Below are 57,671 nucleotides of genomic sequence, written 5' to 3'. Positions count from 1 at the left end.
AGAAAATAATTTTAAATGTGTTGGCGTATAGGTAGAAATCAATGTAATTGCCCAAATTCAACGCTCAACAAAAAAGTCCCGCCGGAAACCGACAGGACTTTTAATTTCTTTCCTTAAGATGGAGATTATTTACCCAATGCGATATCTAAAGCTGCATTGTTTTTCGCGATCTGGCTGTGTTTTGACTCAGCAGAACGGCTTCCGTATTCAAGGTTAGTAGCCAGTTTGAGGAACTGAACTTCTAAACGTGAGAAAGTTTTGTTTCTCCTATCTTTTCTTTTTAAACGAGTAACGCCCATTGTCTTTTATTTTAAATTTTTTTAACCCTGAGGTCGGAAGCGGATTCGAACCGCTGTAAAAGGTTTTGCAGACCTCTGCCTAGCCACTCGGCCATCCGACCCTCTTTTTAAGGACTGCAAAGATAGTAATTATTTTTAGCGAACAAATTTATTTCAACGAATTTCGCTTAATTTCTGAACAAAATATGGCCGTGGCTATCGCTACGTTGAGCGATTCGGCCTGCCCAACGCGCGGAATAGTTATTTTTTTATTGATAAGTGCCTGTATATCGGGGCGTAAGCCGTTGCCTTCATTTCCCATGGCCAATAAACCCTCGTTGCCAAAATTTGTGCTGTACATATTTTCGCCATCAAGCATCGCCCCAAATATCGGCAGCTTTATTTGCGGTAGGGTAGTGGCCAGATCTGTATAATGTACATTTACCCTGGCCAGCGAGCCCATGGTGGCCTGTACTACTTTAGAGTTATAAACATCAACAGTATCTTCCGAACAAATGATATCGGTAATGCCAAACCAATCGGCAGTGCGGATAATAGTGCCCATATTGCCGGGATCCTGCACGCCATCAAGCACCAGCGAAAACCTGTTTTTTAACGTGTTATAATTTAAAGATGGCCAAATTGGCATTTTTACCAAACCAATTACCTCTTGCGGGGTTTTCAAACTGCTGATCTTTTCCAAATCGGCCAATGAAATCTCCTGAAAGTTTATTTTTCGGGATAAATTCAGCAATTTTGGGACGATTGCGGCGGTATGGTAAATGGTATCAACCTGGTATGCAGTGTTAACAAATTCAATAACCGATTTGTGGCCTTCTACCAAAAATAAGCCATGCTCTTTTCTGAATTTTTTATGTTGTAAGGATTTTAATAAACTGATCTGTGATTTTGAAAGCATACTCCAAGCCCGTTATTTTCCGCCTTACAATATTAAGTATTTTGCTGGTTATTATCGGGTCGGGCTGTAGTCTTACCAGAGGGATCAATAAAGATCAGGCGCTGGTACGCAAAATTACCATTAAGGGTGTTGATAAAGAATTTGCTGATGTGGCTGTAAATTATGTAGATAAGGAACAGCAGCCAAACAACGCGCTTAACCTGCAACTTTATTATACATTTAGTAAAAAAGGTAAACGCGATATAGGTGAGGCCCCGGCTATTTTAGATAGCAACCTGGTTGAGTATTCGCGTTTTCAGATAGAAAAGTATATCCAAAACCGCGGTTATCTTAAAGCAAAAGTTACCGATAGCATAGCCATCAAAAAGCAAAAGGCCGAATTGATATTTAATGTGCAGGAAGGCCCGATGTTCCGCATCCGCAAGTTTACAGATAGTATTGCCGACCATAACCTGCGGGCATTATACAATCTTCACAGAAACAAGATGACGCATATCCAGCCGGGTGGGCGTTTTGATACCGATAGTCTGGCGCATGATAGGGATGAATTTTATATGCTGGCCAAGCGCGATGGTTTTTTCGACTTTTATCGCCAGTACATCAATTTTACATACGACACTACGTTTAACCGTAGCGTGGTGGATGTTAAAATGACTGTTGATAACCCTCCGGGCAAAAAAAATCACATTGTTTATTACGTTAACAATACGGTTATTACTATTGCCAACAGCAACGGTCGTACTACCGGTAAGGTTGATACCCTACGCACCGACTCGCAGTTTACGTTTGTTGATTATTCCAAACGGTTTTCGCCAAGGGTAGTTACCGATTTTATTTTTCAGAAAAAGAACGCGCGTTACAATATCGACCTGCAAACTATTACCACTGCCCGGTTATCCGAATTAAATGTTTTCAGGAATGTGCCCAATCCAACCTATCAAAAAATAAACGATAGTACCGACAGGCTAAATTCGCGGATTGATATAGTGCCCTTAAAGCGCATGAGCGACCGTGTGGAAGGTGAGGTGCTGTTTAGCGGCGGGCGCTTTGGTTACAACATCGGCAATACATTTACCGATAGGAACCTGTTTAAACAAGCCGCCATATTGCAACTAAAAGCCAATTGGAGTATCCTGTTTGATAACGGGAACGATGTGGGTACCGATCATAGCATTATCCAAAACCAGGAGCTTAGGTTGGGCGCGCAGCTAACTTACCCGCGCCTATTGTTGCCGTTTAAGTTTCCGTTGCTGGGTAAATTCGCGGTGCCACACACTACGTTCTCGTCAAATTACTCGTTATTCTACCAAAAAGACCTCGTTAAACGCGAAAGTTTTATCAACTCCTTTAGCTGGGATTTCTCGGAAACTACCAAAAAAACGCACATCATCACTCCAATCAATATCGAGTTTTCGCGGGGTATAATTGATCCTATAGCGCGGGATACTTTGTTGGCTAAAAACCGCTACTCGTATATCTACCTTATCGGGCGTACAACGTTCACTACCGGTAGCCAATACACCTTCCAGGTTAACGCTGCCAAACTTAACGGGTATGAAGATTTTACCTATTTCAGGAGTAGTTTGGATTTAGGCGGTAACCTTTTAAATCTGGTAGCTAACCTAACCAACGCCCGTAAAGATACACTTGGGCAGCGCCAGCTATTTGGTTACACGTTTTCGCAATATACCAAGGTAGAACTTGACCTGCGCCTTTACCGTAATTTTGGTAACGAAAAGCAATTCATCATCAGGTTTAACCCGGGTATAGGCATACCATATGGTAACAGTACCCAGCTGATATTTGAGAAAAACTTTTATACAGGTGGTGCCAACGATATCAGGGCATGGCTGCCACGTACGCTTGGCCCAGGGCAATTTAATCGCGGCGCGTACTATGGCTCGGATTCAACAACGCGTAACCGCTTAAAATACCTCGATCAGTTTGGTGAGGTTAAGTTTGTTACCAATGCCGAGTATCGTTATAAACTGGCCGATAACTTTTTTGGCGCTAAGCTAAAAGGCGCTTTCTTTTTAGATGCCGGTAACGTATGGCGCTTGCATAAGCAAAGTGATAACCCTAACGGCGAGTTCAGGCTTAACAACCTTTGGCAATCTACCGCTATGGGTATTGGTACAGGCGTGCGGTTTGACTTAAGCTTCTTCGTATTCAGGCTTGATGCGGCCTTTAAATTTAAAGACCCTCAATTTAGCGGCAGCGACCAATGGGTGCTCTTTAATCACGCCGGCGAATTGTTTAGCAGAGGATCATTCAAAACCAACTACCGAAAAACGAACGGCGAAGAATACAACTTTATGCAGCTGAACTTTGGTATAGGAATGCCGTTTTAGAAAGCTAAAAGCTTAAGGCCTTAAGCAAAAAGCAAAGAACAAAAAAGCCGAAGGTAAAGTATTAAAACTTTGAACCGTCGGCTTTTTGCTTTAAGCCAACAAAAATGCTTTTGGCCTTAAGCCTTCGGCTTTTAGCTTCTCCCTAAAACATATTCTTCAACCCATCAATAATGCTTTCGAAAAACGTTGGGATGCTTAGGCCATTGTGGTAGTTAAAATACAGGAAGATACAGAAGATCACTACCGCGATAATTATAAACCGCTTAAACATATAGGCCAGTAATACCAACAATAGGGGAATAGCAACCAACAAAATCCAGCTGATATGAAAAGGGCTTAGTTTGCTATCGTGTTTGTATATGTAGTATAGTATGGCATGGGTACCGCTATCGTTCATGTGTTTGGCATACAAAAAGCTTGAGCGATCGAGTTTATGGCGATAGAAGGCGGTGCCTTTGTCAAATTTAAGTTCTTCGGTAAAGCCGTTCATTACAAAGGTGAATACGCCGTTCACGTTTTCTTGTATCACACCGGCAGTATCCGTTGCAACTACAGCAACTTCATCAACGGCAAAGGGGTTTTCCTTTATTACAAAATGGTTTATGGCTACTTTATCGGCAAAGGCAAGGCTGTGAACTGCCGAGATCAAACAAAAAATAAGTAGAAACTTTTTCATGGGTTGGATAAAAAGATCTTTATCGGTGTTGTAAATATCTGCAATAAAAATAGTGTTTTTTATCGCTATCGGTTAAGGAAATATATACTGGCGTTAAGTACCGTGGCAAAGCTTACCCAAACAAGGTAAGGAGCCAGCAACCATGCGGCTACCTTGTTGAATTTGCCAAACCAGTTAATATTAACAATAATGCTTACCCACAACAAGGTAATCACAACCAACGCGCCCATTATTTGATGCATGCCAAAAAATACCATCGACCATGAAAAATTGAGTATCAGCTGCACAAAATAAACTGAACGGGCAATGATATACGCCGGCTTTTTACTCCGGTGTTTCCAAACCAGGTAGGCAGCGGTAGCTATCATTATATAAATAGCCGACCAAACCGGCCCAAATAACCACGGTGGTGGATTAAAAGATGGCTTTTTAAGCGTACTGTACCAACCGGCAATTTCTGGCCGGGTAACTAATGAGGCAGTTATACCTATGCCAAATACAATAAGCAGGTTAATGAAATATGGCAAAAACTGAAAGCGTTTTGTAGATACGGGTGCGGGCATAATGTATTGTTGAACCGGTAAAACGATGATAAGTTTTACGGTATAGCTAAATGTTAAAAATAGGTATTATCCCCGTTAAACAGAAGGGATGCCACTATTATGCAATAATTGTGATAAGCTATATTGGTTGTGGCGGCTAAATGTTAGTTTAGCTGCCATGATAAAAGCATACAGGTTATTTACAGGAGAAGACGGCCATTCGCATATTGAAAAGGGTAGGGTTGAGTTAGGGCCGCTAAGTGAGGCGCTGGCTGTCAGGTTCCAGGAATCAGAGCCTCATGCTTTTTACGATTGGCATAACGCCCCTGTTGAGCAGTATGTGATAACACTCACCGGCACGCTTGAGTTTGAAACTTATCCCGGCGAGAAGTTTATCCTGAAACCCGGCGAGATCTTGATCGCTCAGGATACTACCGGCACCGCCCACCAATGGAAACTGATTGATGATGAACCATGGAAACGGGTGTATGTTAGCTATGATCCGGCAAAGCCTATAAATTTTGTCGCGGATAAGTAAAAGAAATTAAAAAACAATCTGCCGCGGGTTTAGCGCAGCGTAACCCGTGGCAGTTGTTTTTTGTAATATTCCTTTCACAAATGCCGATACTAAACCCAACAAAGTTTCAATAACTGAGGTAAATCTGTAAATTCGGCAAATACCTTTACAAACCTCAGATGAAAAATACCGAACAAAACTATCGTCGCCAGTTTTTAAAAAAAGCCGCTGTGGGTACCATTGCTTCTATGGGCATCCCGTCTATCGTTTCATCGGCCTTAGCCAGCGAAATGCCGGCAAAAAAAATAGCTTTTAACCAGGGCGACGTAGTGCTTTTTCAAGGCGACTCGATAACCGATTGGGGCCGCGATCATAACAAAACCGAACCCAATACTACCAGTGCCTTAGGCTCGGGATATGCATTAATTACGGCTTCGCAACTGCTGCTTAAACATGCGGATAAAGGATTAAAGATCTACAACAAAGGCATCAGCGGTAATAAAGTTTACCAATTGGCCGAGCGCTGGGATACTGATTGTTTAGCACTTAAACCAAATGTATTAAGCATCCACATAGGCGTTAATGATTTTTGGCACACCCTAACCGGCGGCTACACCGGTACAATTGATACTTACATTGCCGATTATAAAAAGCTGCTTACCCGCACCAAAGAGGCTTTGCCCGATATTAAACTGGTGATCTGCGAGCCATTTGCCGAAAAAAATGTAAAAGCCGTTGATGATAAATGGTATCCAACATTTGATCTGTTCCGCAAAGCCGCGAAAGATATAGCCGCCGAGTTCGATGCCGTATTTGTGCCCTACCAATCGGCCTTTGATAAAGCCGAGCAAACTGCCCCGGCCACTTATTGGAACCTTGATGGTGTGCACCCAAGCGTAGCTGGTGAGGCACTAATGGCACAAACTTGGTTGAAAGCGGTAGGAGCATAATTGTGAAAGCTATCGTAATATTATTTCTGCTGACCGGTTTGTGGAATAGCGCACCGCCCAAAGATATTGCCGGTAAATGGCAGGTTGACAATGTTGACCTTTCGGGAGAGCACATGAACCTTTCTGGGCAGCAAAAGGAGATGATGATCAAGAAAATTAAATCAATGTTTGCTAATGCTGTATTTGATTTTAATGCCGATCATCATTTTTACTTATCGCCCAATGTGGCAACTATGCCCAAAGGCGATTGGGAATATAACCCCGACCAAGGTATCATCCGCATTAAAGAAGTAAATAAAGCGAGCACAATTATGCTGATCAAGGTAGCTGAAAAAGATGGTAGTACAGTGTTTGAAATGGCCGAGACTCAGCTGGTTTTAAAGGTTCACAGAAAATCTTGATAAAGGATACTGAGTCATTTTTATTATCATGACCTCATTATTCGGTATTAGCTGGTGAGCCTTGAGCTTTCGGCCTTCGGCTTTAAGCTCAAAAAACGTATCTTTGCGCGTAAATGATTGCTATAAATAACCTTACGTTCGAGATTGGTGCGCGGGCCCTATATGATGAAGCTAACTGGCATATTAAACCCGGTGAAAAAATTGGGTTAATTGGTGCCAACGGTACTGGTAAAACTACCCTTTTAAAAATTATTGTAGGCGATTATAAGCCTACTTCCGGAACAATATCCATGGCTAAGGACCTTACCATGGGTTACCTTAACCAGGATCTGCTCTCTTACTCATCTGATAAAAACATTGTACACGTGGCCATGGAAGCCTTTGAGCGCCAAAACCAGCTGCACGATGAGATCGAGAACCTGCTTAAAAAGCTGGAAACGGATTATAGCGAAGAATTATTAAATAAACTAAGCGACAAGCAACACGAGTTTGAACTGCTTGACGGTTATAATATCGAATACAAAGCCCACGAGATCCTGGCCGGTTTAGGTTTTAGCGATGATGATTGCAAACGCAAGCTAAGCACCTTTTCGGGTGGATGGCGGATGCGTGTAATGCTGGCCAAAATTCTGTTACAGGCACCAGATATCCTGTTGCTGGATGAGCCTACCAACCACCTTGACTTACCATCTATCCAATGGCTGGAAGATTATCTGAAAGCCTTCACCGGTGCTATCATCATTGTATCGCACGATAGGTGGTTTTTGGATAAGGTGATCAACCGTACGGTTGAATCGCGCAAAGGTAAGCTGACCGTTTATGCGGGTAACTACACTTTCTATCTGGAAGAAAAAGCGCTGCGTGAAGAAATTCAGCGCGGCGAGTTTAAAAACCAGCAATCAAAAATTAAACAGGAAGAACGTTTGATCGAGCGTTTCCGTGCCAAAGCCTCTAAGGCAAAAATGGCGCAGTCGCGGATCAAGATGCTGGATAGAATGGAGCGGATTGATGATGTGGATGATGATAACCCAACAGTTAACTTCGCGTTCCGTTTCAGCAAGCAATCGGGCAGGCACGTGGTAACGTTGGAGGATATCGTAAAAAAATACCCTGCAATTGATATTTTAAATGGTGGTGAAGCAGTAATTGAAAAAGGTGATAAAATTGCCCTGATAGGTGCCAACGGTAAAGGTAAATCAACCTTGCTGCGTATCATCGCTAATGCCGATAAAGACTTTACAGGTACAATGACCACTGGCCATAACGTAAGTACAACGTTCTTTGCCCAGCACCAGTTAGAATCATTACACCTCGAAAACCAGATATTACAAGAACTGCAATCATTTGCTCCTAAACATACCGATACCGAATTGCGTACCATTTTAGGTTCGTTTTTGTTTACCGGCGATGATGTGTTCAAAAAGATCAAGGTACTATCGGGTGGTGAAAAATCTCGTGTGGCTTTGGCTAAAGCGCTTACGGCCGATGCCAACTTCCTGATACTGGATGAGCCTACCAACCACCTGGATATGCAATCGGTTAATATCCTGATCCAGGCGTTGGAACAGTATGAAGGTACTTTTATCGTGGTTTCGCACGACAGGTATTTTCTGGATAATGTGGCCAACAAGATCTGGTTTATTGAAGATCAGAAGATCAAAATTTACCCGGGTACTTATGCCGAGTTTGACGAATGGAACGCCAAACGCAAACTGGAGCCAAAAGCAGCAGCCCCTGCACCTCAGCCTAAAAAGGAAGAGAAAAAGCCTGAGCCGGTTAAACAGCAACAAGGCGAAAACAGGCATCAGCAACTCAAAAAACTAAACCAGGACCTTGCCAAAATGGAGCAGCAAATTACCGACCTTGAAAAAGAGGTTAAACAATTTGAAGCCCAGCTGGCCGATGAAAAAATATACAGCGACGGTGCCAAACTGAAGCAAACCAATGCAGCCTACAGCGCCAAACAAACCGAACTGAAACAAGTTCAGGACAAGTGGGAGGCGTTGGCCGAGCAAATTTTGGAATTGGAATCGTAATCCCCACCCAACCCTCCCCTAAAGGGAGAGGGCTTTAAGAAGCATAGTTTAAACAAAAAGTCGCTATTGTATTACAATGGCGACTTTTTTATATTGCCTCACCGAACTTTACCTAACATTATTACATGATTAATCAATATCGAGGCATTGTTATCGCTATTCTCATATTCAGTTGCGTTATTTTGGTTGGTATAGGCCATGGAGGTGTGCCAATTATAATGATAGAAGTTGGACTCCCATTTTTGAAAGAGTTAAAATTTTCTTTTGACCCAACTGATAGTTTTAAAGATACAATTGCAGCAGGTGCTTTGTTCCTGTTAATAGGGCAGTTGCTGTTGTTTATAAGTACGCACAAACTGAATTTGTTAATGCGGCTTATTGCAATAAGTATAATGTGGATTGGGTTTTATTATCTTGTACATAATATATTCGCTAATGAAGGTTCTGGATTTACTTTTGCAACCGGCTCACCCTTTTTAATATTATCAATGGTATTGTTTAGCTTTGACATAAGGCAATATTTGCAGCGGAATAAAACAGATAGCGATTTAGAATGAAATTGATACGATTATTTTTGAGTATGGTTATCTTTACCATACTCGTCCAACAAAGCTTCGCTCAATCACCCTATAACAACAACGTTTACTCATCGGCCATAAAAAGCGTTGAGTTTTACAATACCAGCAAGCAAGGTGCTTTTCCTTTGATCAATTTAGGATCGGATGAAAAGGTTTTGTTAACTTTTGATGATCTGCGTGGCGGTAGCCGAAATTATTATTATACCATTGAGCATTGCGATGCCAACTGGAACTCATCAAACCTTTCGCCTGCCGAGTACCTGCAAAATTTTACCGACGATAGGTTGTACAACTACAACTACTCTACCGGTACTATGCAAAAGTACACGCATTATGAGCTTTCGCTTCCTAACAATAATATCGCCCCTAAAATATCGGGCAACTATGTGCTGAAGGTTTATGAAGATGGCGACCAAAACAAAATAGTGTTAACCCGTAGGTTATATGTAATGGGCAAAAGGGTTTCCATCATGGCCGATCTGCTTCCTTCTCCCAACACCGCCACCCGCCAAACCAACCAGAAGGTGAATTTTACGGTTGATTATTCGGGCCTTGTGGTGCAAAATCCGGCTTATGCGTTGCGTACTTTCATTATGCAAAATGCCCGCACAGAAACGGCGGTGCTTAATGGGCAGCCTACTTACATTCGCGGTACGCAGTTAATTTATAACGATGTATCTATAAATGATTTTCCGGGTCGTAACGAGTTTAGGTTGTTTGATTTCCGTACGCTAAAACTCAACTCGCAAAGGGTAGCTAAAATCTATAAAGATTCGACTAATGTGGTGGTGTTATTGGGCGATCCGGTGCGCGACCAGCCTAACTACGTTTTTCAGTACGATAACGACGGTAAGTTTTACATTCTGAATAACGATGGCACCACACCGGCCACCGATGCCGATTATGCCCATGTGTATTTTACACTCTCAACCAATAAAGATCCTAAAGACGGTGCGCCGTACGTAGTTGGCCAATTCAACAACTACCGCCTCGACGAAACCAATAAACTACACCCGCTTGATAACGGCCGCTACACCGTAAACATGCTGCTAAAACAAGGTGTGTATGATTACGAGTACGTGTGGGTAGATGCCAAAACCGGCAAAGCCGACGATGTGCCTTTTGAAGGCAGTCACTTTGAAACTGAAAACGAATACCAGATGCTTACCTACTATCGTCCTCCGGCTGCAAGGTGGGATGAGTTGGTGGGCTTTAGGGAGTTGGAGACTAAGAGGTAACCCGAAAAAATTGTCATTTCCGATAGAGCAAGAGAGGCCAGGGCGCTGGGGCGAAAGAGAAATCTTATACGCCACGCAAAGCAGCAATGCATGCGTAAAAGCAGGGCGCAGAAGATTTCTCACTCGTTCCTCGTTTCGAAATGACATTCATTTATTAATCTCCTATCTTTACCTCAAATAACGACTGACTTATGACCGGAAAATCGCCGCAGGAATCATACACCATCATGAACGAACTGGTATTGCCCAATGATACCAATACCTTAAACAACCTGATGGGGGGGCGCCTGCTGCATTGGATGGATATTGCCGCCGCTATTTCGGCACAAAAGCATTGCAACCGCATAGTGGTAACAGCATCGGTAGATAATGTATCCTTTAAAGCCCCAATTAAACTGGGCGATGTGGTGAGTATTGAAGCGAAAGTTACCCGCGCATTTACCACCTCGGTAGAGGTAAGGATGGACGTTTGGGCGCAAAATATCCCATCGGGTACCAAAGTAAAAAGTAACGAAGCTTATTACACCTTTGTTGCCCTTGATAAAGACGGACAGAAAACCGCTGTTGCAGAACTCATCCCCGAAACAGAAAAAGAACAGGCGTTATTTGAAGGCGCTCTTCGCCGCCGCCAGTTAAGGTTGATATTAGGTGGTAAAATGAACCCGAACGACGCTACAGAGCTAAAAGCGCTGTTTTATGGCGATGAACTGCCACCCAACCTGGGCGAAGAAATTAAGCAGTAACAAATTACCCGCCGCATGGTCTAAATGTTAACTAAACATTAAAACCACAGCCATGCGTTACTTTTTATGCTTTTTATTACCACCGCTTGCCATCCTTACTACCGGCAGGATAGGTGCCTTTATATTGAATATATTTTTAACCCTGTTTTTCTGGATCCCGGGAGTGATCCACTCTATACTGGTAACCAACGATTACTATGATGCCAAACGCCACAGGCAATTGATGAGGGCGACAAGAAGGGCGAGGTGGTAGGTTGGTGAGTAGTGGGTGGTTGATTAGGAGAGTGTTTGTCTGAACCGAGATTTGGGGAGATTTATAGGATTAAACAGGATTTCTGCTCGTCTCATGAAATCAAAACATAAAAAATCAGTGTAATCAACGTAATCATCCCCATCAACGGTTTATCTTTGCCGCTGTTTCATCAACGTAATCAAAATAATAAAGGGTGGGTAAACTATTAATTATCGACGACGAAGAACGCCTTCGTAACCTGTTAGCGCGTATTTTGCAGTTAGAAGGCCACGAAGTAATTACCGCGGGCACAGCTAAAGAGGGTTTGAAAAAACTACAGCAGGAAAGTGTACAGGTTGTTTTAAGCGATGTTAAACTGCCGGATATTGATGGTATTACCCTTTCTGAAACCATCAAGAAAAACTACCCCACTACCGAGATCATTGTACTTACTGCCTACGGTACTATAAACGATGGTGTAAAAGCCATTAAAGCAGGCGCGTTCGATTATATAACCAAGGGGGATGATAATGAAAAGATCATCCCGCTGGTAAGCAAGGCCATGGATAAGGCCATGCTGCAACAGCAGGTGATGGATTTGCAAAGCAAGCTGAATACCCGCTTCGGTTTCGACAGGCTGATAGGCAAATCGAACGCTATTACCGATGTTATTAAACTGGCGCAGAAGGTAGCCCTTACCGATACCACGGTTTTGTTGTTAGGCGAAACCGGTACCGGTAAAGAGATCTTTGCCGAGGCTATTCACCAGGCCAGTACCCGCAGCGCCAAATCGTTTGTGGCGGTAAACTGCAGCGCTTTTACTAAAGAATTATTGGAAAGTGAACTGTTTGGCCACAAGGCCGGTTCGTTTACCGGCGCTGTTAAAGATAAAAAAGGCCTGTTTGAAGAAGCCAACGGCGGTACCATATTTTTGGATGAAATAGGTGAACTTGATCATGATCTGCAAGCTAAACTGTTGCGCGTACTTGAATCGCAGCAATTCATCAAAATAGGGGATACCAAACCCACACAGGTTAACGTGCGCATCCTTGCGGCTACCAATCGCAATTTATTGGCTGAAAGTAACGAGGGGCATTTCCGCTCGGATCTGTATTATCGCCTTTCTGTTTTCCAGATCACGTTGCCAGCTCTGCGCGAGCGTAAAAAAGATATCAAGTTGCTGGCCGAATACTTTATGCAGCACTTCGCCTTAAAAGTGAAAAAGCAAGTAAATGTATTGAGCGATGAGTTTGTTGAAAAGCTGGAAGCTTACGCCTGGCCAGGTAATATCCGCGAGCTGAAAAACGTCGTGGAGCGTGCCGTGATCCTGACTGATAGTAATGTGCTTGATGAAAGTTTACTGCCTTACGAAGTTCAACAGCAACAGGTAAAAAGCGGCGCGCCTATTTCGGCATTTGATCTTTCTTCGGTAGAGAAGCTGCATATCCAGCGGGTGCTTAACCATACGCATGGCAATAGGGCAGAAGCAGCGCACTTATTAAATATTGGTGTGGCTACACTTTACAGGAAGCTGAAGGAGTATAATTTAGAATAAAAAGAAAAGAGTAGAAAAGACAAGAAGCAGACGCTCGGCTCCAGCCGAGTGTCGACTACCACACGGCCTCTGGCCGACTACTAATCGCAGGCCAGAGGCCTGAAAATAGTTGCCACTCGGCAGGAGCCGAGCGGCAGATTTTTTTTTATTAAGACTTACCTCTCTTCCTTCCCGATCGGCAAATCCCTTCTCGACCATTCGCTCCATGAGCCAACATACAATTTTGGCCCGGTAATACCCGCATAATCCAATCCCAACAAGGTATGGCAAGCCGTAACGCCCGATCCGCAATGGACCACTATCTGGTCATGCGCTACATCGCCAATAGCGGCATCATAAGCTTTGCGCAATTCATCTGCGGGTAAATACTTACCATCTGCATCCAAATTGTTAGTATAAGGAAGATTTAACGCGCCTGGAATATGGCCGGCGATCAGATCCAATGGTTCTGTCTGTCCTAAATAACGAGGTGTCTCACGCACGTCTATTACCACGCGTGATGGGTCTTTAGCTGCCTTGCCTGCTTCTTCGATCTCAACAGTATTAGCGTACTCATGCGTTACCGGGTATGGATCAACCGGGGTTGGCGCATAATCTTCGTTACTCAATTCAACACCTGCGGCTTTAGCCGCCTGTAAACCGCCATTCAAAACCTGCACATTTTCGTGACCGATAGCACGCAACATCCACCATAAACGTGATGCCGCGAACGCGCCTGATTTATCATCATAAACCACTACATGACTTGCAGGCGTAACTCCCCAGTTACCTAATTGTACAGCAAACTCCTGTATATTGGGCAACGGGTGACGGCCGCCATAAGCGGGATCTTCCGGTTTAGTGGTAAGGTGCTGGTCGAGGTCGGCGTAAACAGCGTTTTTGAGGTGACCGGCCAGGTAGCGCTGGTGTGAATCCTGCCCTGCACGGGCATCAATAAGAATAGTATCCTTGCCGGCCAAAGCCGGATCGTTGATTTCAATTAATGACGACATAGGTATATCTGGTATGTTATAATACCAAATATAGATACACCGCCCGTAGTTTTTGTAATTTACTGCACTATTTTGTTAGCGCAGTACGAGCTTGCAAAGGCCTCGGGTTTAGCTTTAAACACAAAGCCCATGCTCAGGATGTAACCCATAGCCTCGTGCAGGGCCGCGTTACTTTTAAACATCGGGTTGGTGTTGATATCGGCATGAACCTCAAGGTCAACATCGTACAGGTCAAGCAGATCGCAAAGCTTGTAGGCAATGTCGATCGATTTTTGTACTTCGCTCAGCATCCTTTCTTTGATGCTCATTTTTTGCGAGGTACGTTCCTGGTGGATGAACATAAAGGCACCACGTTTTTCGCGCAGAAAAACGATCACGGTAGCAAAATCCGTTACAGATCCTTTAACTTGCGAGTCGGTACCGATACATACTTTGAGCTTGTTGCCGAGAAGAGATTCGCGCTCGATTGCCTTTTCAACCTCTTCCATAATTGGCGATTGGATTACTTCGCCACTGAATTTTCTCCAGGTCATATAAAAGTTATTTAGGTAAATTTTGAATGACCTGTTTTACGGGTCTATAAAAATAAGCGATAAGCTTTCATATTAACGTAAATAACATGTGATTTATTTGTTAACATTTAGCTGATTGTTAACAGTTTGCGGGTTGGGAGGCTAAAGGGGAAAGGTCAAAGGCGAAAGGTAGAATTAGGAACTGGTCGAAGTTTAGCGCAGCGTAACTTCGTCCTAAACTAAAGCAAGCATTCTGCTTGCGAGGCATCAAAGCAAAAGCCTTATCATCTGCATCGAACTAACGGGAAAATTAAGCTGAAAGCTTAATACAGTTTAGGACGAAGTTACGCTGCGCTAAACTTCGACCAGGGATATCATTTTTTATCTTGATGCCCTACAACTTCTCCTTCGCGGCCAGCTCAATCGGCGTAACGTCAATCAACTCCAGTGATTTTACCATATCCTTAGTCCCGGTTTTGTATTTTTTAAAGTGGGGCGATTGTAAATGCGCCTTATAGGCCGCGGTATCAGCATAAATTTCAAAAACGGTGATATGTGCCGGATTGCTTTTATCGGCTACGGCATGCAAGGTTAATACGCCCGGTTCAACCTTAATGGCGGTTTGGATATGCTCCTTCAAAGCGGCAGTATAGCTGTCCAGTTGTGCAGGATCTATTTCTAATTTCGCTATATGTACAACCTGTCCGGTTTGTTGTTGGGCGGAAACATTTTGTAGCGATAGGATCATGACAAAAACTGTAATTAAGGTTAGTAATAGTGCTCTCATGTTTAATGGATTGGATATGTTATCAAATATCCCCATACCCACTTACAATATTGTTATATCAACTACTGATTTGCTTACCATTTTTACTGATTGCATTTAAATTATCAAAGCCTTAAAAACAGGTTGCTTAATTTTGACTTTATAAAACATCTAACAGAAACAAAATACATGGAAATTAAAAGAAACGGCTCGCAGCCTTCAGGCAAAGGGCCTGCCGAATATTTTACCGGAACTGTTCGCATCGATCCATTGATCAGCCCGCCCGAGCCATCACGCGTGGCCATGGCTTTAGTAACCTTCGAGCCGGGTGCACGTACAGCCTGGCATACGCATCCGTTTGGCCAAACATTAATTGTTACCGCGGGTGCTGGTTGGGTGCAACGCGAGGGCGATGCCAAACAAAATATTTACCAGGGAGATGTAGTTTATTTTCTGCCGAATGAAAAGCATTGGCACGGCGCTACCGATACTACAGCTATGAGCCATATCGCTATACAAGAGAAATTAAATGGATCGCCAGTTGATTGGATGGAGCAGGTGAGTGATGAGGATTTTAAGGGGTAAAACCACCATATAACCCATGTCATTGCGAGGAGGTACGACGAAGCAATCGCACGTTAGCATAGCCGCCCTGTATAGTGTGCGGTTGCCGCGCTACGCTCGCAATGACAAATGGTATGAGTAATCAACCTACTATCGCTCTAATCCTATCTTCAGCCTGCTGCACCAATTCGGCTACGGGAGTTTTACCTGGCTCAATAGGTTCAAGTACAGTCCATTTCATCGGTACAAAAGTATCCAGCGGATAAACACCGTAGCGCACCACCTTCCAGCTGTTTTCGATGGCAATAGGAACCAATAATGCATCGGGGCATTTTTTTAACAACATGGCCACTCCGGCAGACTGAAAAGGTCTCACCACGCCATCTTTTGACCGGGTGCCTTCCGGAAATATTACGGCCGACCAATTGTTAGTCTTCATCCTTTCGCCAAGCTTCATCAGTTCGGTCATTGATTGGCGGGGATCTTTACGGTCGATATTGGCACCGCCGCCGTGTTTCAGGTTATAGCTGATGGAAGGGATACCTTTGGTAAGCTCCACTTTCGAGATAAATTTAGCGTGGTATTTACGCAGGTGATAAATAAGCGGGGGGATATCCAGTAAGCTTTGATGATTGGAGATAAATATGATAGGCCTGCCAACAGGCAGATTTTGTTTGTTAATAAAGGTTACGGTATCGCCTATAACATAAAACGTACTATACAAACATAAATTAAGAAAGTCGACCACACGCTTGTGCGCCGCATATCCAAAAAAACGAAAACAAACCCATTGGATAGGTTGAAAAATAACCAATACCAAAAAAAATGCGATTATGGCAAAGGGCGACAGCAGATAGCCTATTAACTTTTTCATCAATAGCCAAAGTTATAGTTTTTTCAATAAAGCGGTAGTTTACAAACGGTTTTCTGTAAGTAGCAACTGCACTTTTAAAACCGCGGCCACGGTCATGGCGTCGGTTATTTCGCCATCGCAAACCATGCGGTACATTTCGGCAAAGGGCACTTTTTTGATAATGAGTTGCTCGGTTTCTTCGGGTTCGGCTTCAAACTGTGCAAGGCCACGGGCTAAGTATAAAATGCTCAACTCGTCGCTTACCGAATTGCTGAGGTGCAGGCGCTGGATCTCTGTCCACTGTGATGCTTTTAAGCCTGTTTCTTCCAATAGTTCACGTTTGGCAGATGCCAGTGGATCGGTGCCTTCCGGGCCGCCGCCTTCGGGCATTTCCCAGCTGTATTGGTTAAGCGTAAACCTGAATTGGCCTACCAGGTAGGTGTTCAGTTCGTCATCCAAAGGCAAAACTCCAATAGCCAGGTTTTTATAATGAACCTTGCCATAAATACCGGGATTGCCCGCTGGGTTGATCACTTGGTACTCGGTAACATTGATCCAGGGGTTATCATAAACGTTTTTTTCTGAAGTTATTTTCCAGGGATTGTCTTCGGGGTGATGCATGGTTTAAAAATACAGCATCACATGGGGTTTGGGAGAATTAAATTGAATTTTGACGGGTGAAGCGGTCGTGGAGATACGAACTTAGGGGAGGGGAGACAAGTGAAAAAGCATGGGGCAGTGCGATTCCCTCCCTTGGGAGGGTGTAGGGAGGGGTTTCTACGTTGTGCATAATCATTAGGCAGGGCGTAGAAACCCCTCCCTGCCACCGCACTTTCTAACGCGCCCCTCCCGAGGGAGGGAATTGAAAAAACTCCCCCAGCGGTCGTGTCTACACGACCGCTGGGGGAGTTTACGCCGCTGTAATACTCCGCTTCAACGTAAAGCAAAACGTACTACCCGAACCAATCTCGCTATCCACACTAATTTTCCCGGCCTGCGCCTCAATAAAATCTTTAGCTATCGCCAAACCTAACCCAGTACCAGCCTGCTCGGAAGATGCGTTAGGAACTTTAAAATAACGTTCAAACAATCGTGGCAAATATTGTTCTTCAATCCCCTTACCATGGTCGGTTACCGAAAATTCGATCTCATCGTTTTTGTGCTTTTTCACTGTCAACTCTACTACAGATTTTTCGTGGCTATATTTAATAGCGTTTGATAGCAGGTTAATCAACACCCAGGTAGTTTTATCCAGATCGGCATGCACTTTAGGTAGAGTTTCGTCACATTTTACTCTGATCTCTACTTGTTTTTGATCTGCAATAAATTTGATAGCTTTCACGGCGTAGTCCACAATGTTTTGTGGATGGGTACTACCGAAGTTGAGTTGCAGTTTACCGGTTTCTACCTGGGCCATATCCAGTAGCTCGCCGGTAATTAATAACAATCTGCGGGTATCATCATCTATATTGCTGATCAGCTGACGTTGCTCGGCGTTTACATCGCCAATACGCTCATCTTCCAAAAGCTTCAAACTCATTTTAATGGATGAGATTGGCGTTTTCAGTTCGTGCGATATGGTGGCGATGAAATTGGTTTTAGCCTCATCCAATTGCTGGTATTCGGTAACGTTTTTCAGGATGATCACCTTGCCTATCACCTTGTCTTTATTATTTACAGACAATGACTCGCGCGAGTAGAAACCCTCGTGGTTATCGGCAAATATGCGCAGTTTAGCTTGGTCGTTTACCAGTAGTTTGCGCATCAGGTCGTTCTCTAAGGCGATGTCGGGGGCATATTCGCCTGTTAACTGTTCTGCTTTCATACCTATTAGGTTACATGCTACCTGGTTGGCAAATATGATCACCTGTTTCTCATCCAGACCAATAATGGCATCCTGCATAGAGTTGATGATGGTTTCGATCCGTTTCTTCTCGAATAGGATACTTGCAAGGTTGCTATTCTCAAATTCGCCCAGTTTGCGGGTCATGTTGTTAAAAGCCTGTCCCAGTTCACCAAACTCATCGTCCGATTCAAAGTGGATCTGTTGGTGATAATCTTTGTTTGATACATCCCGGATGCGGGCGGTAAGCTCTTTAATTGGGTTAGCGATATACCCTGGAAAATTAACCGCGAAGCTGAAGGCCACCAGGAACAACAAGGCTCCAAAAAATGCCACCAGCCAGGTACCGCGTTTGGAGGTGGCACTGGCCACATCGTTTTTGTGGGATATGGCATCCATATTTACCCGCATAATACTGTACAGGTGCTGGTGCAGGCGTACCCTTAACTGGTTCAGGTCAGCCTCGTTCCCAGTAAAGTTTACCAGTTTATCTAAGGTAACTGTTGCCGAATCTGTAAACTGCTGCTCGCCAACCTCGGTAACGTTGCGCTGCTGCAAAGCCATATTTTTGTTAATGGTTTTAAGCTGTGCCTCCGAAAAACGACCAGAGCGCGAATCAACCGCTGTTAGTATATTTTGAACATACTGCACACTTTTATAATTGTCCTTCAATATGGCACCGGCATCGGCCGAGAGCCTGTTGAGGTAATATATCGACATTCCGCAGCAAATTAATGCCAGTGTGAACAGGAAGCCGATACCTGTGCGGAGTTTATTTTTAATGGTCATGGTTATGAAAGTATTACAAGGTCTATATCCGTTTTCGACATTTTATTTAGCAGCTGTGTAAACACGGCCGTTTTCATGATCAGCTGGTAAAATTTAAACCGCGGCTTGCCAATGCAAATCGTGGTAATATCATATTTTTCGGCCGTTTCCCAAATGGTGCGGGCCACATGGTCGTTTTTTATTTTGAGTACCTCGCCGCCCAGTTGCGTGGCCAGTTTCATATTATTGATGAGGTGCCTTTGCGCTGCTAAGTTAATCTTATCGCTGCTCTCGCGCGAGGTTTGTACATACAACAAATACCATTTGGAACGATAGTATGACGACAGCCTCGCCGTTTTGCGGATAATAACTTTTGCCGATTCATCATTAGTGCTGATACAGGCCAAAAACAATTCGGGCCGCAGTTTAATGGTTTTGGGCACTTCAATATCAATCTTCCGCTCAACCTGGTGGGCAACTTCGCGGAGGGCCAGCTCACGCAGCTGTAGTATTCGCTCTACCTGGAAAAAGTTGTTCAGTGCGGTAGGGATCTTTTTCTCATCGTAGATCTTGCCTTCTTTCAAACGCTCTATTAGTTCATCTGCAGTAAGGTCAATGTTTACCACCTCATCGGCCAGTTGCAAAACTTTATCAGGTACACGTTCGTGAATAGTTGCGCCGGTTATCCGCTCCACTTCCTCGTTCAAGCTTTCCATGTGCTGAATGTTCACGGCGCTAATTACGTTGATGCCTGCGTTCAATATCTCCAGTACGTCCTGCCAGCGTTTTTCGTTACTGCTGCCTTCAATATTGGTATGGGCAAGCTCATCAACAATAACCACCTCAGGGCGCAGGCTGATCACCGCTTTAAGGTCCATCTCCTCCAGTTCCTTCCCTTTGTAAAACAATCTCCGGCGCGGAATTACCGGCAATCCTTCCAGCAGGGCATGTGTTTCTTTACGGTTATGGGTTTCGATGTAACCAATTTTTACGTCGATACCGTTGCGCATCAGCGTTTGGGCCTCCTGCAACATGCGGTAGGTTTTGCCCACCCCGGCACTCATGCCAATGTACACTTTGAACTTACCCCGGCGCGATTTTTTGATCAGCTCCAGGAAATGCTCAACGGATTGCTCTTTGGTGTTTTCCATAACCCCTCTAAATCTTCCGCCAGTTGGCGGAGAGAGTTTAAATTTATTGATTTTATTTTTTGCTCTTAGTACTTCTGCCGCGGGTTTAGCGCAGCGTAACCCGTGGTGCGTAATAGCTAAAGTTTTCAACTTTAGTCCCCATTCTGCGCCGTTGTTGGTGTTGTCATCAATAACGGCAGGGGAGTGTAAGTTGAAAACTTACACCATAGTTCACCACGGGTTACGCTGCGCTAAACCCGCGGCAGATTGTTTTTATTTCTTCAATCCATCCAACGCCACATTCAACTTTAAAACGTTCACTTTAGCCGCACCAAACATGCCTAACAAAGGCTGCTCAGTATGTTCATCAACCAGTTTATTCAAAGCATCAACCGATAAACCACGAACTTTAGCTACACGTGCAACCTGCACCTTAGCACCTGCAGGCGAAAGGTCCGGATCCAAACCACTGCCCGAAGCTGTAACCAGTTCGGCAGGAATCTGTGAGCGGGTTACGCCGGGGTTGTGTTTCATGAAATCATCAATACGGCCTTCAACCTGTTTCAAATAATCAGGGTTTGAAGGGCCTTTGTTAGAGCCTCCCGAACCGGCAGCATTATAATCAACAGCCGATGGGCGGCCCCAGAAATATTCGTCTTTAGTAAATTTTTGACCGATGTTGGCGTAACCAACTACACGGCCTTTGTAAGTGATGGTTTCGCCATCGCCTTTGCCGGGGGTAAATTTACCGATGCCTGCAATGGCTAATGGATATATGCCGGCTGTTAATACAATAAGTATTAAAGTAAGCTTGATGGATGGCAACAAATAAGTTTTCATTTTATTTAATTTTTAAAGATGAGTTTAGGAACGTGGGGCTTGTATCGGATGGGAGTTAAAGCTTATCTGTCGCCTTAAATCCATACCCCACGTCCCCGGCTCTCTTTTAATTTTATATGAATAATGATACAGCTAAGTCAATCAGTTTAATGCCTATAAATGGTATAAGGATCCCGCCCAAACCGTAAATAAGCAGGTTACGGCGTAAAAGTGCGCTTGCGCCAATTGGTTTATATTCCACACCACGCAAGGCCAATGGGATTAGCATTGGAATAATGATGGCGTTAAATATCACTGCCGATAGTATGGCCGATTGCGGACTGTGAAGATCCATAATGTTCAGCGCCTTTAAAGCCGGCATTGATACCATGAACAGTGCAGGTACAATGGCAAAGTATTTAGCCACGTCGTTAGCTATACTGAAAGTGGTAAGCGTACCGCGGGTCATTAATAACTGTTTACCTATTTCTACTATCTCGATCAGTTTGGTTGGGTCGTTATCCAGATCCACCATGTTCCCGGCTTCTTTGGCCGCCTGGGTGCCGCTATTCATCGCCACGCCAACATCGGCCTGTGCAAGGGCGGGGGCATCATTTGTACCGTCGCCCATCATGGCTACCAGTTTACCGCCTTGTTGCTCCTTTTTAATGTAGTTCATTTTATCCTCGGGTTTGGCCTCGGCAATAAAATCATCTACACCGGCTTTTTCGGCAATAAATTTGGCAGTAAGTGGGTTATCTCCGGTTACCATTACGGTTTTAACACCCATTTTGCGCAGGCGTTCAAAACGTTCGGCAATACCGGTTTTGATGATGTCCTGCAGCTCGATCACACCCATTATCTTTTCGTTTTTGGAAACCACCAGTGGGGTACCACCATTTGATGAGATCTTTTTAACATTCTCTTCCACATCGGCAGGGAATGGGTTACCGGCTTTTAAAGCCATGTTACGGATAGAGTCAAATGCACCTTTACGGATGCGCAAACCATCCGGCGTATCCAAACCGCTTGAGCGGGTTTCCGCAGTGAATTTGATAAATACCGAATCGGCAGGGGCGTGAACTTTCAGTTTGTGGGCACCCACTTCAGCAAGCTCGACGATTGATTTACCTTCAGGGGTTTCATCAGCCAACGAACTCAATACGCAGGCCATCACAAATTCCTGCTCATCTACACCGCCTGCGGGGTAAAAGCTGGTGGCTTTACGGTTGCCAATGGTTATGGTACCGGTTTTATCCAGTAGCAGGGTGTCTAAGTCGCCCGCAGTTTCAACAGCTTTACCCGATTTGGTGATCACGTTGGCACGTAATGCCCTGTCCATCCCGGCAATACCGATGGCCGATAGCAGGCCACCGATAGTAGTTGGGATCAAACAAACAAACAACGATATAAAAGCGGCTATAGTAATAGGGGTATTAGAGTAATCGCCAAATGGTTTAAGGGTAACGCACACGATAACGAAGATGAGCGTAAAGCCAGCCAATAGGATAGTTAAAGCGATCTCGTTAGGGGTTTTCTGGCGAGATGCACCTTCCACCAACGCGATCATCTTATCCAAAAAGCTTTCGCCAGGTTGGGTAGTAACCATTACTTTGATCTTGTCAGACAAAACCTTGGTACCACCTGTTACCGATGATTTATCGCCGCCCGATTCACGGATCACAGGGGCCGATTCGCCTGTTATGGCCGATTCATCGATGGTTGCGATACCTTCGATGATCTCGCCATCAGTAGGGATGTTATCGCCGGTTTCGCAAATGAAGATGTCGCCTTTTTTTAGTTGGGATGACATCACCCTTTCTTCCTTGCCGTTAACCAGCAGGCGGGCAGGTGTTTCTTCGCGGGTTTTGCGCAAGCTTTCGGCTTGGGCTTTACCTCGTGCCTCGGCAATGGCCTCGGCAAAATTGGCGAACAATACGGTTAATAACAGGATAATAAATACGGTAAAGTTGTAGGCAAAACTGCCCTGGCCGTTATTGGTAAGCGAAAACACACTCACAATAAGCATTACAACGGTACCGATCTCCACGGTGAACATCACCGGGTTACGGAACAGGGCGCGTGGGTTTAGTTTGATGAAGGATTGCTTTAAAGCCTCCTTCATCTGATCGCCCTGGAACAATGTATTTTGATTTGAGTTCATGATTATTTAAGTGAAAAATGTTCAGCAATCGGACCTAACGCTAATGCCGGGAAGAATGACAGAGCCGCGATAATCACAATCACCGCGAAGATCATCACCCCAAAAGTTGAGGTATCGCTCTTCAATGTACCGGCCGACTCAGGGATATATTTCTTATTAGCCAACAAACCCGCAATAGCCAGCGGACCGATAATCGGCAGGAACCTGCCAAGTATCATCACAATACCGGTAGTATAGTTCCAGAAAATATTACCATCGCCCAAACCTTCAAAGCCGGATCCGTTGTTGGCTGCCGATGAGGTGTACTCGTACAACATCTCCGAAAAACCATGTGTGCCCGGGTTATTTAACCATCCCGATGGTTTAACAGCCCAATCGGCACCGGCTACGTTAACCACAAAATATGATGATATGGCCAAACCTACCAGGATAATAAAGGGGTGCAACAGGGCAATCAATGAAGCAATCTTCATTTCGCGGGCTTCTATCTTTCGGCCTAAAAACTCCGGCGTACGGCCAACCATTAATCCGGATATAAATACCGCTACGATGATGAATATGTAGAAGTTAAGGAAACCTACGCCACAACCACCATAAAAGCAGTTGATCATCATACCCAGCATCATCATGGTACCCGAAACCGGCATAGCGCTGTCATGCATTGAGTTTACCGAACCTGTAGAGATAACGGTGGTCATGATACTCCAGTAAGCCGAGTTAGCAGGGCCAAATCTTACTTCTTTGCCTTCCATAGCGCCGGTTGGCTGACTGATGCCCATTTTAGCGATGGCCGGGTTACCGTTTAGTTCGGCGTTCATGGTTGGGATGAGTAGCATCAGCATACCCAGCGTCATCACGCCGAATATTACGTACGAGAATTTCTTTTTATTGAGATAGAAACCTAAAGCAAATACCAAAGCGATTGGAATAACACATTGTGCTACCAGCTCGACGGTATTGGTTAAGTAGTTAGGGTTTTCGATAGGGTGAGCGGAGTTAGCACCGAACCAACCGCCGCCGTTTGTACCTAAGTGCTTGATAGCAACGAGAGCAGCAACCGGTCCGCGGGATACGTGGACGGTATCGCCTTGCATGCTGATAAAAGTGTCTTTACCGGCATAGCTGGTGGTCATGCCGTTAAAGGCGAAGATCACGGCTATTACAAACGAGATAGGCAACAATACACGGGTTATTGATTTAACAAAGTACTCCCAAAAGTTACCCAGTTTATCGGTAACCTTATCTTTCATCGCCCTGAACACTACCACCAAAGCAGCAATGCCAGTAGCGGCCGAAACAAAGTGCAGGAACATAAACACAAAGTGCTGTGTAAAGTAAGTAGCACCGCTTTCGCCCGAGTAATGTTGCAGGTTACAGTTAACCAAAAAGCTGATGGCGGTATTAAAAGCAGTATCAGCCGATTGACCGGCGTTACCATCGGGGTTAAGCGGCAAATGGCCTTGAGCCATCAGGCAAACAAAAGCATATATTAACCAAACGCTGTTAATGGTAAGCAGGGCCAGCAGGTGCTGTTTCCAATTCATTTCGCGTTTGGTATCAATACCGCTGAAGCGGAAAATGAGGCGATCAAGCGGGGCCATAAAATCGAGCCAGGTTTTCTCGCCCTTAAATACCTTAGCCATGTAGCGGCCAAGGGGAATGGCGATGGCTAAGGTGAGCAGGTAGGTGAAAATTACACCCGTTAGTTCAGTGTTCATAGTTTAATTTTAAAAATTTTCGGGTTTGAGGAGTACGTACACCATGTAAATGAACACGGCTATTGCTACGATGAATAATGCTGCCATGGGGTTAAATTTTTTCGAAGTAGGTTACCGATTTAAAAAAGATCCAGAATACCACTACAAATGTGGCCAGGTAAGCGATTGTGAGTAAAGCATCCATTTTTTACGTGTTTTTGCAAAGGGCTTTGCGAAGGGGATGCCAAGAAAGTATTGATCTATATAAATAATTGATTGTTAGTTATTTATATAGATTTTGAGCTGGGTTTTTATTTATTTAAGCCGAATTGACCTATCATTTTGATAGGTGATTATCAAAGTGGGATTTAGTTTTGGCTTATAGGAACGTTTTGATACCTTCGGTTACTTAAATCTTATTTGATATGTGACACTGCGCCTCGTTACACCATATCACCAACATTATCTTTTTAAAAATAGCCGATAATTTAAACAATGTCTACCTTTTTGGCATCGCCAAATCGACATATAGAGTTCAGCATGACACCCTTTTTTAACTTGTTATTGGTAGCGCAGCGCTGCGGTAATATATTTTAATATCCCGCTGCAGATAAATTTACTGCACAAACTCATCAAAAGCAGCCTTGGCTATCTTGGCAACAACCTCATCTCGCTTATCATCCGGCAAATAAGAATCAGACACAAAAATAGCGATAGCCAAATGCTTACCATTAGGTAAAGTGATCACCCCAACATCATTAGTCGCGGGCGATAAGCCTTTTTCGTCAGTTCCTGAAGTACCGCTGCGGTGGGCAATAACTGTTCCCGAGGGCAACAGTCCCTGTATTCTTTTAGGTGCTACAAAGGTGTGTTCCATCAGGTTGATGAGCATTTTGGTTCCTGAAGCAGATAGAAGCTTGCCTTGGTAAAGCACGCTTAATAATTGAACCTGTGCAGATGGTTTACTCCAGTTTCGGTATTGAAGGCTCCAATCGGCATTCATTTGTGTTTCATCGCCCACTATCATGATATCGATAACACCAACGCCATGAATATCGGCAGTTATTTTTTGCGGTCCGCCGAGTGTGCGCATGAGGATATCGCAGGCGTTGTTATCGCTCAGCGTTACCATATCAGTAAGCATTTCCCTTATCGAAACTTTTTGGTTACCGTTGGGATATTTCTCCAGCAAGGCGCTCACAGTTTTGCGGAGGTCTTTTTTAGTTACCAGGATTTTATCATCCAGATTCAATCTACCTTTTTCAACCGCGCGCAGAATTGATACGGCGATGGGGAATTTGAATACACTTTGCATAGGGTACCGTGCATCGGCATGATAACTTAGCGTATCACCGCTTTCCAGTATCTTGATGGATATCCCGACTTTTCCTTTTGATGATGCCGCAATAGTGGCGATCTCCTCCCGCATCTTACTATGCCCCTTGATTTGGGCGAAGCCAGTGTCTGCAACCAAACAAAAACCGGTTATAATGAGCGCACAACGCAACACGCGCCTAAAGCTTATGGATGGATTTATCTTCATTTACTATTTATCCGGCAGGCATTGTAAGTATGCCCGGGATACAGCAAATTTGATAAATAAATCCTAAACGGCTAATCCCTATTATATGCTCAATTCACTTTTTGAGCGCTCATTTTCAAACAGCTCCAAAACCTCATCCCAATTGTGAACGCGTACGTGTTGGTGCTCATGCTTGTTGTGGTGGGCGTTAAACATGATGGCTTTGCCGGGGCAAAAGTCAAGATTTTTGCAGTGGTCGTCGATCATGTAATCGGTGTTGATAATGCTTTTATCGCCGCATAGCACCACATTGCGCCAGCTGATGAATGGGAAATGCTCTTTCAACCATTCCAGTTTTTCGAATAATGACAGCGGGAACTCAGTGGCAGCCGAAACGATGTACACCTCGTAATCCTCCATCAGTTTTTTAACCGCCTCGATAGCACCGGGCATTAAAGGAAGATCACGGAAAAAGCCGGGCATATTTAATGAGGCTTTGGTTATCGCATCCAATGGAAAAGCCTCGGCGTGCGATAGGCCCTGGATGGCCTCGAGCGTTGTGGTTACGCCATATTGCTGCTCGTAGTATTTAATGAGCTGCGGTTCAACATCGGCAATTACGCCGTCCATATCAATGGCTATTGTTTTCTTTGCTTGCGTTTTCATGCAACAAAGCAAAACATATTTGCAATATTTTGCAAATTAATTATAAATTTGCACAACATTGCAAACATGGTAAGAGAAGAAAGATTACAGATCATACTGGATCACGTATCAAAAGATAACAGGGTTTTGCTAACCGAGCTGAGCGAAAAACTCAATGTATCTGAAGATACCATACGCCGCGACATCAAAGTACTGGCCGATCAAAAGCTGCTAACCGCTGTACGCGGCGGCGCGGTTGCCCACTCCCCTATCCCGCACCATTACCGGGCAAGGGAGCAGCATGATGTGGCCTCAAAAAAAGTAATTGCATCAAAAGTGTTAAGCTTTTTGAAAGACGGACAAGTAGTGATCTTTGACGGTGGAACCTCGACCCTGGCCGTAGCTCAAAGCTTGCCTGACGATCTGCGCATTACCGTTGTTACCAATAGTTTTCCGGTAGCGAATGCTTTGGAAGACCATCCAACTGTTGAAGTGATCTTCGCAGGCGGCAGGTTATTCAAATCATCATTCACCACCATCGGGCACGAAACTATTGCCGCTTTCCGCAACATCCGTGCAGATCTTTGCATTTTCGGTATCTGTAGTGTACACCCCACTATTGGTATTACCACCCGCGATTACGAGGAAGCTGAACTTAAAAAAACGATGCTCGAGATCTCCAAAGAAACCATCGCCCTATCAACCCACGAAAAAATAAACACTGCCGATCCTTATTACATAGGGCCGGTAACCCAACTGGGCACTATCATCACCGATATCTGCCCGCATAATGAACAACTCGCCGCCTATCATGAGGCTGGCATTAATATTTTATAATATCCCCTAAAAACGTGAAAAAAAGCTTACTACCCCTAACCCTTGGCGGCCTCGGCATTGGCACTACCGAATTTGTGATGATGGGCATGCTGCCAGATATAGCTAAAGATTTTAATACAAGCATTCCCGTGGCCGGTCACCTGATCTCGGCCTACGCTTTGGGTGTGGTTATTGGTGCGCCACTATTGGTGGCCTTTACCAGCAGTTATCCTCCTAAAAAAATACTAACCGCGTTGATGATCATTTTTACGGTTTTCAACGCGTGTTCGGCCTTTGCACCTAACCACTATGTGTTGCTGTTTGCCAGGTTACTGGCAGGCTTGCCGCATGGCGCATTTTTCGGCGTAGGATCGGTAGTGGCAGTGCGTCTTGCCGATAAAGGGAAACAGGCGCAGGCCATATCTATCATGTTTGCCGGGCTTACCATTGCCAACCTGCTTACCGTTCCGTTGGGCACTTATATCGGTCATCATTATTCGTGGCGTTATGCTTTTGGGATGATCGCCTTTATCGGTTTACTAACGCTAACCTTTATCCAGCTTTGGCTTCCGGCATTGAAACCTAATAACAGCGGGAATATCCGCTCGGAACTCACTTTTTTCAAAAAGAAGGAAGCCTGGCTTATCATCGGTCTTACAGCTATAGGTACCGGCGGCCTGTTTGCATGGATCAGCTACATTGCCCCACTCATGACGGATGTTTCCAAATTCCCGGCCAGTAGCGTGCCTTATGTGTTGATTTTGGCGGGTTTGGGTATGGTAGTAGGCAACTTCTTCGGTGGTAAACTGGCTGATAAGGTAGCACCTGTTAAAGCTTGTTTGATATTGATGATCACCATGGCTATATCGCTTACTATTATCTTCTTTGTATCCGAAAATCAGATCCTATCGTTAGTGATGACATTTATAACCGGGGCATTGTCCATGTCTATCGGTTCGCCGATACAAACGTTGATGATCAATACCGCCAAAGGTGCCGAAATGCTTGGCGCGGCGGCTACACAGGCTGCTTTTAATATAGGCAACGCCTTGGGCGCTTTTTTGGGTGGATTACCTATTGCATGGGGATTGGGCTTTACCTCGCCCGAAATTGTTGGGGTGATCATGGCGTTAGCCGGCGCAGTGCTGGCTTTAACGCTGAGCAGGCAAAAGGTAGAGACAGGTGAAAGTGAGGTGGTGTTGGCAGGGGACTGATAACTTTCCCTTTATGGTGAGTTGTCGTGAAGCATTATTTAATTGCACTGTTTTTGTCTGAACTCGAATTTATGGAATTTTGGGAATTTTTCGAATTTGCCTGGCATTCTGTCTATTAATTCAATTCCCCAAATTCGAGTTCAGACAAAAAAAGCGACAAGTAGGCGTGAGAAAACAATGAGCCAGCGGTGTTTACAATTTCCCAAACATCTCCTCTATCGCCTTAGTCCGATAATCAAATATGCCCTCAACTTTCCCTTTAACCAAAACTGCGTTAGCAAACCTGCCTATTGGTCCGTATGGAATGGCATAATGCAGCAGATCAGTCATGTGTACACCACCATCAATTGCCTTAAAGTGGTGCTGGTGATGCCACAATGCATATGGGCCGAAACGTTGCTCATCAACAAAATACTTTTTATCATCTACGTGGGTGATCTCCGTCATCCAATCCAATTTGATGCCTAACAACGGCGATATTTTGTAGGTGATGATCATGCCCGCGTACATTTTTGTATCCGCGGTATAATCAGATGTTACTACAAACTTCATATCGTTTGGGGTGATCTTGGCCAGGTTTAAGGGCGACGAAAAGAAATCCCAAGCCTGATAAAGACTGATGGGTATATTTTGCTCTCTTTTTAAAAGGTATGTTTTCACAATGTGGTAACAGAGATCGATGACTAAATGTTGTTCTAAAGCAATAATAAAAGCAGTAATTCGGCTCTAATCGAATGATGGCTACCGGACTCTCTAATCTCCTTAACTTAAGGCAATCCCTCAGAGAGGGAACAGGTTTGTAGCAAAATGTTCCTTTAGATTAGCCGTGCCAGAGGTACGAAACATCGGCGGTGGTCTACCTCTGGCACACAAAAAATGCATTCATTTTATTTCTACAAACCTTTTGCACCTCTGGTGCAGCCTTGCAGATCTCTTAATGAGATTGCTCAAGGTGAAAGGACCGCCAGCCTAACGTCCTATAACTTTCAGAGGCCTCGAGTTTACTTACTCTCAATGATATAGGGCGGATTAAAACAACCCAAAAGTATCTCGCATCCAATGCCCTTCCTGCATTACATAATCCATCGGTACTTCGTGGCCAAGATCCTTAAACACCATGATCTTTTTGTTTTTGGCCGGGATATTATTATAAAACGCGAACTCGTTATTAGGCGGAGCTAAGTGATCTAACAAACCAACACCAACCAATATCGGCGCTTTAATATTGGGGGCGAAGTTCTTGATATCGTAGTAATCCAGGTTATCCAATATCTTATCAAAGCTCAATCCCGGTTTTTCAGATGCGTACTTTTTAAAATCATAAATAGGCCATTCGGCAGATCCTACCAAATTGCGGATATCACCCAAAATAGGGTTTTGTGCCGATGCGATATTGATCCGGCTATCTAAACTGGCCAGCGCGGCAACTAAATATCCACCCATACTACCGCCTGATATTTCAATTCGGTTATGGTCCAGTTCGGGGCGGGAGTAAATAAAGTCGATCACCCGGATGCAATCCATAATGGCGCCGCGCATTACGTATTTATTTTTATCCTCAACATTAAGGGTGATGTAATCCTCGCGTTTGGTGTGGATCACATCGCGGCTGTTGCCTTGTCCGCGAACGTTAAGGGTAATTACGGCAATATCCTCATCCGGGCCAAACATCGGCATTAAATTAACCTGGTAGCCGGGTAAGCCAACCAATACTGAAAACTTACGGCCTTTTGGTCCGGCTTTAGGAATGGTAAGCCAGCCGCGGATCACGATATTGTCCAGCGATCGCATTTCGATGAGGTAAGCCAGGCGGTTATCCTTTTCCATTTCGGGCTTTTCGGTCATCTTAAAATCGGGCTTTACTGCTGCAAGCTGATCTTTGGCGGTTTGCCAGAAAGCGTCGAAATCGGCAGGACGGCTATGGTTTGAGCGGATCTCCTGCGGGCGGATGCCGAATACCCTACGTGTGGTATCGTCATAATCGCTCACATTGATCATGAAGTTGATCTTATAAAAACCGGGCTTCATGGCCGGGATATTGAAGTTGTAGCTATTGCTGCCTCGGGCGGATATCTTAACCTTTACCGAATCTTTAGCTACCAATACACCGGTTGGCGTGGTAACCCGGTACGATACCTTACCTTCCTGCACGGTATTGTAGGTGTTTTTTACATCGAAGGTGTAAGAGGCGTTGTTGCTGAAAAGCGCGTCTTTACTGCGCGGGGTAAGCGTGGTGCTCACTTCTTCGTCGTTAGCAACTTTGTGCAAAATAGGTTTAACTGCAGCATGTAACATGCCTGTACACAATAGCGCAGCGCCAACCAATAGGGCTTTAGGGGATTTAATAACGTTCACAATAAAAAGGGGATGATAAGGCTAAAGTACAAAAAAATTATCGGGTATCTATACGGTAATTAAGTGAGGCTGAAACGCTTGATCCTGCGCCGGTGTTCCTGCCGGTAATAAAATGACCACCGGTTAAAAACAGCGAAAGGTTTTTGGTAAACGAATGCCCGTAACTAAATGATACCTGGTTAAAGGCAAAGTTTTTACTGGCGCTCGGGTTCACGTTAAAATCTTTATTGATACTGCTTGCATAAAAACCGCCAAAGCTTAATGAGATCTGCTCCTTGAATTTTTTATCCAACGTTAAGCCGTAAGTGGCGTTATACCTATCCTGGAAAACGGCTTCGTAGCCAAAATATTCGCGCACGCCGTTCTCCAAAATAAAGAACGAGTTTTTACCAAACAAGTGCCCGCTGCCCGCGAAGGCCAGTTTAATTTCGCCGCCTTTTTGGTTGTAGCCCAAAGTGGTATTGGTGTACATTGGTAAAATGGCGGTAGCTTTTATACTGAAATAGTATTTGTAATTGATATTGGCCAGGTAGTACCTGATACCCACTTCCAGATCCTGGAAACCAGAGCTTTTAAACGTACCCTGGTCGCTGCTGAAATTGTTCATTACATAGGGCGCAAGTACCGACAAGGTAAACTTACGACTGATACCATATTCTGAATAAAGAGAGTAACTCCAGGATGTGAATTTTCCGTTATCATCAAAGGATCCTTTATGGCTATTGGCATCCCAGGCCTTATTAGCAAAAAAGTAAGTTGCCGATGGGGACAGCGAGATTCGCCCCGGCCTCACCGGGAAACCATCTGCAAAACTCTCGCGCACAAAAAGTGAACAAAGGAGGGCAGGGGTGAGTATATATTTTAATAAAGTAGTTTTTAGGGTCATACTATAATAGGCTTAAAATCGTGCTAAAATAATCCAAATGTGTCGCGCATCCACCGGCCCTCGTAGTCTTTATAAACCTGGCTTACTTCGTGGGCAAGGTTTTTAAATACCAATACGCGTTTTTCGGTATGTAACGAGTTATATACAGAGTAACCGTTGCTTGGTGGTACGTATGGGTCCAAAAGGCCTAAACCCAGTATGGTTGGGCATTTTATCGTTGTGGCGAAATTTTTGGTATCGTAATAATCAAGGTTGTTCAGCACCTGGTCGAAGGTTACGCCGGGCTTGCCCAATACGTATTTTTTGATATCGTTAATAGGCCACTCTACAGCGCCTACCAAATTTCGGATATCGCTCATGATAGGGTTTTGAGCCGAACAAAGGGTAATCCGGTGATCTAATCCAGCTAACGCGATAGACAGGTATCCACCCATACTACCACCGGTAGCTAAAATTTCATCATGCCTTAAATTGGGCTGGGCATATATAAAATCGACCGCACGAACGCAATCCATGATCACGCCGCGCATTACGTATTTGTTTTTATCCTCGATGTGGTACGAGATAAAGGCGTCGCGCTCGGTGTGGATCACATCGCGGCTGGTGCCTTGCCCGCGGGTGTTTAAGGTGATGATCACCAGGTCGGGGTCAAGACCAACGATTGGGTATAACTTAACCTGGTAGCCGGGCAAACCTAAAAGTACCGAAAATTTCTTGTCTTTATTTTTGCTGATGGGCACCGTCATGTAACCGCGGATGGTGAGGTTATCGAGCGATTTCATTTCTATCTCGTACACCTTGCGGTTATCGGTGTTCATTTCGGGTCTTTCGGTGATTTTGTAGTTGGGTTTTACCTTGGCCAGTTCATCTTTAGCAGTTTGCCAAAACTGATCGAAATCGGCAGGTTTAGCGTATTGCGATTTAATTTCATCGGGCCTGATGCCAAAAGCGCGACGGGTGGTATCGTCATAATCGCTTACATTGATCATCATATTGAGCTTATAAAAGCCAGTTTTTAATCCCGGAATATCGAAATCAAATTTGGTGGTGCTTTTTTTGCCGAGGTTAACATCTTTTGATAGCGTTTTAACCGTCTGCCCCTTTTCGGTAGTGAGCACGTACGAGATGGTGCCTTCCTGGTTGGTATCGTAATTGTTTTTTACCTCAAAGCTGAATGATGCTGTAGAACCAAAAGAACCATCCTTGCTTTTAATGTTAAGTGCTGTTGAAACCTCATCCTCGCTGTTGGTTTTTTCCTCAGTCTCCGTAGTGTCTTTTTCTGTTTTAACTTCGGAGTTGTGTTGGGCCAATGCCGGGGTAGCTGCAAATAAAAGCAGTGTTCCAAAAGTTATAAGCAGTAATTTGTTCAAATTCTTCACCATCAAAAAATATAGTTAAGCCTTAATTTTTGCCGATTCATTTTCGGGGTTACGTGCTTTATTCTTGATCAGGAAATCAGATTTACGGATATAATGGTTTAGTGGTTCCTCAATCAGTTTAAACAGCGTAACTGAAATGATATTTAAAACGATGAACGCGTATAAAAGGTTCAGACTATCGTACTCAAACGGCGAATGCCAATCTACACCCCATTTGTCGTATAATTCAAAAACGTGATCGTTAAGGCTGTTCATGCCCTCGTGAATATAGTTGTACATGTAGCCCAAATGGATGAGGTAAAATATGTACGAGCTTTTGCCCAATAACTCAATAAACGGATGCGATAAAAACTTTTTAAGCAGGGTAGTTTCGGTAAGTAGGCCGTAAAAGAACACTGCTATTGAGATAGCCAACAAATAGTTGTTAGTAACAATCCCCCAAGGGTTATGCAAACCGGCCTCATATCCTTGCGGGATGGTAAGGGTAGACATGATCCAGACACAAAAGAAGATCAACCCGAAACCCAGGTAAGTAAACTTCTTTTTGCTCGTCCCGTCCAGCTTTTGTTTACGAACTATCAGGGCCAGTTGAATGCCCGCGAAAAACTCAAAACATCTACCTAAAAAGGTATAAAGCATCATGAATGTGAAATTGCCAAAAAAGCCAAACCAATCAATATGGCTAAAAACCAGCACTAACAAAACGCCCAAACCCGTAACTGCTATAGGCTGGATATAAAATTTTTTGTATTTGGTTGCGATGAGGAATATGAAAGGCGCCGAAAAGTAAAAGCATTCCTCCACCGTAAGCGACCAGCCTTGGGCTATCCCCGTAAACTTAAACTGATCAAAAAATCCCCGAAGGAAAACAATATTCAGCCCAAACATCATGGCCGGGTTCTGGCCTGCTGTTACCGTTTGGTTTTGCGTAAAATGATATGCTATGAACGCGCCAACAGTTAATATGGCGTACATGGGGTAAATACGCGCCACCCGGTTTTTCAGGTATTGCTTAAACCAATCTTTAGTAAGCTTAAAACTATCAAAATACCTGAAAGCGATCAAAAAGCCCGATAACACAAAGAAAATAGTTACCCCGATGTGAAACTCGTTGAAGAACCGTTGCACAGAGTGGGGAAATTTTTCATCAAATACATATGAAAAATGCGATATAAAAACCAGGTATGCCGCCATTGCCCTAACCCCTGTTAAAGCCGGAATGTAATTGGATTGCGCTCTTTGTGACAAAACTAACGTGTTTTAACTTTTAGATCAATTTACTTATACGCAAATTAAGGCAAAAGGGATACCAATTGTATAGAGGTAACAGTTGTGAAAGTTGCAGTTTTTAGTAGCAGTAGCAGTTCGAAGTGGGAAGGGGATTTGCTTATTCGTTAAGTGGTTTTTGGGATTACACCGATTGGGTTTTGATTACACCGATTTTGTCTGAACCGGGATTTGGTGGATTTTTAGGATTGATGTATTCAGTTGTAGCTTGTGGTCGGTGTTTTCACCGCACCACTTTCATCGGCTATTGTTTTCGTTTCAAAGGGCGTAAGTCGTGTGGTATGGTGAAAACACCGACCACAGGCTGATTAAAAAAGGGTGTCATGCTGAGCTTGTCGAAGCATGGTGGGCAGGGCCTTTACGCGCGAACCTTCGACAAGCTCAGGATGACAGGCCATCCCGCTTAATGTCATATATCCTTCAGAGGCCTCGGCTTTTGCCTACTCGCAATGACTTGTTTTAGAGATGCTTTACAGCGCGCTCCCCTGCACCACGCCCTTGCTCAAAATCCTTTGATCAATAAAATACTGGATCTCAGATTTTTTCAAACCCCAGTTAGGTGCGATAAGCAGTTCACGATCACTTAAGCCAAATAGGCGCTGGATCACGATATCCGGACGGACAAGCGGAAGCAACTCGCACAAAAAGTCGGCATACTCTTCAATGCTGAACAGGTGGAAAGGTTCGCGTTTGTATTTAACGCCCATCACCGAGCCTTCAACAATGTGCAGGTGGTGGAATTTTACAAATTTTATTTGCGGGAAACGGTTTATTTCGTCGGCATATTTCAGCATCATTTCTTTAGTTTCCCAGGGGAAGCCGAAAATGGTATGCACGCAGATATCCAGTTTGGAGTTCTCAACAAGTTTAAGGGCTTTTATCAACTCTTCGTGGCTACAGCCGCGGTTGATCTGATTGAGGGTATCGTTATAGATACTTTCCATGCCCATTTCCAGGTCTACATCAAAACGGTCGGTATAGCTTTCAAGCAGGGCTATCTTTTCGGCGTCGATACAATCGGGGCGGGTACCTACCGATAGGCCAACAATATCTTCGGTGCCGTAGCTCAGCGCCTCGTCGTACATCATTTTAAGGTAATGCGCCGGGGCGTAGGTATTGGTATTGGGCTGAAAGTAAATGATAAACTTATCGGCCTTGTTGCCTTTGCGTGCGCGCTCCATGCCTTCTTCAACCTGCTGGCGAACAGTAGGGGCATTCCTGCTAACCGATGGGGTAAACGAATCAACATTGCAATAAGTACAACCACCATAACCTTTTGATCCATCGCGATTGGGGCAGGTAAAGCCGCCATCAACAATTACTTTAAAAACGCGATGGCCTTTGTATTTTTCTTTAAGCCAGGGCCCGTAGTTGTTATAGCCTTTTTCCCAGGTTGTTGTTATTTGCTGCTCCACTGTTACTTTAATTTCGCCTGTAAGGGTGCAAAGATAGTGATTTTTGGCGAGGCTGATATTTTGGAACTAGCACAACATAAATTGATTTTAAAACCAGTGTCAAATAAAAAGTCCTATGCCAACGCATGGGGCTTTTTGTTTATGTTTTGACTGTAGTTTAATTAGTAAGTTTGGTATAGTAGTCCATTTCAACTTCTTTATATACGTTGCCTTGCTGATCGGTGTCTACGTTTTCATAACGTGTTACAAATTGTGTTCCGTTAAGCATTTTAATTTCTTCACTATACTCACTTGCAGGATAAGTACTGCCATTATCGTGAATTGGAGGTATTTTATAACTAACGGTTTTATCTGTTATGGTATACGTAAATGGAATGAGGTAAGTCCAATGATCAGCCCCTGTTCCGTCAGCTTTATATTCTACATAAGTATTAGCAATGATTTTTACTACAGTAGTGTGGGTCAGTTTATTGTTGGTATACTCGTAAATTGTATCTTTTTCGTTTACCCATTTGCCTATTATAAGGGATTTGTAATCAGGCTTGTTTGTAGGAGTTGGGTTATTGCTTTTACTACCGCAACCAAAAATAACCAGTGCGGCTGCGCACATGAGCAGGACTTTTTTCATTTTTTGTGATAAGAGATTAAATTTTGTGTGAAGATAGTGAGAAAAGTTGAGAATTTGAAGCGGATTAGGACTTTTGAGCTACCGCAAGGCTGTGCCTTGTGATAACCATGCTAAGTAGTGAATTTGCTTGTTGGAGCAGGGATTCTCTCTATTATTTTATTATTATAAAAAAAAATTACACATTAGAAGTTTTTAATAAATAACAATATCTGAATCTTGAACAATAGTTAATTTATGATAAAAAATTTACCTGACTCGAAGATTATTAAAGCATTAAAGAAAAATGAGAAAAATAGTAGTGCTACTTTAGATTATTTACAGGTACTAAGTCAATTTGCTGATTTAATAAGTAAAGAAGTTAGGTTCATTAGTTTATTGTTTCCCGAGTACACGCCACATGATGTTGATTATCATTTAAATAGACTGTTTTATGTTGCGGATGAATTATTAGGCGAGAAATTGATTAATAACCTCAATTCATCTGAATTGCTGATTTTATCATTGTCATTATATGGACACGATTGGGGAATGGCTGTATCAGAGGTTGAAAAAGAATATATTCAAACAGGTAATTTGAGAAGCGGCTTTTCTAAAGGTGATTATGCATTGTTGCATAATGAAGAGTCTGAATTTGAAAACTATATTGACGGCCTAAATAAATCAAAATCTGATAACATATCATTATTTGATTGGCAAGAATACGTAAGAAATACGCATGCAATTCGTAGTGGACAGCGTATAAGAAATTATTTTAAAAACATTAATCGAGGCCTTGGAGAGGCCACTGCTAAAACTTGTGAGGGACATTGGCTAGAGTTTAAAAGCATAGAGGATAACGTACTATATCCGACTAATTATTCGGTATCTGGCGAAGTCGTCAATTTAAAAGCCTTAGCTGTTTATGTAAGATTGATTGATTTATTAGACATAAGTCAAGACCGAACTCCATATCTAATTTGGAAATTCGTTGCTCCCAAAAATAGTCGCTCATATATGGAATGGCAGAAGCACCGTTCAATTAATTCTGTCACATTTAGTACATATCAGGATGGTAGGATAATTCAAGTAGATGGTGATACTGAAGATAGCGATGTTTATTCATCATTAATTGATCTGAAAAATTATTGTGATCAACAACTTCGCGGTTGCAATGATGTATTAAATCAAATTGTGATGAATTTTAGCAAACAGGGGCTCAAATCTTTGGATCTTTCAAGAACTGAATTTATTGATAGATATGATAATTGGGGAAGAAAGCTCTGGAATCAGTATCTTAAATACATTAAAGCTGAATATGAGAGGGAAATCAATGACAAATCTATTGCAGATCGGCTTTATGCCATTGCTCAATTAATATATTTCAATCGAATTCCAGTATATGATTTAATTGATATTGTTACTATAGAAGAGTGGCCAATACCAATGATTAACAAAGGCGGAAAATTTGAGGTGAAAACAATCGGAGATTTAGAAAACGAAGAAATTCATTTCCAACCACTATTTTTCTTTCACTTTTCTAAGCAGTTACTCACAAATTATCAATATTATAAAATTTCAAAACATATACTTGATAAATGGAAGAATGAATCGTTTGTGCTATACGACAATGATGAATCACCAGATTTTTTTAATAAATATTCTCATCAGGTAAAAATTATATTAAGATTGTCAAAGCAGATAATCGATTTTACGCATGAACTAAAATATTTTAGATTTTTGGAGCCGACAAAGATTGGCACTCCATCATTGATACAACCAATTTATTTGCCAAGAAAGATAGATAATGATGAATCCGATGTATATGTTGATATAGTAGATAAGGCGATAAGCGATATTGAATCATTGCAATACAATGAACTTAATGATTTAATCGAAATAATTAATAACAAATCGGATTCAAATTTCAGAATCACTATGCCTTTGATTGGCTGGTTTAGTTCTCCCAATGACTTTAAGTTTTCGTATGGATATAAGGTTCTTAATTGGCTCTATCCTAATTCTAAATTTCTTGTGAACATAATAGCGTACATTTCAAAGAGAAATATTAGTTTTAATTTGTTGCAGGTTCTTGTGGATACAATTAACGAGTTGCCATTTTTTAATTCAAATGTGTCTTCTGGAGGATTGTTTTTAGAAGATATTGACGATGTGTTTTTGAAGTTAATCGAAATTATAAAGCAAGAAAACTTACCCATTGATTTCTCAAAAGTTACTAAAGTGACATTTGATTTATTTGTCGAAGATTCGATTTTTGAAGATTACGAAGTTGATAGAAAACTGTATGATTTTTATTATAAAATAAATACAGATAGTCTTGATATTAATCCTAAATGTTATAAGAAAATAAAATAGCTTTTCAAATAGACCTTTGTAAATTGTCCGCAAACCTATTGCTGACGTCTATATGGCAACTCTTCCTAATTAGCGAATAAGCAATAAATAAAATACATTTTTTATGCCCGTAACCACCGGAACAACAGATAAATTCACACCACCCTATCCTCGATTTATCTTTGGCTGAACCTTTACCTAAACTATCAGTTCGGAGCCCCAGCTGGTTGTAAGTAAGCAGATGTTTAACATAGTTGCCATTATTAAACAATAGGTTAGGAGTTCTTACCTTCTTCCGGACAAACGAAAAATTGAGACACCGTATTTGTTACAAGTGAGGGGTGTAATCCAAGTACAACCTGGGTTTGCAATACAATGCCTATAATTAGGCAAATTATCCAGCCAAGAAACCATTTAATGGATAGCCCGGTTCGGTACACAGCGGCGTAGCATAATACCGTCATAACAAATAAAGCCAAAAATACAGGGTAGGTGAATTGTTGCCAGCTATCAATGTGGAGGCGGCGGGTAATAAAAATACTGAGCAGCATACAGGTACCCATAAAGCAAGCAAAGCCTATCCGCCTTATAAATTCCCACTTATTGCCTTCAAGTAGCAATATGGCCGCTACAACTATTGCAGCCCATTTAAATACCGATACAAAATTTGAAAACAGGATGGTGAGCGGCGAGGCCAGGTAGCCAAACTTTTGCCCAATAAACCAGGCGGTAACTAACCCGGAAACGGCAAAATAAATAATGGCAATAATGGCATTACGGGTGTTAGCGTGCATTAAAAAATTGTGAAGGTTTTATTATGCGATAAATGTATGTATTTATTACTTGAATTAAAAAGTAGGTAGGGTAACAAGATTGTGTTAAAGTAACACATTGATATTCCTGTTGGGAATATGGTGTGGAGAGAAGCAGTCACCGGCAAAAGCCTTTAAACAACAATAGCGACAGGTTGCCCCGTCGCTATTGCTATACCTATTATATTATATATGGTGTAAATATTATAACCCGAAGGCTGCTTTCACCTGGTCAACATAGTCAAGTTTTTCCCAGGTAAACAATTCAACTTCGCGCTCAAGTTTGCCGCCATCGTGACCAACAAATGTTTTGGTAACGGTTTCGTTAGGGCGGCCGAAGTGACCGTAAGCAGCGGTTTCGCTGTAAATAGGGTTACGCAGTTTAAAGCGGGTTTCGATAGCGTATGGGGTCATGTTGAAAATGCCTTCTACTTTTTTAGCTATCTCGCCATCGTGCAAATCAATTTTGGCAGTACCGTAAGTGTTTACATAAATACCCATTGGCTGTGCAACGCCTATAGCGTATGATACTTGTACCAATACCTCATCGCACAAACCGGCAGCAACCAGGTTTTTAGCAATGTGACGGGTAGCATAAGCAGCCGAGCGGTCAACCTTTGATGGATCTTTACCAGAGAATGCACCACCACCGTGTGCACCTTTACCACCATAAGTATCAACAATAATTTTACGGCCTGTTAAGCCGGTATCGCCATGTGGCCCGCCGATAACAAATTTACCGGTTGGGTTGATGTGATACTTAATATTATCGTTAAAGAAGTGCGCGTATTTAGGATATTTAGCTTTAACACGAGGGATCAGGATGCTGATGATATCGGCACTGATCTTGGCCAGCATGGCTTGCTCTTCGTCAAAATCATCGTGCTGGGTCGAGATCACGATGGCGTCGATGCGTTGTGGTTTGTTATCGTCGCTATACTCTAAAGTAACCTGCGATTTTGCGTCAGGACGTAAATATTTGATCTCGTTGTTTTCGCGGCGGATAGCTGCAAGCTCAATTAATAAGGCGTGAGCGATATCAAGCGCTAAAGGCATGTAGTTGTCGGTTTCAACAGTAGCGTAACCAAACATCATGCCCTGGTCGCCGGCACCTTGTTCTTCTTTTGCTTTACGGTCAACACCCTGGTTAATATCGGGCGATTGCTCGTGAATGGCCGATAGCACCCCGCACGAGCTGCCATCAAACATATATTCGCCTTTAGTGTACCCAATTTTGTTAATTACCTCACGGGCAATTTTCTGTACATCTAAATAGGCTTTTGATTTTACTTCGCCGGCTAAAATAACCTGGCCTGTGGTTACCAGCGTTTCGCAGGCAACTTTCGATTCGGCATCAAATGCTAAAAAATGATCAATCAGCGCGTCCGAGATCTGATCAGCTACTTTATCCGGGTGACCTTCTGATACGGACTCTGAAGTAAATAAATATGACATAAATTTTAAATAAGTAATATTAAGTTAGATGCGGAAGGGTTTATGCGCGGATCGGTGTAAAAGAGAAGCATGGTTTTAGCACTTTTTTACGTGGTTGCAATCCGGTTCCGGGTATTCGGGAACATTAAATCAGTCCACATTCGGGCGGTAAAAATAAAACAAATTTCATAAAGCCGGAAATACATTTACTTTTGACGATTGAAATAAGATATATAGTTGAAACGGAAAGCGTTATTTATAATTAACCCAATTTCGGGCGGGAAGAAGAAGGACGGGGTACCTGAACTGATCAGTGAAACAATTGATGCCGGTGTGCTTGAGCCGGTTATAGCATTTAGCGATGGGGTAGCCCACGCACGCGTTATTGCTGGTGAAGCGATAGGTAAATTTGATACAGTAGTGGCCGTTGGCGGCGATGGTACAGTGAACGAGGTAGCATCGGCCATTGTAGGTACCGAAACATCGTTAGGCATTGTGCCGTTTGGATCAGGAAATGGCCTCGCGAGGTTTTTGGGCATCCCCATGGATACCAAAGAAGCTATTAAAAACCTGGCCTCGGGTAGGGTAGAACTGATCGATTCGGCGAGGATAAACGGACAGGCTTTTTTTAATATGGCAGGCATGGGCTTTGATGCCCATATCAGCGAGATCTTTTCGCATGGTAAAAAAAGGGGCTTTATCAGCTATATTAAATCATCTATTAAAGAGGTGATGGGTTATGAGGCTCAAAACTATCATTTAGATATCGATGGTAATAAATATGATTACAAAGCATTTATGCTCAGCATAGCCAATTCATCCCAATATGGTAATAATGTGCATATTTCGCCAAAGGCCAGTTTGCAGGATGGTTTGCTGGATGTTTGCGTGATCAAACCCTTCCCCTTATGGAGGTTTCCGGAAATGAGTATGCGAATGATATTAAAAGCTACCGAAAGCTCAAAATACGTAAAGATCATCCGTGGAAAGCAAATTATTATAAAACGAGAACATACCGGCCCCATTCACCTGGATGGCGAACCGCAAATGGCGGGTACCGGGGTAGATATCAATATATTGCCCAATTCATTAAAAGTTATAGTTGGTTCACAATATAAAAACTGATTGGCATGGCTAAAAAAAACTTTACAGGCGTAGTTTACTCAACCGACCCTGATTTTCACTACCAGGAAGATGGGGGAGGGGAGGCTCAAACATTACCGCCGCAGCAGCAAAATTTGAAAATATACCTTGATCGTAAAGGCGGCAGTAAACTGGTAACCCGTATTACCGGTTTTATAGGTACCGATGCTGATCTGGAAAGCCTTGGTAAAAAACTAAAAACCAAATGCGGCGTAGGCGGCTCGGCAAAAGACGGCGAAATATTGATACAGGGCGATTTCCGGGATAAAATTTTAACTTTACTCCAAACAGATGGTTACAAGGCTAAAAAAGCAGGCGGCTAACCATATCTAAAATTTATAAACTTTTGTTTAAGGCCGTCGCTAAAATAAATGTATCCTAAACAAAAAATGCAACTCAGCGTTACAAACCTTACGGCTGAGTTAAATGTATCGTAGCTTTATTACCAACTTTTTAAAAAACGATACAATTTTGGCTTGGTAACATAAATTTTATGTGTTATCACTTGCTATTTTTAAAAAAAATGGTTTTCATTGCAAATAATTGTGTTGGCAACACACAATAAATTTGTAATGTTGCGTTAATAAACACCAACCCGATACAGAATGATATTCTGTATTAAAAAATTGTAAAGAATAACATAAATGGTTTTTTTAATTCAATAAAATTCTATTTTTGTTATTCCCAACTAACAGCGCATTTTAACTAACTTATAAAATAAACAAAAACAAAAACTAAAAATTCAAAAGTAATGGCAAACGCACCAACAAAACCAACTACTCCTGTTAAGAAAGAAAGCTCAAGTGCATCGGGCATGTTTGCTTCTTTGACTATTCCAATTTGTATCGCTGTATCTGTATGTATATTCATTTTCATTTTAGGTGACCCAAGCCACTTCGCTGGTGGTGATGTTGAAAAAGGTAACCCAGCCGATATCTTCGGAACTGTACACAAGGGTGGTGTAATTGTACCTCTGATCATGTCATTTTTATTAATGGTGATCGTTTTCTCTATCGAGCGTTTTGTTGTTATCAGCAAAGCTTCTGGTTCAGGTAGTGTTGACGCTTTCGTTAGAAAAGTTCAAGCTGCTTTAAACTCTGGTAACATCTCTGCAGCTTCTGCTGAGTGCGACAAACAAAAAGGTTCTGTTGCTAACGTTATCAAATCGGCTCTTAAAAAATACAGCGAAATGGAAGCTGAACCAAACCTTGACGTAGATCAAAAAACTTTGGCTATCCAAAAAGACATCGAAGAAGCTACAGCTTTAGAAATGCCAATGCTTGAGCAAAACCTTACTATCATTGCTACCCTGGTATCTATCGGTACATTAACCGGTTTGTTAGGTACAGTAATCGGTATGATCGGTGCGTTCTCAACTCTTGCTGCTGCAGGTGCTCCAAACCCAAGCGAACTTTCTGCTCACATTTCAGAAGCCTTGATCAACACTGCATTAGGTATCAGTACTTCAGCTATCTCAATTATCATGTACAACGTATTTACTTCGAAAATTGATAAATTGACTTACGCTATCGACGAAACTGGTTTCAGCATCGTTCAAACATTCGCTGCTTCACACAAAAACAGCAGGTAAAATATATTAGTGGTTTCCGGCCTCAATTTTAGGGCCGGATGATTAATAGCTTATAACACTATATATTTTAAAAAGAGATAAAAATGGCAAAGGTAAAAGTTCCAAGGAAGAGTACAGCAATTGACATGACCGCCATGTGCGACGTGGCGTTCCTGCTGTTAACTTTCTTTATATTAACGGCAAAGCCAAGAACCGAAGAACCGGTTCCGATCGATGTGCCGAAATCTTCTATCCAGCAGCCCGTTCCTGACGAAAACTTTGCTACTATCTCTGTAGGTAAAGACAAAGCTTTCTTCGGAATTGAAGGCACTGATCTTCGCAGGGCTACGTTAACCCAGATGGGTGAAATTTATAAAACAACGTTCACTCCTGAAGAGATTAAAAGATTTACGACCACCGCTTCATTTGGCGTGCCAATGAATCAGTTAAAACAGTTTCTGGCTTTATCAGTTGAAGACCAGAAAAAGTTTACCCAACCAGGTATTCCCCGCGATTCTGTAAGCAACGAGTTGTTTAACTGGATCCGTGAAGCCCGTAAAGCTACCGTAGCGCTGCACCAGGTGCAAATGCGTATAGCTATTAAAGGCGATAACAAAGAAGCATACCCGGTTATAAAGGACGTGATCAATATTTTGCAAAAGCAAAAAGTTAATAAATTCAGTTTGATCACCGCAGTTAGTGGTGGTAAAAAATAAGAAATCATGGCAGAATTAGATACCTCCGGGGGAGGCAAACACAAAGGCGGGAAGGTTAGAAGTAAAAAGCAATCAACCCGTATCGATTTAACCGCGATGGTGGATTTGGCTTTCTTGCTGATCACATTCTTTATCATGACAACAACATTGTCCAAGCCAAAAGCGATGGACTTGAATATGCCTGATAAGGATGAAAAAACAAAAGACCAGCTGGCTGTAAAAGCATCATCATCATTAACGTTGTTATTAGGTAGCAACGATAAATTTGAATGGTACCTTGGTGAAGCAGGAAAATCAGCTCCAACTGTGGATAATTATGGTAAAGATGGCCTGCGTAAGTTACTTGTTGAAAAAGGCAAGGACATTATGACTGCTACCGGCAAACCTATGATCGTTTTGATTAAGCCAAGTGATAAATCAAACTATAAAAACGTGGTTTCTGTATTAGATGAGATAAACATCACCGGAGTACAGGTTTACGCTATAGTTGATATATTCCCGGCCGAAGTTGAGATCTTGAAAAGAGACGGTCTTTACCAATAATATTTTATATTAAATAACGTTAATTAACCATTAAAGCCTAAAAGATGTTAGGATCAAAATTAGACATACTTAAGCAAGAATGGATCGACGTTGTTTTTAATAGCCGCAATAAAAACTACGGTGCTTATGAGTTAAGAAGAGATAACTCAAAAAACACGCTTAGGGCATTGATGATCGCAGTAGCATTATTTGTTTTCATCATTTCATTGCCAACTATTATTAACAAACTAAAAGGTCTCATTCCTAAAGCACCGGAGAAAGTGAAGATAACAGACGTGGTGCTGTTGCCTCCTCCTCCCGTAGATCAAACCAAGAAACCACCTCCGCCACCTCCGGAACCACCAAAACCGAAGGTTGACCAGGTACGTTTCCCTCCTCCGATTGTAAAACCGGATAACGAGGTTAAAGAAAAAGATCCACCAACTGTAAAAGAACTTGCGGTTGCGGATCCAGGCCAGAAAGACCAAAAGGGTGACCCTAACGCCGACATCAGGATTGATGAGCCGGTAGGTAACTCAGACGTTAAGCAAGTTGTTGAAGCCGACCCTAACCAGATCTTTACATCGGTTGAGCAGGTTCCAGAGTTTGCAGGCGGTTTGGAAAAATTTGGTGCTTACTTAAGTAAAAACATCAGGTATCCGGCCGTAGCCCGCGAAAACAACGTACAAGGTCGTGTAATTTGTACCTTCGTTGTGGAACGTGATGGCTCGTTAACCGATATCAAAGTTGTACGTGGTATTGGTAGCGGTTGCGATGAGGAAGCTATTCGTGTATTGAAAAATTCACCAAAATGGAAACCTGGTATTCAGAACGGTCGTCCGGTTCGTGTACAGTACAGCGTTCCAATCAGCTTTACTTTAGCATCTGAAGAGTAAACAATGCATTTTAATTATAATTCAAAGCGAAAATCGCCCCAAAGGCGGTTTTCGCTTATTTTAGGAGCTTGTGCCTTAGTTTGTTTTATAGCTTTAGGCATCATGATTATGTTTTGGGACGCCCTTCCCATACAGCTGGAACACTACCAGCGAATTCTTTTTGGGTTATTTGTGATAGGATATGCCATCCTTCGGTTTTCAAGATTATTTAAGAAAGATCAATATGTTGGTGAAGAATAGCGCTATTTCATTTTATGTTTTTTTTGTACTTGCAGTGGGCGTAGCGCTCCAGTCATGTGAACGAAAAAAAGATAAGCACATTTCTAACGATACATATAAATCGGGCAAGGTAACCTTTGTGGTTGATGATTCATTTTCTCCCATCATAAGTCAGGAGCAATATGTATTTGAAAGCCTCAATCCCGATGCGCATATCAACATGCTTTATAAAACCGAGAATGAAGCTGTGAACATGCTGCTCAATGATAGTGTGCGTGTAGCGGTACTATCAAGGGATTTGAAACCGGCCGAAAAGGATATCCTTAAAAAATATGGACTGATACCCGAGGTGGTACGCTTTGCAACAGATGCTGTTACTCTTATTGTAAACAAAGCGTCTGTTGATACTACCATAACCGTGGGTGCTCTTAAAAAGATGCTTAACGGGCAGGAGACTCAGAACAAAACAATTGTTTTTGATAATCCAAATTCGAGCCTGGTAAGGTATTTGAAAGATTTTTCGGGCAACCAGCAATTGAAGGAGAAAAATATCTACGCGCTTAAATCAAACAAAGACGTTATTAAGTATGTTAGCGAACATACAGATGCCATAGGTATTGTAGGTTTTGCCTGGCTTGATGACCCTGATAAAGATTACGCGCCTTATGTAGATAAGGTAAATATTGTTGGGGTTAGGGATGAGGCTAATAAGGCCTTTCCTGATCAGTATTTTAAACCTTCGCAAGAAACTATGGTCTTAAAACAGTACCCTTTAAGCAGGGGATTGTACATGATCAATAATACAAATAAATCGGGCCTGGGTGCAGGGTTCACCAACTTTTTGGCGAACGATCGCGGACAGAGGATCATTTTAAAATCGGGTTTATTGCCTGATTCTATCCCCCCGAGAGAAGTATATTTAAAAAGTAAACTATAACTAAATAAAGATGAAAGTGATCAGTAAAATAGCTACGGCTTCATTAGGACTGGTATTTTTAGGTTCATCATCAGTTTTTGCGCAGAGTCTTGCCGACGCCAAAAAAGCTATTGACGCCGAACAATATCAAAAAGCAGAGTCGATGCTCAAAACCCTTACTACTACCCAACCAACTAAAGACGAAAACTTTTTCTATTTAGGCTGGGTGTACATTAAACAGGACTATTCAGATTCAGCGAAAGTTGTTTTCAATAAAGGTATAGCCGCCAACCCAAAATCAGCTTTAAACTATGCAGGCTTAGGTGCAGTAGCCCGTTTGGATAAAGATAACGCTGGCGCTACTACAAATTTTAACCAGGCTACTACGTTGGCAGGAAAAGATACCAAAGCTTACACTTATGTAGGTTTATCGTACCTGTTACCAACAACTGCAGATAAAAAAGTTGCTCCTGCTGATGCAGACGCTGCTATTGCTGTATTAACTAAAGGTAAAGCCATCAACGCGAAAGATGTTGACCTGCTTATCGCTTTAGGTGATGCTTACCGTTCGGTATTAAAAAGTAACGAAGCTTACTCAAACTACTCAGACGCTTCGGCACTTGATCCTAAAAACCCAGCAGCTAAAGTTGCTACAGGTGTATTGTACAAATTTGCCAATAACTTTGATGGTTCGGAGCAGCAATATAAAGATGCTTTGGCTATCAATCCTAACTATGGTCCTGCTTACCGTGAGTGGGCTGAAACAGATCTTCGTTGGTCATTAACTGATCCTAAAATGGCGTCAGCTAAAATCAAAGAAGCTGTTGATCATTACAAACAATACCTGAGCTTAACAGATCAGTCAGTAGAGTCGCAAATGCGTTATGCGGATTTCTTGATCCTTGCCGGTGATTATAAAACTTTGCAACAGGTAGCAACTGATCTTTCAAAATCAGCAAGCACAAATGCAAGGGTTTATCGCTACATCGCTTATTCAGCTTACGAAAACAAGGATTACCCTACAGGTATCACTGCTATCAATACCTGGTTCCAAAAAGCTGATCCAAAACGTATCATCCCTCGCGATTACCTGTACCAAGGTCGTTTGCAATTAGCTTCAGGTCAGGATTCAGTAGGTATCAACACCTTGAAAAAAGCTTTAGAGCTTGATAGCACCCAAGTTGATGTTTATGGTGAAATTGCCAAAGCATATTATGGTAAAAAGAAATATGTTGAGGCTGGCGATGCTTACAGGCAAGTAACTTTAAAAGGTGGCCGTAGCGTAACCTTGAATGATTACCTGCGCGAAGGCTTAAGCTACTTTTTCGGCTATCAAGGTCAGATAAAAGGTGGCAAACCTGATACCGCGTTGTTAACTAAAGCTGATTCGGCATTTAGCTATATCAACCAGAAAAGCCCTAACGTTGCTGCAGCATACCAGTTCCGTGCTTATGTAAATGACTACAAAGAACCGGACCGTAACAACATTAAAGGTTTAGCAAAACCATTCTACGAAAAATTCATTGAACTTACAGTAGCTAAAGGTGCTCCGGATGAAAGGGCCAAAAAAGATTTGGCCGAAGCATATGCTTACTTAGGTACTTATTATGAGTTTAAAGAGAAAGATGATGCTAAAGCTTCAGAAAACTATACTAAGGCACGTGAAAACGATCCTACAAACAGACAAGCTTTAAACTACTTCCAACGCAAAAGCGGCGGTGGTAAAGGCAAGTAATTGAAAGTATAATGTATAATAAAAGGCTTCCCGGATAGGGAGGCCTTTTACGTTTTATATCTATCCTGTTTTAGCAAGAATTGTCCAATCGGTACAATTGCCTATTAAGATTAATAATTAATAAGAGAAATGATTGATAACCTCACAAAACATACTTTTTTATTATTAATCCATTAGTATATTTGCGGCATGGAAGCACACAGTTTACCAGTTAATTATTTGCCCATCATATTTCAGATGTTGGTGGCGTTAGGCTTTGTTGTAACAACCATGTTTGTTACCCACAAAATAGGCCCTAAACGTAAAACTAAAGATAAACTAACCCCTTTCGAATCGGGTATTGAAGTAGTAGGTAACGCCCGTACACCAATCTCCATTAAATATTTCCTTGTAGCTATCTTGTTTGTGCTGTTTGACGTGGAGGTTATTTTTATGTATCCATGGGCTGTAAACTTTAAGGCATTAGGTACTACCGGCCTTGTTGAAATGTTCATCTTCATGGCTACCCTTTTATTAGGCTTTATCTACGTAATAAAGAAGGGCGCGCTGGATTGGGATTAAGTTTAGAACGATTCTAAATATAGCCCCCGTAAGGCCATTGTGTACCTTTTACATCGTTATTATTGTAAATTTGCTCTCGTTATTTGCGCTTTGCGAATGATGATTTCTCTATCAATATAGTTCAATGAGTGATATTCAATTAGTTGATGCCCCTGCCGGAGTTGAAGGCGCCGGGTTTTTTGCTACCTCGCTTGATAAAGCAATAGGTATAGCACGCTCAAATTCACTGTGGCCTTTGCCTTTTGCCACTTCATGCTGCGGTATCGAATTTATGGCCACTATGGCTTCCCACTATGATCTTTCGCGTTTTGGTGCTGAAAGGCTGAGCTTTTCGCCACGCCAGGCCGACTTGCTGATGGTTATGGGTACTATCTCAAAAAAGATGGCCCCTGTACTGCGTCAGGTTTATCTGCAAATGGCCGAGCCCCGTTGGGTTATAGCCGTTGGTGCCTGCGCGTCAAGCGGTGGTATATTTGATACTTACTCAGTATTGCAGGGTATTGATGAGGTTATCCCGGTAGATGTTTACGTACCAGGTTGCCCTCCGCGCCCCGAAGCAATTATAGATGGTTTTATGAATATTCAGGAACTGGTAAAAACGGAAACGCTACGCAGAAGGAGCGAACCTAAATACCAGGCATTATTAGCTAAATACGGAATCCAATAATGGCTAAGATCCCTAACGAACAACTGATTAAGGCGATTGCCGATAAATTTGATACCCAGGTAACCGTTGTTGGTGAGCCATACGAGCTACTAACAGTTGAAACCGGCCGCGAGCAGATCATCGACCTGTTAACTTTCCTGAAAACAGACGTTGAATTAAAATTCACTTTCCTTACAGATATTACAGCTATCCACTATCCTGAACAGGAAAAACAGATAGGGGTTATTTATCACCTGCACAGTCTTACTACCAATACCCGCATCCGGGTAAAAGTGTTTTTGACTGATGGTGATGTGCATATTCCGAGTGCTACTGTGCTTTGGGATGGTGCCAACTGGATGGAACGTGAAACCTATGATTTTTTCGGGGTAATATTTGATGGTCACCCAGATCTGCGCCGTATTTTGAACGTAGATGATATGACCGCTTTCCCGATGCGTAAGGAGTTTCCGTTGGAAGACCCTAACCGTGTTGATAAGAAAGACTTCTATTTCGGAAGATAGTATATTATAGAAACAAGAAAATGAGAAACAAGAAGTAAGAGATAGAAAATAAGAGAGAGGAAGTAAGACAAATTCCCGTCTTGACTCTTGATCTCTTGGCTCCTGACTCTAAAAGTTCCTGACTCTAAAAACAATACTGATGCAAAACCATCCTGTATTTACAGATAACGATCCGCAAAGCGAACTATCAACCCTAAACCTGGGGCCAACACACCCGGCAACGCATGGTGTGTTCCAAAATGTGCTCCAACTGGATGGCGAGCGTATTGTTAGCGGCGTATCAACCATTGGTTATATACACCGTGCCTTCGAGAAAATTGCCGAACACAGGCCATTTTACCAGATCACCCCACTTACCGATCGTTTAAACTACTGCTCATCGCCCATCAATAACATGGGCTGGCACATGACGGTTGAAAAGCTTTTAAATATTCAAACTCCAAAACGTGTCGATTACCTGCGTGTAATTGTAATGGAGTTGGCCCGTATTGCCGATCACATTGTTTGTAATGGTGTATTGGGTGTAGATACCGGCGCTTTCACAGGCTTCTTGTATATGATGGAGCACCGTGAGGCTATTTATGAGATCTATGAAGAAGTTTGCGGTTCACGTCTTACAACCAACATCGGTAGGATAGGCGGTTTTGAGCGTAACTTTAACAGCAAAGCTTTTGATAAGCTGCGCGCATTTTTAAAGAATTTCCCTAAAACCCTTAAAGAGTTTGAAACACTGTTTAACCGTAACAGGATCTTTGTGGACCGTACCCGCGGTGTAGCAGAGGTAACAGCCGAAACAGCGTTAAGCTACAGCTGGACAGGCCCGATCTTACGCGCAACAGGTGTAGATTACGACGTAAGGGCGATGAACCCATACTCATCATACGAAGACTTTGAATTTGAAGTACCCGTAGGTGATACAGGCGACGTTTACAGCCGCTTTTTGGTTCGTAATGAAGAAATGTGGCAAAGCATGAGGATTATTGAGCAGGCGTTGGCCAAGCTTGATAAAGAGGACAGCACTATTTTCCACGCTGATGTACCTGAATTTTACCTGCCTCCAAAAGAGGAAGTATATAACAACATGGAAGCTTTGATCTATCACTTTAAAATTGTGATGGGTGAAATTCCAACCCCAACTACTGAAGTTTATCATTCGGTTGAGGGCGCAAACGGCGAGCTGGGTTTCTACCTGGTTAATGATGGTGGACGTTCACCGTACCGTTTGCATTTCCGCAGGCCAAGTTTCATCAATTACCAGATGTATGCACCAATGAGCCGCGGTATGTTATTATCAGATGCTATTATTAACATGAGTAGTTTAAACATTATAGCCGGAGAGTTAGATGCTTAGAGTTGACGAAGCACAGGAGCCGGTTGAATTTTCGCCGGAACTGATCAGCAAATTTGATGAGATAGTTAGCCGTTATCCGCAGGGAAAACAAAAATCGGGCTTATTGCCTATCCTTCACCTGGTACAGGCCGAGTTTGGCTGGGTGAGTGCCCCTGCAATGGATAAGGTTGCCGAATATTTAAGCATCCTGCCTATCGAGGTATATGAGGTTGCTACTTTTTACACCATGTACTTTTTACGCCCGCAAGGCAAGTACGTACTGGAAGTTTGCCGTACAAGCGGCTGCTGCCTGGTAGGTGCCGAAAAGATCATGGATCATATTGAAGAAACACTTGGTGTAAAAGAAGGTGAAGTTACTCCCGACGGCTTATTTAGCTGGAGAGGGGTGGAGTGCCTTGCAGCCTGCGGCTTTGGCCCGGTACTGCAAATTGGCCCTGAGTACACTTTTTATGAAAACCTGACCAACGAGTCGGTAGATAAACTGATTGGTGATTTAAAAGCGAAAGCTAAGAATTAAGCTATGGGACGGAAATTACTTTTAGAACATATAAACGTACCCGGCATCAATACATTTGATGTTTACCGCTCAAAAGGTGGCTATTCTTCTGTTGAGAAGGCATTGAAAATGACCCCTGAAGAAATTGTTGAGGAGGTTAAAAAGTCGGGCTTACGTGGTCGTGGCGGTGCGGGTTTCCCTACAGGTATGAAGTGGAGCTTTTTGGCTAAGCCGGAAGGTGTTGCACGTTACCTGGTTTGTAATGGTGACGAATCGGAACCGGGAACTTTTAAAGATCGTTATTTGATGACCTATATCCCTCACTTGCTAATTGAGGGGATGATCGTATCGAGCTTTGCGCTTGGTGCAAATACATCATACATCTACTTGCGTGGCGAGATGATGCCGCAGGTAAGGATCCTGGAGCGTGCCATCGCGGAAGCGAAAGCAAAAGGCTTTTTAGGTAAAAACATATTGGGTACCGGTTACGATCTGGAACTTTACGTTCAACCAGGTGGTGGTGCTTATATCTGCGGAGAAGAAACCGCTTTATTAGAGTCATTGGAAGGTAAACGTGGTAACCCGCGTATCAAACCGCCATTCCCGGCTATCGCTGGTTTGTATGGTTGCCCTACAGTGGTTAACAACGTAGAATCTATTGCTGCTGTTGTGCCTATCATTAATGAAGGTGGCGACGAGTATGCTAAAATAGGTATCGGCAGGAGCACAGGTACAAAACTGATCTCGGCTGGTGGTAACCTGAAAAAACCGGGTGTTTACGAAATCGAACTGGGTTTACCGGTTGAAGAGTTTTTGTATTCGGACGAGTATTGCGGTGGTATTGCCAATGGTAAACGCCTGAAAGCAGTTGTTGCCGGTGGATCATCAGTGCCAATTTTGCCTGCTAACCTCATCCTGAAAACTATCAATAACGAAGCCCGTTTAATGAGCTACGAGTCACTGTCTGACGGTGGTTTCGTAAGCGGTACCATGCTGGGTTCGGGTGGTTTCATCGCTTATGATGAGGACGCCTGTATTGTGAGGAATACCTGGAACTTCGCCCGTTTTTATCACCACGAAAGCTGCGGACAATGTTCGCCTTGCCGTGAGGGTACTGGTTGGATGGAGAAAGTATTACATCGCTTAGAGTATGGCCATGGCAAAATGAGCGATATGGACCTGCTGGTTGATGTATCTAAAAAAATTGAAGGAAATACGATTTGTCCGCTGGGTGATGCTGCGGCCTGGCCGGTGGCCAGTGCTATCCGCCACTTCAGGGATGAGTTTGAGTGGCATGTAACTAACGCGAGCGAAGCAACTTCAAGAAACTACGGTATAGCACACTATGCTGATCCGTTGAAAGTTGTGGAGACTGCGTAAATAATAAAGCGTCATTGCGAGGTACGAAGCAATCCCCAACTATACAGGGCGAATTTGCAATTGGATTAGCAACGACGGAGGTTTTTGAACTTCGGTTTAAAAACAGAGATTTTAGAAATTAACAAACGACGTTATTATTAAATGTCAATGAAAGTAACAATAGACGGAATAACCGTTGATGTAGAACCCGGAACAAGCATCCTAAATGCCGCAAGGCAGATAGGTGGCGATATTGTTCCGCCTGCTATGTGCTATTACTCTAAACTGGCAGGTAGTGGCGGTAAATGCCGTACCTGTTTGGTTAAGGTTACCAAAGGATCTGAAAAAGACCCTCGCCCAATGCCTAAGCTGGTGGCTTCATGCCGTACCGGTGTTATGGATGGGATGGAGGTGCAAAATATCACTTCGCCCGAGGTTGTTGAGGCCCGTAAAGGTGTAGTAGAGATGTTGCTGATCAACCACCCGCTTGATTGCCCTGTGTGTGACCAGGCCGGCGAGTGCCACCTGCAGGATCTGGGCTTTGAGCACGGCGCTGCCAAAACCCGTTATGAGTTCGATCGTCGTACATTCGAGAAAATTGATATCGGTGATAAGATCCAGTTACACATGACCCGTTGCATCCTTTGCTACCGTTGTGTTTTCACTGCCGATCAGATCACCAATACCCGTTTACACGGTATCCTGAACAGGGGCGATCATTCTGAAATTTCAACCTATATCAGCAAAGCTGTTGATAACGATTTTTCGGGTAACGTGATTGATGTTTGCCCTGTAGGCGCTTTAACCGATAAAACTTTCCGCTTTAAAAACCGTGTATGGTTCACCAAACCGGTTGAGGCACACCGCGATTGCGATAAATGCTGTGGTAAAGTTACCTTATGGTACAAAGGTGAAGACGTGATCAGGGTAACCGGCCGTAAAGATGTTTATGGCGAGGTTGAAGAGTTTATCTGCAACACCTGCCGTTTCGACAAAAAGAAAACTGCCGATTGGGTAATTGAAGGCCCACGCAAAGTATCTCATCAATCAGTGATCAGCTCTAATCATTATGAGTTTACACCGCTGCCGGTTGTTAAAACCAACCCGGTATTGATCGAGGCTAATAAAGAACAATTTGAAAGGGAGACCCGCTTATAATGGAAACGCCACAATTAATATTCAGTATCGTATTGATCGTAGTGATCTTCGCTATCAGCCTGGTTGTTGCTATGTACTCAACTTATGCCGAGCGTAAAGTAGCCGCGTTTTTCCAGGATAGGATAGGCCCTAACCGTGCCGGTCCCTGGGGTATTTTACAGCCTCTGGCCGATGGTGGTAAGATGTTTTTGAAAGAAGAGATCATCCCTACTAACGCAACAGGCTTTCTGTTCATTGTAGGCCCTTCGCTGGCTATTTTAACTGCCTGTATTGGTTCTGCTGTTATTCCATGGGGTTCGGCAATAACTATCGGCGGTAACACTTTTAACTTACAGGTTACCGATATCAACGTAGGTGTATTGTACATTTTTGGTGTGGTATCATTAGGTGTTTATGGCATTATGATAGGTGGCTGGGCATCTAACAATAAATACTCGTTATTAGGTGCTATCCGTGCTGCATCGCAAAATATCAGCTACGAAATTTCGATGGGCTTATCTATCATCGCCCTGTTAATGCTTACCGGTACGTTGTCCCTGAAAGAAATTGCAGAGCAACAACATGGTTTTCATTGGAACGTATGGCGTCAGCCACTTGGATTTATCCTGTTTTTGGTATGCGCTTTTGCCGAAACCAACCGCTCACCATTCGACTTACCTGAGTGCGAAACCGAGCTTGTAGGCGGTTACCATACCGAGTACTCATCAATGAAATTAGGTTTTTACCTGTTTGCCGAGTATATCAACATGTTCATTTCATCGGCAGTAATGGCTACCCTTTACTGGGGCGGTTACAACTATCCGTTTATGGATAATGTTGCGGCAAGTCTGGGTGCTAACCCTGCAGCTATCATTGGTGTAGTTGTATTATTCGGAAAAATATTCTTCTCTATCTTCTTCTTCATGTGGGTACGCTGGACAATCCCTCGTTTCCGTTATGACCAGTTGATGGATCTGGGTTGGAAAATTTTAATACCATTAGCCATTGCCAACATAGTGCTTACCGGCGTGGGCAGCACATTACTTACACACTTTGGATATTAATTAAATGGAACCATTAAGTAATAAAAGAAAAGTACTGGAAGTTAAGCCACTCAACTTTTTAGAGCGCGCTTACCTGCCGGCTATTGTGGGCGGTTTATCAACCACCATGAAACACTTTTTCAAAAAGCCGGTAACTATCGCTTACCCGGAAGAAAAACGTGAGTTTTCTGAAAACTTCCGTGGCATGCACTCGCTTAAACGCGATGAGAATGGTAAAGAGCGTTGTACCGCCTGCGGCCTGTGCGCTTTATCATGCCCTGCCGAAGCTATTACCATGACTGCCGCCGAGCGCCAGAAAGGTGAAGAGCATTTATACCGCGAAGAGAAATATGCCGCTGTGTATGAAATTAACATGCTGCGTTGCATTTTTTGCGGTTTATGCGAAGAGGCCTGCCCTAAAGAAGCTATTTACCTTGACGGGGATATTGTACCTGCCGATTACCTGCGTAAAGATTTCATTTACGGTAAAGACAAATTAGTAGAGGCGCCCTTAAATCAATAAAGAAGTTTTATACCTTTGCCTTGCCTAACAGGGTAAAGGTATTTTGTAAATAAAAACATGAGTACATTTTACTTCATCGCATTTTTGTCCATATTCTTTTCGATATTGGTGATCTCGGCCAAAAATCCGGTACATAGTATCCTTTATCTGATCCTTACCTTTTTTACTTTCACCATTCACTACATTTTGCTTAACGCGCAATTTTTGGCGATTGTAAATTTCATTGTTTACATGGGTGCCATCCTGGTACTGTTCCTGTACACACTGATGCTCATCAACCTGAATAAGGAAAGCGAACCTGTTAAGCCTTTTATGGTGAAACTGGCAGGTGTGTTTGGCGGCGGCATATTAGCTGTAGCCGTAGCATCATCGCTTAAACTGGTTGGTACATCAAACCCGGTATTGTTGCAAAACCCTGATCTGGGTTTGGTGAAAAACCTTGGTAAGGTATTATTTGATGAGTTTT

Annotated in this window: 56 protein-coding genes, 1 tRNA gene and 1 pseudogene (1 of these 58 only partly in view); 32 read left to right on the top strand and 26 right to left on the bottom strand. The window is 43.0% G+C overall.

Going from position 1 to position 57,671, the window contains the following annotated elements:
- Positions 1-125 precede the first annotated feature (125 nt).
- The 3 genes from AAFN85_RS08285 to AAFN85_RS08275 form a co-directional block, all read right to left on the bottom strand.
- A complete protein-coding gene (locus AAFN85_RS08285; RefSeq protein WP_090527770.1) occupies positions 126-299 on the bottom strand; it encodes a spore protein in 174 nt (57 codons plus the stop codon).
- A gap of 30 nt (positions 300-329) precedes the next feature.
- Positions 330-400, bottom strand: a tRNA-Cys gene (locus AAFN85_RS08280).
- Between the two features lie 47 nt (positions 401-447).
- The gene (locus AAFN85_RS08275) at positions 448-1,197 is read right to left on the bottom strand and encodes an RNA methyltransferase (RefSeq protein ID WP_347526665.1); all 750 of its coding nucleotides are present in this window, start codon (positions 1,195-1,197) and stop codon (positions 448-450) included.
- On the opposite strand from AAFN85_RS08275, the gene AAFN85_RS08270 reads away from it, so the two are divergent.
- Positions 1,188-3,548, top strand: a complete 2,361-nt coding sequence (locus tag AAFN85_RS08270) for a BamA/TamA family outer membrane protein (RefSeq protein WP_347526664.1) — start codon at positions 1,188-1,190, stop codon at positions 3,546-3,548. The genes AAFN85_RS08275 and AAFN85_RS08270 overlap by 10 nt on opposite strands.
- 142 nt (positions 3,549-3,690) lie before the next feature.
- On the opposite strand, the gene AAFN85_RS08265 is transcribed toward AAFN85_RS08270, so the two are convergent.
- Both AAFN85_RS08265 and AAFN85_RS08260 read right to left on the bottom strand, forming a co-directional pair.
- Positions 3,691-4,224 (bottom strand): hypothetical protein, encoded by a 534-nt coding sequence (locus tag AAFN85_RS08265; protein ID WP_347526663.1) that lies wholly within the window; start codon positions 4,222-4,224, stop codon positions 3,691-3,693.
- 65 nt (positions 4,225-4,289) lie between these two features.
- A complete protein-coding gene (locus AAFN85_RS08260) occupies positions 4,290-4,787 on the bottom strand; it encodes a TspO/MBR family protein (protein ID WP_347526662.1) in 498 nt (165 codons plus the stop codon).
- A gap of 157 nt (positions 4,788-4,944) precedes the next feature.
- Here AAFN85_RS08260 and AAFN85_RS08255 point away from each other — a divergent pair, with 157 nt between their 5' ends.
- The 9 genes and pseudogenes from AAFN85_RS08255 (at position 4,945) to AAFN85_RS08215 (ending at position 13,016) form a co-directional block, all read left to right on the top strand.
- The gene (locus AAFN85_RS08255; RefSeq protein ID WP_347526660.1) at positions 4,945-5,304 is read left to right on the top strand and encodes a hypothetical protein; all 360 of its coding nucleotides are present in this window, start codon (positions 4,945-4,947) and stop codon (positions 5,302-5,304) included.
- A gap of 158 nt (positions 5,305-5,462) precedes the next feature.
- Complete coding sequence (locus AAFN85_RS08250) at positions 5,463-6,233, top strand: SGNH/GDSL hydrolase family protein (protein ID WP_347526659.1); 771 nt, start codon at positions 5,463-5,465, stop codon at positions 6,231-6,233.
- A 2-nt stretch (positions 6,234-6,235) separates the two neighbouring features.
- Positions 6,236-6,634 (top strand): hypothetical protein, encoded by a 399-nt coding sequence (locus tag AAFN85_RS08245; protein ID WP_347526658.1) that lies wholly within the window; start codon positions 6,236-6,238, stop codon positions 6,632-6,634.
- Positions 6,635-6,747: 113 nt separating this feature from the next.
- The gene (gene abc-f, locus AAFN85_RS08240) at positions 6,748-8,670 is read left to right on the top strand and encodes a ribosomal protection-like ABC-F family protein (RefSeq protein WP_347526657.1); all 1,923 of its coding nucleotides are present in this window, start codon (positions 6,748-6,750) and stop codon (positions 8,668-8,670) included.
- Positions 8,671-8,795: 125 nt separating this feature from the next.
- Complete coding sequence (locus AAFN85_RS08235) at positions 8,796-9,227, top strand: hypothetical protein (RefSeq protein WP_347526655.1); 432 nt, start codon at positions 8,796-8,798, stop codon at positions 9,225-9,227.
- A complete protein-coding gene (locus tag AAFN85_RS08230; protein WP_347526654.1) occupies positions 9,224-10,486 on the top strand; it encodes a DUF5103 domain-containing protein in 1,263 nt (420 codons plus the stop codon). The genes AAFN85_RS08235 and AAFN85_RS08230 overlap by 4 nt, the downstream gene beginning before the upstream one ends.
- A gap of 191 nt (positions 10,487-10,677) precedes the next feature.
- Positions 10,678-11,229, top strand: a complete 552-nt coding sequence (locus tag AAFN85_RS08225; protein ID WP_347526653.1) for an acyl-CoA thioesterase — start codon at positions 10,678-10,680, stop codon at positions 11,227-11,229.
- Between the two features lie 52 nt (positions 11,230-11,281).
- A pseudogene (locus AAFN85_RS08220) lies at positions 11,282-11,407 on the top strand (YqaE/Pmp3 family membrane protein); the annotation flags it as partial.
- Between the two features lie 268 nt (positions 11,408-11,675).
- Entirely contained in the window at positions 11,676-13,016 is a 1,341-nt protein-coding gene (locus AAFN85_RS08215; RefSeq protein ID WP_347526652.1) for a sigma-54 dependent transcriptional regulator, read from the top strand.
- Positions 13,017-13,171: 155 nt separating this feature from the next.
- Here the strand turns inward: AAFN85_RS08215 and AAFN85_RS08210 are convergent, their stop codons facing one another.
- From AAFN85_RS08210 to AAFN85_RS08200, 3 genes are all read right to left on the bottom strand, one after another.
- Entirely contained in the window at positions 13,172-14,008 is an 837-nt protein-coding gene (locus tag AAFN85_RS08210; RefSeq protein WP_347526651.1) for a sulfurtransferase, read from the bottom strand.
- A 59-nt stretch (positions 14,009-14,067) separates the two neighbouring features.
- A complete protein-coding gene (locus AAFN85_RS08205) occupies positions 14,068-14,541 on the bottom strand; it encodes a ribonuclease H-like YkuK family protein (protein WP_022834144.1) in 474 nt (157 codons plus the stop codon).
- A gap of 373 nt (positions 14,542-14,914) precedes the next feature.
- The gene (locus AAFN85_RS08200; RefSeq protein WP_347526650.1) at positions 14,915-15,307 is read right to left on the bottom strand and encodes a putative quinol monooxygenase; all 393 of its coding nucleotides are present in this window, start codon (positions 15,305-15,307) and stop codon (positions 14,915-14,917) included.
- 168 nt (positions 15,308-15,475) lie between these two features.
- Between AAFN85_RS08200 and AAFN85_RS08195 the strand changes: the two genes are divergently transcribed.
- The gene (locus tag AAFN85_RS08195) at positions 15,476-15,871 is read left to right on the top strand and encodes a cupin domain-containing protein (RefSeq protein ID WP_347526648.1); all 396 of its coding nucleotides are present in this window, start codon (positions 15,476-15,478) and stop codon (positions 15,869-15,871) included.
- A gap of 121 nt (positions 15,872-15,992) precedes the next feature.
- Here AAFN85_RS08195 and AAFN85_RS08190 read toward each other — a convergent pair whose 3' ends face one another.
- From AAFN85_RS08190 to AAFN85_RS08150, 9 genes are all read right to left on the bottom strand, one after another.
- Positions 15,993-16,724, bottom strand: coding sequence for a lysophospholipid acyltransferase family protein (locus AAFN85_RS08190; protein ID WP_347526647.1), 732 nt, complete (start codon positions 16,722-16,724; stop codon positions 15,993-15,995).
- A gap of 39 nt (positions 16,725-16,763) precedes the next feature.
- Complete coding sequence (locus AAFN85_RS08185) at positions 16,764-17,324, bottom strand: NUDIX hydrolase (protein WP_347526646.1); 561 nt, start codon at positions 17,322-17,324, stop codon at positions 16,764-16,766.
- A gap of 289 nt (positions 17,325-17,613) precedes the next feature.
- The gene (locus AAFN85_RS08180; protein WP_347526645.1) at positions 17,614-19,335 is read right to left on the bottom strand and encodes an ATP-binding protein; all 1,722 of its coding nucleotides are present in this window, start codon (positions 19,333-19,335) and stop codon (positions 17,614-17,616) included.
- A gap of 2 nt (positions 19,336-19,337) precedes the next feature.
- On the bottom strand, positions 19,338-20,465 hold the full coding sequence (locus AAFN85_RS08175; RefSeq protein WP_347526643.1) for a sensor protein KdpD: 1,128 nt from the start codon (positions 20,463-20,465) through the stop codon (positions 19,338-19,340).
- Between the two features lie 252 nt (positions 20,466-20,717).
- Entirely contained in the window at positions 20,718-21,284 is a 567-nt protein-coding gene (locus AAFN85_RS08170) for a K(+)-transporting ATPase subunit C (RefSeq protein ID WP_347526641.1), read from the bottom strand.
- Between the two features lie 112 nt (positions 21,285-21,396).
- Positions 21,397-23,427 (bottom strand): potassium-transporting ATPase subunit KdpB, encoded by a 2,031-nt coding sequence (gene kdpB / locus AAFN85_RS08165; RefSeq protein ID WP_347526640.1) that lies wholly within the window; start codon positions 23,425-23,427, stop codon positions 21,397-21,399.
- Between the two features lie 2 nt (positions 23,428-23,429).
- Positions 23,430-25,145: a potassium-transporting ATPase subunit KdpA gene (kdpA, locus tag AAFN85_RS08160; protein ID WP_347526639.1), complete on the bottom strand. Its 1,716-nt coding sequence runs from the start codon at positions 25,143-25,145 to the stop codon at positions 23,430-23,432.
- 595 nt (positions 25,146-25,740) lie between these two features.
- Complete coding sequence (gene bla / locus AAFN85_RS08155) at positions 25,741-26,667, bottom strand: class A beta-lactamase (protein WP_347526637.1); 927 nt, start codon at positions 26,665-26,667, stop codon at positions 25,741-25,743.
- A gap of 81 nt (positions 26,668-26,748) precedes the next feature.
- A complete protein-coding gene (locus AAFN85_RS08150; protein ID WP_347526636.1) occupies positions 26,749-27,312 on the bottom strand; it encodes a 5'(3')-deoxyribonucleotidase in 564 nt (187 codons plus the stop codon).
- Between the two features lie 66 nt (positions 27,313-27,378).
- Between AAFN85_RS08150 and AAFN85_RS08145 the strand changes: the two genes are divergently transcribed.
- Both AAFN85_RS08145 and AAFN85_RS08140 read left to right on the top strand, forming a co-directional pair.
- Positions 27,379-28,128 carry a DeoR/GlpR family DNA-binding transcription regulator gene (locus AAFN85_RS08145; protein WP_347526634.1) on the top strand — a complete coding sequence of 250 codons (750 nt, stop codon included), beginning with the start codon at positions 27,379-27,381 and terminating at the stop codon, positions 28,126-28,128.
- A 14-nt stretch (positions 28,129-28,142) separates the two neighbouring features.
- Positions 28,143-29,321, top strand: a complete 1,179-nt coding sequence (locus AAFN85_RS08140; RefSeq protein ID WP_347526633.1) for an MFS transporter — start codon at positions 28,143-28,145, stop codon at positions 29,319-29,321.
- A 192-nt stretch (positions 29,322-29,513) separates the two neighbouring features.
- Here AAFN85_RS08140 and AAFN85_RS08135 read toward each other — a convergent pair whose 3' ends face one another.
- The 7 genes from AAFN85_RS08135 to AAFN85_RS08105 all read right to left on the bottom strand — a co-directional run bounded on the left by AAFN85_RS08135 (position 29,514) and on the right by AAFN85_RS08105 (position 37,271).
- The gene (locus AAFN85_RS08135) at positions 29,514-29,981 is read right to left on the bottom strand and encodes an SRPBCC family protein (protein ID WP_347526632.1); all 468 of its coding nucleotides are present in this window, start codon (positions 29,979-29,981) and stop codon (positions 29,514-29,516) included.
- 369 nt (positions 29,982-30,350) lie between these two features.
- On the bottom strand, positions 30,351-31,676 hold the full coding sequence (locus AAFN85_RS08130) for an acetylxylan esterase (protein WP_347526630.1): 1,326 nt from the start codon (positions 31,674-31,676) through the stop codon (positions 30,351-30,353).
- A gap of 37 nt (positions 31,677-31,713) precedes the next feature.
- A complete protein-coding gene (locus tag AAFN85_RS08125; protein ID WP_347526629.1) occupies positions 31,714-32,562 on the bottom strand; it encodes a hypothetical protein in 849 nt (282 codons plus the stop codon).
- 23 nt (positions 32,563-32,585) lie between these two features.
- Positions 32,586-33,944, bottom strand: coding sequence for an acetylxylan esterase (locus AAFN85_RS08120; protein ID WP_347526628.1), 1,359 nt, complete (start codon positions 33,942-33,944; stop codon positions 32,586-32,588).
- A gap of 12 nt (positions 33,945-33,956) precedes the next feature.
- Complete coding sequence (locus AAFN85_RS08115) at positions 33,957-35,189, bottom strand: acyltransferase (RefSeq protein ID WP_347526627.1); 1,233 nt, start codon at positions 35,187-35,189, stop codon at positions 33,957-33,959.
- A 509-nt stretch (positions 35,190-35,698) separates the two neighbouring features.
- Positions 35,699-36,643, bottom strand: a complete 945-nt coding sequence (locus AAFN85_RS08110) for a TIGR01212 family radical SAM protein (protein ID WP_347526625.1) — start codon at positions 36,641-36,643, stop codon at positions 35,699-35,701.
- A 157-nt stretch (positions 36,644-36,800) separates the two neighbouring features.
- Positions 36,801-37,271, bottom strand: coding sequence for a hypothetical protein (locus AAFN85_RS08105; protein ID WP_347526623.1), 471 nt, complete (start codon positions 37,269-37,271; stop codon positions 36,801-36,803).
- A 234-nt stretch (positions 37,272-37,505) separates the two neighbouring features.
- On the opposite strand from AAFN85_RS08105, the gene AAFN85_RS08100 reads away from it, so the two are divergent.
- Positions 37,506-39,623, top strand: coding sequence for a hypothetical protein (locus tag AAFN85_RS08100; protein WP_347526621.1), 2,118 nt, complete (start codon positions 37,506-37,508; stop codon positions 39,621-39,623).
- Between the two features lie 254 nt (positions 39,624-39,877).
- On the opposite strand, the gene AAFN85_RS08095 is transcribed toward AAFN85_RS08100, so the two are convergent.
- Both AAFN85_RS08095 and metK read right to left on the bottom strand, forming a co-directional pair.
- Positions 39,878-40,396: a hypothetical protein gene (locus AAFN85_RS08095; RefSeq protein ID WP_347526619.1), complete on the bottom strand. Its 519-nt coding sequence runs from the start codon at positions 40,394-40,396 to the stop codon at positions 39,878-39,880.
- A gap of 222 nt (positions 40,397-40,618) precedes the next feature.
- Complete coding sequence (gene metK / locus AAFN85_RS08090) at positions 40,619-41,869, bottom strand: methionine adenosyltransferase (RefSeq protein WP_347526617.1); 1,251 nt, start codon at positions 41,867-41,869, stop codon at positions 40,619-40,621.
- Between the two features lie 216 nt (positions 41,870-42,085).
- On the opposite strand from metK, the gene AAFN85_RS08085 reads away from it, so the two are divergent.
- From AAFN85_RS08085 to AAFN85_RS08000, 18 genes are all read left to right on the top strand, one after another.
- Positions 42,086-42,973 carry a diacylglycerol kinase family protein gene (locus AAFN85_RS08085; protein WP_347526615.1) on the top strand — a complete coding sequence of 296 codons (888 nt, stop codon included), beginning with the start codon at positions 42,086-42,088 and terminating at the stop codon, positions 42,971-42,973.
- A 5-nt stretch (positions 42,974-42,978) separates the two neighbouring features.
- Positions 42,979-43,314, top strand: coding sequence for a translation initiation factor (locus AAFN85_RS08080; protein ID WP_347526614.1), 336 nt, complete (start codon positions 42,979-42,981; stop codon positions 43,312-43,314).
- 428 nt (positions 43,315-43,742) lie between these two features.
- On the top strand, positions 43,743-44,582 hold the full coding sequence (locus tag AAFN85_RS08075) for a MotA/TolQ/ExbB proton channel family protein (RefSeq protein WP_347526612.1): 840 nt from the start codon (positions 43,743-43,745) through the stop codon (positions 44,580-44,582).
- An 83-nt stretch (positions 44,583-44,665) separates the two neighbouring features.
- Positions 44,666-45,277 carry a biopolymer transporter ExbD gene (locus AAFN85_RS08070; protein WP_347526610.1) on the top strand — a complete coding sequence of 204 codons (612 nt, stop codon included), beginning with the start codon at positions 44,666-44,668 and terminating at the stop codon, positions 45,275-45,277.
- 6 nt (positions 45,278-45,283) lie between these two features.
- A complete protein-coding gene (locus tag AAFN85_RS08065; protein ID WP_347526609.1) occupies positions 45,284-45,820 on the top strand; it encodes a biopolymer transporter ExbD in 537 nt (178 codons plus the stop codon).
- A 44-nt stretch (positions 45,821-45,864) separates the two neighbouring features.
- The gene (locus AAFN85_RS08060; RefSeq protein ID WP_347526608.1) at positions 45,865-46,695 is read left to right on the top strand and encodes a TonB family protein; all 831 of its coding nucleotides are present in this window, start codon (positions 45,865-45,867) and stop codon (positions 46,693-46,695) included.
- Between the two features lie 223 nt (positions 46,696-46,918).
- On the top strand, positions 46,919-47,851 hold the full coding sequence (locus AAFN85_RS08055) for a substrate-binding domain-containing protein (RefSeq protein ID WP_347526607.1): 933 nt from the start codon (positions 46,919-46,921) through the stop codon (positions 47,849-47,851).
- 10 nt (positions 47,852-47,861) lie between these two features.
- Positions 47,862-49,565, top strand: a complete 1,704-nt coding sequence (locus AAFN85_RS08050) for a hypothetical protein (RefSeq protein ID WP_347526606.1) — start codon at positions 47,862-47,864, stop codon at positions 49,563-49,565.
- Between the two features lie 189 nt (positions 49,566-49,754).
- Positions 49,755-50,126, top strand: a complete 372-nt coding sequence (locus tag AAFN85_RS08045) for an NADH-quinone oxidoreductase subunit A (RefSeq protein WP_347526605.1) — start codon at positions 49,755-49,757, stop codon at positions 50,124-50,126.
- 124 nt (positions 50,127-50,250) lie between these two features.
- Positions 50,251-50,793 (top strand): NADH-quinone oxidoreductase subunit B, encoded by a 543-nt coding sequence (locus AAFN85_RS08040; RefSeq protein WP_119407684.1) that lies wholly within the window; start codon positions 50,251-50,253, stop codon positions 50,791-50,793.
- Positions 50,793-51,296, top strand: coding sequence for an NADH-quinone oxidoreductase subunit C (locus tag AAFN85_RS08035; RefSeq protein ID WP_347526603.1), 504 nt, complete (start codon positions 50,793-50,795; stop codon positions 51,294-51,296). The genes AAFN85_RS08040 and AAFN85_RS08035 overlap by 1 nt, the downstream gene beginning before the upstream one ends.
- 139 nt (positions 51,297-51,435) lie before the next feature.
- A complete protein-coding gene (locus AAFN85_RS08030; protein WP_347526601.1) occupies positions 51,436-52,647 on the top strand; it encodes an NADH-quinone oxidoreductase subunit D in 1,212 nt (403 codons plus the stop codon).
- The gene (locus tag AAFN85_RS08025; RefSeq protein ID WP_347526600.1) at positions 52,640-53,164 is read left to right on the top strand and encodes an NAD(P)H-dependent oxidoreductase subunit E; all 525 of its coding nucleotides are present in this window, start codon (positions 52,640-52,642) and stop codon (positions 53,162-53,164) included. The genes AAFN85_RS08030 and AAFN85_RS08025 overlap by 8 nt, the downstream gene beginning before the upstream one ends.
- A 3-nt stretch (positions 53,165-53,167) precedes the next feature.
- Positions 53,168-54,523 (top strand): NADH-quinone oxidoreductase subunit NuoF, encoded by a 1,356-nt coding sequence (gene nuoF, locus AAFN85_RS08020; protein WP_347526599.1) that lies wholly within the window; start codon positions 53,168-53,170, stop codon positions 54,521-54,523.
- Between the two features lie 141 nt (positions 54,524-54,664).
- Complete coding sequence (locus AAFN85_RS08015; RefSeq protein WP_347526598.1) at positions 54,665-55,660, top strand: 2Fe-2S iron-sulfur cluster-binding protein; 996 nt, start codon at positions 54,665-54,667, stop codon at positions 55,658-55,660.
- Positions 55,660-56,703 carry an NADH-quinone oxidoreductase subunit NuoH gene (nuoH, locus tag AAFN85_RS08010; protein ID WP_347526596.1) on the top strand — a complete coding sequence of 348 codons (1,044 nt, stop codon included), beginning with the start codon at positions 55,660-55,662 and terminating at the stop codon, positions 56,701-56,703. Before AAFN85_RS08015 ends, nuoH begins: the two co-directional genes overlap by 1 nt.
- A gap of 4 nt (positions 56,704-56,707) precedes the next feature.
- Complete coding sequence (locus AAFN85_RS08005; protein ID WP_119407691.1) at positions 56,708-57,205, top strand: NADH-quinone oxidoreductase subunit I; 498 nt, start codon at positions 56,708-56,710, stop codon at positions 57,203-57,205.
- A gap of 57 nt (positions 57,206-57,262) precedes the next feature.
- Positions 57,263-57,671 carry the 5' portion of an NADH-quinone oxidoreductase subunit J gene (locus AAFN85_RS08000; protein WP_347526595.1) on the top strand. The gene runs 95 nt beyond the window's last position, so the window shows 409 of its 504 coding nt (coding positions 1-409); its start codon is at positions 57,263-57,265; its stop codon lies beyond the right edge, outside the window.

It is taken from the genome of Mucilaginibacter sp. CAU 1740, assembly GCF_039839285.1.
Taxonomy (GTDB): Bacteria; Bacteroidota; Bacteroidia; order Sphingobacteriales; family Sphingobacteriaceae; genus Mucilaginibacter.
The sequence above is the reverse complement of the archived record's forward strand: the minus strand, read 5'-3'. Positions and strand labels throughout refer to the sequence as shown.

What these genes read in the sequence shown, in the direction of transcription:
- AAFN85_RS08040 (WP_119407684.1), top strand. Translation starts at nt 50,251, where the DNA reads ATGAGTGATATTCAATTAGTTGATGCCCCTGCCGGAGTTGAAGGCGCC.
- AAFN85_RS08055 (WP_347526607.1), top strand. Translation starts at nt 46,919, where the DNA reads ATGTTGGTGAAGAATAGCGCTATTTCATTTTATGTTTTTTTTGTACTT.
- AAFN85_RS08200 (WP_347526650.1), bottom strand. Translation starts at nt 15,307, where the DNA reads ATGAGAGCACTATTACTAACCTTAATTACAGTTTTTGTCATGATCCTA.
- AAFN85_RS08070 (WP_347526610.1), top strand. Translation starts at nt 44,666, where the DNA reads ATGGCAAAGGTAAAAGTTCCAAGGAAGAGTACAGCAATTGACATGACC.
- AAFN85_RS08230 (WP_347526654.1), top strand. Translation starts at nt 9,224, where the DNA reads ATGAAATTGATACGATTATTTTTGAGTATGGTTATCTTTACCATACTC.
- AAFN85_RS08175 (WP_347526643.1), bottom strand. Translation starts at nt 20,465, where the DNA reads ATGGAAAACACCAAAGAGCAATCCGTTGAGCATTTCCTGGAGCTGATC.
- AAFN85_RS08120 (WP_347526628.1), bottom strand. Translation starts at nt 33,944, where the DNA reads ATGGTGAAGAATTTGAACAAATTACTGCTTATAACTTTTGGAACACTG.
- AAFN85_RS08005 (WP_119407691.1), top strand. Translation starts at nt 56,708, where the DNA reads ATGGAACCATTAAGTAATAAAAGAAAAGTACTGGAAGTTAAGCCACTC.
- AAFN85_RS08255 (WP_347526660.1), top strand. Translation starts at nt 4,945, where the DNA reads ATGATAAAAGCATACAGGTTATTTACAGGAGAAGACGGCCATTCGCAT.
- AAFN85_RS08170 (WP_347526641.1), bottom strand. Translation starts at nt 21,284, where the DNA reads ATGAAAACTTATTTGTTGCCATCCATCAAGCTTACTTTAATACTTATT.
- bla (WP_347526637.1), bottom strand. Translation starts at nt 26,667, where the DNA reads ATGAAGATAAATCCATCCATAAGCTTTAGGCGCGTGTTGCGTTGTGCG.
- AAFN85_RS08105 (WP_347526623.1), bottom strand. Translation starts at nt 37,271, where the DNA reads ATGAAAAAAGTCCTGCTCATGTGCGCAGCCGCACTGGTTATTTTTGGT.
- AAFN85_RS08250 (WP_347526659.1), top strand. Translation starts at nt 5,463, where the DNA reads ATGAAAAATACCGAACAAAACTATCGTCGCCAGTTTTTAAAAAAAGCC.
- kdpA (WP_347526639.1), bottom strand. Translation starts at nt 25,145, where the DNA reads ATGAACACTGAACTAACGGGTGTAATTTTCACCTACCTGCTCACCTTA.
- kdpB (WP_347526640.1), bottom strand. Translation starts at nt 23,427, where the DNA reads ATGAACTCAAATCAAAATACATTGTTCCAGGGCGATCAGATGAAGGAG.
- AAFN85_RS08025 (WP_347526600.1), top strand. Translation starts at nt 52,640, where the DNA reads ATGCTTAGAGTTGACGAAGCACAGGAGCCGGTTGAATTTTCGCCGGAA.
- AAFN85_RS08150 (WP_347526636.1), bottom strand. Translation starts at nt 27,312, where the DNA reads ATGAAAACGCAAGCAAAGAAAACAATAGCCATTGATATGGACGGCGTA.
- AAFN85_RS08095 (WP_347526619.1), bottom strand. Translation starts at nt 40,396, where the DNA reads ATGCACGCTAACACCCGTAATGCCATTATTGCCATTATTTATTTTGCC.
- AAFN85_RS08195 (WP_347526648.1), top strand. Translation starts at nt 15,476, where the DNA reads ATGGAAATTAAAAGAAACGGCTCGCAGCCTTCAGGCAAAGGGCCTGCC.
- metK (WP_347526617.1), bottom strand. Translation starts at nt 41,869, where the DNA reads ATGTCATATTTATTTACTTCAGAGTCCGTATCAGAAGGTCACCCGGAT.
- abc-f (WP_347526657.1), top strand. Translation starts at nt 6,748, where the DNA reads ATGATTGCTATAAATAACCTTACGTTCGAGATTGGTGCGCGGGCCCTA.
- AAFN85_RS08035 (WP_347526603.1), top strand. Translation starts at nt 50,793, where the DNA reads ATGGCTAAGATCCCTAACGAACAACTGATTAAGGCGATTGCCGATAAA.
- AAFN85_RS08285 (WP_090527770.1), bottom strand. Translation starts at nt 299, where the DNA reads ATGGGCGTTACTCGTTTAAAAAGAAAAGATAGGAGAAACAAAACTTTC.
- AAFN85_RS08145 (WP_347526634.1), top strand. Translation starts at nt 27,379, where the DNA reads ATGGTAAGAGAAGAAAGATTACAGATCATACTGGATCACGTATCAAAA.
- AAFN85_RS08260 (WP_347526662.1), bottom strand. Translation starts at nt 4,787, where the DNA reads ATGCCCGCACCCGTATCTACAAAACGCTTTCAGTTTTTGCCATATTTC.
- nuoF (WP_347526599.1), top strand. Translation starts at nt 53,168, where the DNA reads ATGGGACGGAAATTACTTTTAGAACATATAAACGTACCCGGCATCAAT.
- AAFN85_RS08075 (WP_347526612.1), top strand. Translation starts at nt 43,743, where the DNA reads ATGGCAAACGCACCAACAAAACCAACTACTCCTGTTAAGAAAGAAAGC.
- AAFN85_RS08265 (WP_347526663.1), bottom strand. Translation starts at nt 4,224, where the DNA reads ATGAAAAAGTTTCTACTTATTTTTTGTTTGATCTCGGCAGTTCACAGC.
- AAFN85_RS08185 (WP_347526646.1), bottom strand. Translation starts at nt 17,324, where the DNA reads ATGCATCACCCCGAAGACAATCCCTGGAAAATAACTTCAGAAAAAAAC.
- AAFN85_RS08030 (WP_347526601.1), top strand. Translation starts at nt 51,436, where the DNA reads ATGCAAAACCATCCTGTATTTACAGATAACGATCCGCAAAGCGAACTA.
- AAFN85_RS08050 (WP_347526606.1), top strand. Translation starts at nt 47,862, where the DNA reads ATGAAAGTGATCAGTAAAATAGCTACGGCTTCATTAGGACTGGTATTT.
- AAFN85_RS08210 (WP_347526651.1), bottom strand. Translation starts at nt 14,008, where the DNA reads ATGTCGTCATTAATTGAAATCAACGATCCGGCTTTGGCCGGCAAGGAT.
- AAFN85_RS08180 (WP_347526645.1), bottom strand. Translation starts at nt 19,335, where the DNA reads ATGACCATTAAAAATAAACTCCGCACAGGTATCGGCTTCCTGTTCACA.
- AAFN85_RS08080 (WP_347526614.1), top strand. Translation starts at nt 42,979, where the DNA reads ATGGCTAAAAAAAACTTTACAGGCGTAGTTTACTCAACCGACCCTGAT.
- nuoH (WP_347526596.1), top strand. Translation starts at nt 55,660, where the DNA reads ATGGAAACGCCACAATTAATATTCAGTATCGTATTGATCGTAGTGATC.
- AAFN85_RS08225 (WP_347526653.1), top strand. Translation starts at nt 10,678, where the DNA reads ATGACCGGAAAATCGCCGCAGGAATCATACACCATCATGAACGAACTG.
- AAFN85_RS08275 (WP_347526665.1), bottom strand. Translation starts at nt 1,197, where the DNA reads ATGCTTTCAAAATCACAGATCAGTTTATTAAAATCCTTACAACATAAA.
- AAFN85_RS08060 (WP_347526608.1), top strand. Translation starts at nt 45,865, where the DNA reads ATGTTAGGATCAAAATTAGACATACTTAAGCAAGAATGGATCGACGTT.
- AAFN85_RS08100 (WP_347526621.1), top strand. Translation starts at nt 37,506, where the DNA reads ATGATAAAAAATTTACCTGACTCGAAGATTATTAAAGCATTAAAGAAA.
- AAFN85_RS08045 (WP_347526605.1), top strand. Translation starts at nt 49,755, where the DNA reads ATGGAAGCACACAGTTTACCAGTTAATTATTTGCCCATCATATTTCAG.
- AAFN85_RS08235 (WP_347526655.1), top strand. Translation starts at nt 8,796, where the DNA reads ATGATTAATCAATATCGAGGCATTGTTATCGCTATTCTCATATTCAGT.
- AAFN85_RS08015 (WP_347526598.1), top strand. Translation starts at nt 54,665, where the DNA reads ATGTCAATGAAAGTAACAATAGACGGAATAACCGTTGATGTAGAACCC.
- AAFN85_RS08065 (WP_347526609.1), top strand. Translation starts at nt 45,284, where the DNA reads ATGGCAGAATTAGATACCTCCGGGGGAGGCAAACACAAAGGCGGGAAG.
- AAFN85_RS08190 (WP_347526647.1), bottom strand. Translation starts at nt 16,724, where the DNA reads ATGAAAAAGTTAATAGGCTATCTGCTGTCGCCCTTTGCCATAATCGCA.
- AAFN85_RS08125 (WP_347526629.1), bottom strand. Translation starts at nt 32,562, where the DNA reads ATGACCCTAAAAACTACTTTATTAAAATATATACTCACCCCTGCCCTC.
- AAFN85_RS08205 (WP_022834144.1), bottom strand. Translation starts at nt 14,541, where the DNA reads ATGACCTGGAGAAAATTCAGTGGCGAAGTAATCCAATCGCCAATTATG.